The following is a 56632-nucleotide window of genomic DNA, read 5'->3' as shown; positions in this document are numbered from 1 at the left end:
TGCGCGATCCGCAGCAGCGCCACCTCCTGCGCGGCCGGCAGCCGGACCGGGTCCCCTGAGACGTGCAGGTGGACGGGCAGCGCGCCGTGCGCCGTGGTGGTCGCGCACAGCCGCTCCAGCGCGACCGGCAGCGGATCGCCGTCCAGCGCGGGCGGGGTCAGTGCCCGGATGAACCGCCGGGCCTCGTCCAGGTTGTCCTGGGCGGCCTGCCGCGCCTGCTCCACGTACCCGGCCGCGGCCTCGGTGCGCTCGGGCAGCGCCCGCTGGGCGGCCCGCAGCAGCAGCTGGATGGAGCTGAGGCTCTGCGCGAGGGTGTCGTGGATCTCCCGGGCGAGGCGCTCGCGCTCGGCCAGCACCCCGGCCGCGTGGTGGGCGGCGGCGGCGTCGGCGCGGGCCGCGGTCAGCTCGTCGATCAGGCGGCGCCGCTCCTCGCTCTCCCGGTACAGCGCCTGGTAGCCGAGCACGGTGGCGGTGGCGACGGCCGCCCCGAGCGCGGGCCCGATCGAGGCGGCGAGGCCGAAGCTGTGCTGGTGCCAGGACCACGCGGCGATCGAGGCCGCGGCCGTCAGCCCGACCGCGGTCAGGCCGCTGCGCCGGCCGAGCAGGTGCAGTTCCAGGAAGTACAGCGGGAAGGCCAGCCACACCCCGTCCTGGGTGGCGACCAGCAGGCCCGCCCAGGTGACACCGAGCAGCGCCAGCCAGAGCGCCGCGCCCCGGCGCGAGCCGCGGACCGCGGCCAGCCGGGGGCCGACGGCGTACACGGCGGCCATCGCGGAGGCGGCGGCTGCGACGGCGGCCGGATCGGCGCTCCGGTCGACGAGGGCGGCGCGGGCGACGGCGAGCGCCAGCAGGCCCGCCACGAGCAGGTGCAGGCAGACCTGGAGGACGCGGGCGACGGGAGTGGTTCTGGATCGTTCGGTCGCCATCCCTCCAGCCTAAGTTCCGCGGCCGAGGCTCGGCATCAATCAAAAGGTTGAACTCCGCTTCGGCCCTTCGATGCCCAGGATGCAATCCCCGGCGCGATGCCCGGGCGGGCCCGTTTCGCGGACCGTATGAGCATCATCCGTCTCATCCGCAGGAAGGCCCACCGTGTTCGTCGCCTGGAGGGACCTGAGGTTCGCCAAGGGGCGGTTCGCCCTGATGGGAACCGTCATCGTGCTGATCACCGTGCTGGTCGGGCTGCTGTCCGGGCTCACGGCCGGACTCGGCCGGCAGAACATTTCCGCGATCACCGGCCTGCCCGCGGACCACCTGGTGTTCGCCAAGCCTGCCGAGGGTCAGCAGCTCAACTTCACCGACTCCCAGCTCACCCCGGACCAGTGGCAGGCCTGGTCCCGCGAGCCCGGCGTCACCTCCGCCCAGCCGCTCGGCATCACCACCACCAAGGCCGCCGCCGGCACCCGCACCGCCGCGCTCTCCGCCTTCGGCGTCCCGGACGGCTCCGACCTCGCCCCGCAGGGCGCCCGGATCGCCACCGGCCGGGCCGTGCTGTCCACCACCGCCGCCGAGAAGCTCGGAAACCTCACCGCCGGCGCCGACTTCACCATGGCCGGGCACCACCTCACCGTCGCCGCCGTCGAGGGCGACGCCGCGTACAGCCACACCCCGGTGATCTGGACCAGCCTCACCGACTGGCAGCAGTTCGCCCCCGGCGGCACCGGCCACGCCACCGTCATCGCCCTGCGCACCACCGCGGGCACCGACCTCGCCACCGCCGACAGCCGCCTCGGCACCGAGACCCGGACCAGGGACGACGCCCTCGCCGCGATCGGCTCCTACACCTCCGAGAACGGCTCCCTCCAGCTGATGCGCGGCTTCCTGTTCGCCATCTCGGCCCTGGTGATCGGCGCCTTCTTCACCGTCTGGACGATCCAACGCAGCGGCGACGTCGCGGTGTTGAAGGCCCTCGGCGCCTCCACCCGCTACCTGCTGCGCGACGCCCTCGGCCAGGCCGTCCTGCTGCTGCTCCTCGGTACGGCCGTCGGCACCGCGATCGCCCTCGGCGCCGGCTCGCTGATCGGCTCCGCCGTCCCCTTCGTCCTGGACGCCCCGACCCTGCTCCTGCCCGCCGCGGTCATGATCGCCCTCGGCGCGGTCGGCGCGGCCCTGTCCATCCGCCGGATCACCTCCGTCGACCCGCTGACCGCCCTCGGGAGCGCCCGATGAGTCTCACCCTCGACCGCATCACGTTGACCTACCCGGACGGCGACGACCGGCTGACCGCCCTGGACGAGGTCTCCCTGACCGTCCCCAAGGGCTCGCTCACGGCCGTCGTCGGTCCGTCCGGCTCCGGCAAGTCCAGCCTGCTGGCGGTCGCCGCGACCCTGATCGGCCCGGACTCCGGGCGGGTGGTGGTGGACGGCACCGACACGGCGGCCCTCGGTCGCGCCGAGCTCACCGCCCTGCGCCGCACCAAGATCGGCATCGTCTTCCAGCAGGCCAACCTGCTGCCCTCGCTCACCGCCGTCGAACAGCTCCAGGTGATGGCCCACCTCGACGGCCGCTCCCCGCGCAGTGCCCTCCCCCGCGCCCTGGAACTCCTCGACGCCGTCGGCCTCCGTGACCAGGCCCATCGCCGCCCGCACCAGCTCTCCGGCGGCCAGCGCCAGCGGGTCAACATCGCCCGCGCCCTGATGAACGACCCCACGGTGCTGCTGGTGGACGAACCCACCAGCGCCCTCGACCACGAACGCGGCGCGGCGGTACTGGGGTTGATCACCGAGCTCACCCACCAGCGGGCCACCGCGACCGTCCTGGTCACCCACGACCGCACCCACCTGACGGCGGTCGACCAGATCGCCGAGGTCCACGACGGCCGGCTGGCCCTCCCCGCGGCGTTCTGAACTACTTCTTGGCGGCGAGCACGTCGTCCACCGACAGCGTCACCGTTGCCCCGATCGATTCGGGCAAGGTGAACGACTGCCCGGGGTGGTGGACGGCGTGCACCCGGTACTCGCTGTCCTTCGGATCGGTCAGCACCATGACTCGCTGATCCTTCCGGTCCACGATGACGTAAACGGGCACACCGGCAGACGCGTAAGCGGTTGGTTTCCGCTTGAGGTCGTCGCTGAGATTCGACGAGGTGACTTCGAGTACGAGCCGGAAGGCTGCCGGGTCGTAACAGTTGTGCTCGATCACATGGTCATCGATGTCGGCGTCGACAATCGACAGGTCTGGTACGGCATAGTCAGAAGGTCCGTCCGGCAACCAGATGCCGACGTTCTGCAGGACGTCGACGTCTTCCCCGTCGAGACCGGCCGCGAACAGCGCCCGCATGAGGCGGCTCAGCGACTTACCGTGCGAAGCATTCGGCGGCGGCGTCACGGTGATCTGGCTCCCGACGATCTCGACCCGGTACCCGACGAACTGGTTGGAAATCAGCTCGGCGGCCTCAAGCAGCGTCGGCTGCTCGGCGGCATCGAGCAGCGGGCGCTGCTCGAAGGGCTCTTCCACTGCTGCGGCGGACATGGATTTCCTCCTGGCTGCCGATGTCGAGAGCATCATGCTAAAACGCGAGCGCATTCCGACGCCCGGTCTTCCACCTTCACCTGAACGAGTGGTTTGAACCCCTACCGGGCCCGCAGCCGCAGTCCCGGGCGCTCCGCCTCCGCGGCCTCGTCCTGGCCCGCCCACAGCGAGCGCACATGGCTGAGGTGCCGGGTCATGCAGGCCTCGGCCGCCTCCGCGTCGCCGCTGAGCATCAGGTCCAGCAGCTCCACGTGCTCCTCCGCCGAGGAGACCAGCTGCCCCTGCTCGTCCAGCCGCGTCAGCCCGTACAGCCGGGAGCGCTTGCGCAGGTCCCCGACCACGTCCACCAGTCGCGCGTTGCCCGCCAGCCCCAACAGGTCGAGGTGGAACTGCCGGTCCGCCTCCAGGTAGCCGATCAGGTCGTGCTTGCGGGCGGCCGCGACGATCGCCTCGGCCTGCGGGCGCAGCCGCTCCAGCTGCTCCTTGGTCGCCGTCCGCGTGACCCGGCCGACGGTCGGGACCTCGATCAGGGCGCGGATCTCGGTGTAGTCGTCGAGGTCGCGCTCGGTGAGTTCGGTGACCCGGAAGCCCTTGTTGCGAACGGCCTCGACCAGGCCCTCCCGGGCGAGGTCGAGCATGGCCTCGCGCACCGGGGTCGCGGAGACGCCGAAGTCGGCGGCGAGCGCGGGGGCGGAGTAGACCACGCCGGGACGCAGTTCGCCGGAGATGAGGGCGGCCCGGAGGGCGTGGGCGACCTGGTCGCGGAGCCGCTCCTGCACGGAGATCAGGGTGCGGGATTTGAGCTCGGCCATGGTGTTCCTCCGGGTGGGTGCAGAACACCAGCGTACAATGTCACGTTACGTTGAGCGTGCAACAGTCCGGGAAAACGAACATCCCGTCGAACACGTCACGCCCGTCGACCCCGCCAGAAGCCATGGTGACAGCGGCCGCCGGCCGTGACAACGGCCGGCGGCCGCCCATCTGCCACCGCGCGCGACGATTACGCCCCGCGGAACTGCCCCACCAGCGCCGTCAGGCTCGCCGCGCCGCGCCCGGACTCGACGCCGCGCCGGAAGGCCTCGGCCAGGACGGCCGGCAGGGCGTCGTCCACCCCGGAGGCCTCGGCGGTGTGCCGGACGTGCTCGATGCCGGCCAGCGCCATCGTCAGCCGGTCCACGTCCCCCGCGTGGTTCCCGGCCGTGATCCGCGACGCGTAGAACGCCTGGAAGCCCGGCATGGAGGCCGCGGTGGAGGACAGGTACGGCAGGAACTCCTCGGCCGGGATGCCGTTGGCCTCGGCGATCGCGGTGGCGTGCAGGTAACCGACCATGGAGGTCCAGAACAGGTCCATCTGGATCTGGTAGTACAGCTGCGCCAGCCCGGGGTCGTCGCCCCGGAAGTCGGCCCCGGTCAGCACCTCCAGCGCCGCCCGGTGCCGCTTGAACAGCTCGACCGGCCCGCTGTAGAAGGTGGACGACTCGGGACTGCCGACGCCCGAGGGCGGCACCTGCACCCCACCCGTGAGGTGACCCGCACCGCGCTCGCTCAGCCACCGCGCCGCTGCCCGGGCCCGCGCGGGGGTGTCCGAGCTGAGGTTGACGATCGCCTTCCCCGCCACCGCCCCCTCCACCGACTCCAGCACCGCGAACACCGCGTCGTAGTCGGTCAGGCTGAGCACCACCAGTTCGTTGGCGGCCACCGCCGCCTCCGCGCTCGGCGCCAACCGTGCGCCCCGGGCGACCAGTTCATCGGCCCGCGCGGCCGTACGGTTCCACACCGTGACGGCGTAGCCGGCGTCCAGGTACGCCCCGGCCATGGCCTGCCCCATCGGGCCGAGCCCGATCACCGTCACGGACCGCTTCACCTGCTGCTCGGTGGACACAGGGATTCCCCTTCTCTAGAACGAACGCTCTATCCAGCGCCGACGGCGACGCTAGCACACCTCTGGAACGAACGCTCTACTCAGAATCTCGGCTAGGATTCGGCCCGTGAAGACCGCCGAGAAGACCGCCGAGAAGACCAGCAGCGTCGGCACCCGCGAGCGGATCGTCCGGGCCACCTCCCGGCTGCTGCAGCGCCAGGGCTACGAGGGCACCGGGATCAAGCAGATCTCCCGCGAGGCCGCGGCCACCCTCGGCTCCGTCTACCACTTCTTCCCGGGCGGCAAGCAGGAGTTGGCGGCCGAGGCGATCCGGCACGGGGACCAGGAGTTCGCCGTCATCCTGCGCGCCGGCCTCGGATCCGCCGAGGACCTGACCGAGGCGGTCACCACCTGCACCACCCTGCTCGCCCGCGAACTGCGCGGCTCCGACTGGCAGGACGGCTGCCCGATCACCACCACTGCCCTGGAGACCGTCGGCCGCGCCCCGGTGATCGAGCAGGCCGTGACCGAGGCCTTCGCCAACTGGCAGGCCATCGTGGAGGAACGCCTGCGCGCCGCCGGCATCGAAGCCGAGGACGCCCGCGAGCTGGCCGGCACCGTCATCAACACCCTGGAGGGCGCCGAACTCGCCGCCCAGGTCGCCCGCAGCGAGGAGCCGCTGCACATCGCCGGCCGCCACCTGGCCCGGCTGCTCGCCACCTACCGGCCGTAGGAGCGCAGAAGGAGCCGGCCCGGCGGGGGATCCCTTCCCGCCGAACCGGCTCCGGCTCCACAACTCCCGACCACCACCCGGAGTGACGGACTTGGGAATCGAAATCGCCCTGTACGACGGCCGTCCGCACAACGGCCGCCGCGATGCGCCCGCCCTGCTGCACCTCTCCACCGACCACGGTCCGACCCTGGCCGCGGCCCTGGCCGAGCACGTCCGTCACGTCTCCGGCCACCGGCTCGGCCGGATCGACCCGTACGGCGACACCCTGTTCAACGAGCAGGACGCGGCGGCCGCCTTCGAGGAGGCCACCGCGCTGCTCGCTCGCTGCACCACCGACCGCCAGCGGGCGGCCGTCCGCGACCTGCGCAACCTGCTCGCCAACTGCGCAGCCACCCCGGGCAGTTGGCTGGTCCTCTACGGCGACTGACGCCGCCCGGCCCGGTACACCTCGGCCGCCACCGCCAGGTCCTCCCAGGCCATCCCGACGCTCTTGAAGAACCGCGGCCGCCCGTCCGGCACCAGCGCGTCGCCGCGCACCAGTTCGGCCAGGTTCCACAGCTGCCGTCCGCCGACGCCCGCCATCAGCAGGTCCCCGGCCTCGCGGGCCGCGACCGTCCGCGCCTCGACGTACAGCTCGGCCCGGCCGACCAGCACCTCGTCCACCTCCCGCGCCTCCGGCTCGTGCGAGCCGACCGCCGCGACGGCCGTATGTGCGGGCACCAGCGCGCCGTCGAACAGCGGGGTGCGCGCGGTCGTGCAGCACACCACCACGTCCGCCCGGCCGACCGCCTCCGGCCCACCCACCTCGGCCGCAAGCCCGAGACCGCGCCCGTACTCCACCAGTGCGGAAGCCCGCCCGGGATCGCGCGCCACCACGGTCAGCCGGGTCAGCGGCCGCACCGCGCGCAGCGCGTCCAGATGCCCGTACGCCTGCGGACCGGAGCCGAACACCACCAGGTGCTCGGCTCCCGGCGCCGCAAGCCGCGCCAGCGCCGCCACCGTCACGGCGGGCGTGCGCAGGGCCGTGAGGGCCGCGCCGTCCAGCACGGCCAGCGGCTGCAGCGTCGGCCCGTCCAGCAGCAGGTAGCTGCCGGTGATCCGGGGCAGCCCGCGTGCCGGGTTGTCCGGCGCCACCCCGGCGATCTTGACGCCCGCGTACGGCCCGGCGGCGGCCGGCATCAGCAGCAGCTCTCCCGCCGGCACCGGTACGGCCGACCGGGCGGGCGCCGCCTCCGGGTCCAGCCCGTCCAGCAGCACCCGCTCGATCGCCCGCACCGCCCCGGCGGGCTGGACCCCGCCGGTGCCCGGCACGGTGTACTGGAGCGGCTCAGCCCCCGTACCGGGCAGCACAACGGCGCCGAGCGGTCCGGCTCCCGGCAGCCCGGCGCCGGGCAACGCCGCACCCGACGGCCCGGCACCGGGCGTCCCCGCGCCGGCCGGCCCGGCAGCAGGGGCTCCGGCGCCGGGCAGCTCAGCGCCACTCACAGCAGGAACCCCGTCCCGAGCGAGTCCCCCGGCTCCAGCACGAACCGGTGGTCCCCGGTGCGGAACGCCACCCCGCCGACCTCGGTGACGATCCCGTCCCCCAACGGGTCGCCGCCGGCCACCGCCCGACCGGTGAACACCGTGCCGGTGATCGACTCGTGCAGCAGTTCCTCCCCGGGCGCGAGCCGCCCCTCGGCGACCAGCACCGCGAGGCGGGCGGAGGTCCCGGAGCCGCAGGGCGAGCGGTCGATCTGCCCGTCCGCGAAGACGGTGACGTTCCGCTGCACCAAGGCCCGCCCCTCCGACGGGGGTTCGTCGTACAGCACGACGCCGTACACCCCCGACAGCCGCGGGTCCGTCGGGTGCGAGACCTCCTCGGCACCGGCCAGCAGCTCCCTGATCTCCCGGCCCACAGCGGTGAGTTCGGGGAGCTGCTCGGCCGACACCGCCAGGCCCAGCGAAGCCGCCGGCACCGAGACGTAGCACGCCCCGGCGTGCGCCACGGCGACCTCCACCGTCCCGCGCGAGGTGGCCAGCGGGAGCTTCAGGGCGCTGACCCGGCTGGGCACGTTGCGGAAGGTGACCCCGGTGGTGCGCCCGCCCGCCCGGTGGACCAGCGCGGTGACCCGACCCGAGGGCACGTCGATCCGCACCCGGGCTACGCCGTCCTCAGGGGCCGGGACCAGCCCGGAGTCGACGGCCCAGGCGCCGAGCGCGATGGTGCCGTGCCCGCAGGCGGTCGAGTAGCCGTCCTTGTGCCAGAACAGCACGCCCAGGTGCGCCCCGTCGTCGTCCGGGGGCACCAGGAACCCGCCGTACATCCCGGCGTGCCCGCGCGGCTCCCGGACGAGCAGCCGGCGGATCTCGTCCAGGGCGCTCGGCCGGGGCGCGGTCGCGCTGCCGCCCGCGCCGATCGCGACGGCCCGCCGCTCGGCGACGCTGTCACCGGGGATCGGGGGCACCCCGTCCAGCACGATCCGGAACGGCTCCCCGGCCGTGTGGTAGTCGACGGTGCGGACGTGGAGCATCACAGCCCCCCGCCCGGCAGGACGCTGACGGTCCGGCTGACCGTGTAGAACTCCAGTGCCGCCCGGCCCTGTTCGCGCTCGCCGTGGCTCGCTCCCTTGGTCCCGCCGAACGGCAGGTGGAAGTCCACGCCGCTGGACGGGGCGTTGACCCGGATCATGCCCGCGTCCAGCCGGTCGGCGGCGGCCAGAGCCGCGTCCAGGCTGCGGGTGTGCACCGAGGTGGCGAGGCTGTGCGGGGTGTCGTTGGCGAGCCCGACGGCCTCGTCCAGGTCGGCGGCGGCGTGCAGCACCGCCACCGGGCCGAAGAACTCCTCACGCGCCAGCGGGTGTCGGGCGGGCACCCCGGCGAGCAGGGTCGGCTCGACGTACCAGCCGGCCCGCTCGGGCACCCCGCCGCCGACCAGGACGCTCGCCCCGGCCTCGACGGCCGAGGAGACCGCCCCGACCATCCGCTCCCGCGCGGCGGCGCTGACCACCGGCCCGCAGACCGAATCGTCCACCGCCGCCAGGGCCTTGACCAGCGCCTCCCGCAACGGCTGGTACGCCGCGCCCACCGCGATCACCCGGCTGGTGGCGGTGCACTTCTGCCCGGCGTACCCGGCGATCGCGGCCGCGATGTGCCCGGCCGCCAGCTCCACGTCGGCGTCCGGAAGCACCAACGCCGCGTTCAGACCGCCCAGTTCGGCCTGCACCGGCACCCCGCGCCCGGTGGCGGCCCGCACCACGGCCCGGCCGACCCCGGTCGAGCCGGTGAAGGACACCACGTCCGCCGCGTCGACCAGCGCCGCGCCCTCCCCGGCCCCACCGGGCACCACTGTGAACACGTCCTCGGGCAGCGAGGCCCGCGACACCAGCTCGGCCAGCCGCAGCGCGCACGCCGTCGCCTCCGGCGCGGGCTTGAGCACCGCCGTGTTCCCGACCGCCAGTGCCGGAGCGGCCTTCCAACTCGGGATCGCCAGCGGGAAGTTCCACGGCGCGATCAGCCCGGCCACCCCGTACGGCCGGCGCCGGGTGAGCAGCAGCCCGGGCCCGGCGGCGGTCTCGTGCACCGCCCCGGACGGGTCGTACGGCGCCTGGGCGTAGTAGCGCCAGATCGCCGCCGTCCGGGCGACCTCCCCCCGCGCCTCGGCGAGCGGCTTGCCGACCTCGCGCACGATCAGCGCGGCCAGCTCCTCCGCGTGCGCCTCGACCGCCTCGGCGATCCGGCCGAGCGCCGCCGAGCGGGCGCCCGCACCGGCCGCGAGCCAGTCGCCCTGCGCGGCCCGGGCCCGTCCGACGACGGCCCGCACGGCCTCGGCGCCGGGCGCCTTGACGGCGACCACCAGGTCGGCCGGGTCGGCGGGGTTGTACGAGGTGATGCTCACAACTACCAGCCCTTCAGAGCGAGTTCACAAAACAGCGTCAGAGCAGGAAGCCCGCCGGGAACGGGTCGTCCGGGTCGAGGAAGTACTGGGCGGTGCCGGTGACCCAGGCCCGCCCGGTGACGGTGGGCACCACGGCTGGGTGCCCGGCCACCTCGGTCTCCTCGACCAGCCGCCCGGTGAAGGTCGTCCCGATGAAGGAGTCGTTGCGGAAGTCCCGCCCGAGCGGCAGTTCGCCGCGCGCGTGCAGCTGCGCCATCCGCGCCGAGGTGCCGGTGCCGCAGGGCGAGCGGTCGAACCAGCCGGGGTGGATGGCCATCGCGTGCCGGGAGTGTTCGGCGGTGGAGCCGGGGGCGAGCAGCTGGACGTGGTGGCAGCCGTGGATGGACGGGTCCTCCGGGTGCACCGGCCGGTCGGGGCCCGCGTTGACGGCGGCCATCAGGGCGAGCCCGGCGTCCAGGATCTCCTGCTTGCGCTCGCGCTCGAACGGCAGCCCGAGCTCGGCGAGGGGCAGGATGGCGTAGAAGTTGCCGCCGTACGCGAGGTCGTAGCCGACCGTGCCGTAGCCGGGCACCTCGATCTTGCGGTCCAGCGCGACCGCGTAGGAGGCCACGTTGCGGATGGTCACCGCCTTGGCGGCGCCGCCCTCGACCCGCACCTCCGCGACGACCAGCCCGGCGGGGGTGTCCAGCCGCACCGTCGTCACCGGCTCGACCACCGGCACCATCCCGGTCTCGACCAGGACGGTGGCCACGCCGATGGTGCCGTGCCCGCACATCGGCAGCAGCCCGGACACCTCGATGTAGAGCACCCCGAAGTCGGCGTCCGGCCGGGTGGGCGGCTGCAGAACGGCACCGCTCATCGCGGCGTGCCCGCGCGGCTCGTACATCAGCAGGGTGCGGAAGTGGTCCAGGTGCTGCTGGAAGTGCACCCGGCGCTCGGCCATGGTCGCGCCGGGGATGACGCCGAAGCCCCCGGTGATGACCCGGGTCGGCATGCCCTCGGTGTGCGAGTCCACGGCGTGGAACACGTGACGGCTGCGCATTCCTCACAACTCCTCAGTCGAAGCGGTAGAAGTCGGTCGAACCGGTCGAAGCGGTCGAAGCGGCAGGACCCGGTCGAAGCGGTCGACGTCGGCCGGTCGGGGCCGGCTGCCCGCACAGCCGGCCGGCTCCGAACGGCTACGCCAGGCCCTCGGCCAGTGCCTTCTCGGTGGCCGCGCGCACCGCCGCCTCGATCTCCGGCTCCAGCGGCAGCCGGGGCGCCCGGACCGGCCCGCCGGGGCGCCCGGCGATGTCCATGGAGAGCTTGATGGCCTGGACGAACTCGGTCTTGGAGTCCCAGCGCAGCAGCGAGTGCAGCGACTTGTACAGCGGCAGGGCGGTCTCCAGGTCGTGCCCGACGGCCGCGTCGTAGAGCGCCACGCAGGCCTCCGGCAGCGCGTTCGGGTACCCGGCGATCCAGCCGACCGCACCGGCCAGCGCCAGCTCCAGCAGCACGTCGTCCGCGCCGATCAACAGGTCCAACCCGGGCGCCAGTTCGGCGATTTCGTACGCCCTGCGGACGTCCCCGCTGAACTCCTTGACGGCCACGACCGAGCCCTCGCCGTGCAGCTGGGCGAGCAGCGCGGGCACCAGGTCGACCTTGGTGTCGATCGGGTTGTTGTAGGCGACGACCGGCAGCCCCGCCCGGGCGACCTCCGCGTAGTGCGCCCGCACCGAGGCGTGGTCGGCCCGGTAGGCGTTGGGCGGCAGCAGCAGGACGGACCCCGCTCCCGCCTCGGCGGCCTGCTCGGCCCAGCGGCGGGACTCGGCGCTGCCGTACGCGGCGACGCCGGGCATGACCCGGGAACCGTCGCCGGCCGCCTCGATCGCCACCTCGACGACCCGGGCGCGCTCCTCGGCGGTGAGCGTCTGGTACTCGCCCAGCGAGCCGTTGGGGACCACGCCGTCGCAGCCGGACTCGATCAGCCAGCGGACGTGCTCGGCGTACGCGTCGTAGTCGACGGAGAGGTCCGGGCGCAGCGGGATCGTGGTGGCGACCATGATGCCGCGCCAGGGACGGTTGGTGTCGAACGGGGTGATGGACACGTTGAGCTCCTTGGTGAGGTGTGACATTTTATAAGCGGGAACAGGCCGGAGACAAGAGCCCCCGCCCCGCGCGTTCCGACGGCCCGGAACCGGCCCGGGCCCCGCAGGCCCGAGCCCGCAGGCCCGGGCCCGGGTCCGGACTACTCCGACGCCCCCGCCGCCAGTTGCGACAGCGGCACCGGGCAGGCCAGCGGCCGCCGGTCCGGCCCCGCCCCCGTGGCACCGGACAGACAGGCCACCGCCGGACCGCACATCCGCCCCTGGCACCAGCCCATCCCGGCACGGGTGAGCAGCTTGACCGTCCGCGGATCACCCGCGCCGAGCTCCTCCACCGCCTCGCGGATCCGCGCGACCGGCACCTCCTCGCACCGGCACACATCGGTGTCCGGGCGCAGCCACCCCGTCCAGCCGGGCCCCGGCCGGTGCGCCGCCGCCATGAGCCCGGCGAAGGCCCGCAGCCGCGCCCGGCGGCGCAGCAGCGCGCGCCCCGGCCGGGCCCCGGCGATCGCGTACGCGGCCAGCTCCCCCTCGGCCAGCGCGAGGTCCGCGCCGCCCACGCCGTTGGTCTCCCCCGCGGACCACAGGCCGGGGACGGTGGTGCGCAGCCGGGCGTCGACCCGCAGGGCGACCGCGCCGTCCGGCCCGGTCCGGGTGTCCGCGCCGAGTTCGGCGGCCAGGTCGATCTGCGGCAGCAGCCCGTGGCCGACGGCGAGCGCGTCGCAGTCGATCCGCCGTTCGGTGCCGGGCATCGGCCGCCAGTCGGCGTCCAGCCGGGCGACGGTGACCGCGGTGACCCGCTCGTCCCCGTGCGCCTCGACGACCGCGCTGCGCGGCCGCAGCCGGACGCCGTGGCGCAGCAGCGCGCTCCCGTGCCCGGCGCCCTCGACCAGCTTGGCGGGGACGGCCGCCAGCACGCCGGGGCGCCGGGCGTACCCGAGGTAGCCGCTCGCCTCGACCACCGCCGGGACCTCCGCGCCGGCGCTCACCAGCGAGGAGGCGGCGGCGAGCAGCAGCGGACCGCTGCCGGCCACCACGATCCGCCGCCCGGGCAGCACCAGCCCGGCCTTGAGCATCGCCTGGGCGCCGCCCGCGGTGACCACCCCGGGCAGCGTCCAGCCGGGGAACGGCAGCTGCCGCTCGTACGCACCGGTGGCGAGCAGTACCGTCCGGGCCCGTACAGTGGTCCGCTCGGCGGCCTCCGGCCCGAGGGTGACGTGCACCGCGAAGCCGTCCCCGGTCCGCTCCAGCGACCACACCTGGTGGCCGCCGCGGAACTCCGCCCGCCGGTGCGCCGCGAGCCGCGCGGCGAGGCCGCTGTACGCCGCCCAGCCGTGGTGCAGCCGGTCGGGGCGGGCCGCGCCGAGCCCGGGCGCGGGGTGCCGGTAGTACTGGCCGCCGGTCCGGTCCGCGCCGTCCAGCAGGACGCAGCGCAGCCCGAGGTCGGCGGCGGTGACGGCGGCGGCGAGCCCGGCCGGCCCGGCGCCGACCACCGCGAGGTCGTAGGGCTCAGACGGCGAGGTCGGCACGGCCGTGTCCCTCCTGGGTGGTGACGACGGTGCCCGGTTCGGCGGGCAGCAGGCACAGGCGCTGGTTGGCCCGGCCGTTGACGGTGGCCAGGCAGTCGAAGCAGGCCCCGATCCCGCAGAACGCCCCCCGCGGCCGCCCGCCGATCCGGGTGGTGCGCCAGGCGAGCACGCCATCGGCCCAGAGCGCGGCGGCGATGGACTGCCCGGGCAGGGCGAGGACGGGCCGCCCGTCGAACTCGATCCGGTGGCCGGGTCCGGGTTCGGCCTCGACCAGGGCGGCAGGGGTGCGGCGACGCTTCACCGGCTTCTCCAATCCATCACCGGCTTCTCCGAGCCGGAAGGAACGTCCCGGGAGAACGCCCCGGCAGAACACCCCGGGAGGACCTCCCGGGAACGCGGCACACGGTCACCCATCGGAACGCCCGTCCCCCGGGAACCGGTCGGCCCGGAACGGCGCGAGGTCCAGCTCCGGCCGCTTCCCGGTCAGTTGCTCGCTGATCAGCAGCCCGGTGGCGGGCGCCAGCCCGATACCGGCGCCCTCGTGCCCGCAGGCGTGGTACAGCCCGGGCACCCGGGGGTCCTCCCCGATGGCGGGCAGGTGGTCCGGCAGGTACGGGCGGAAGCCCCGGTAGGTGCGCATCACGGCGACCTGCGCCAGCACCGGGAACAGCGCCGCCGCCTCGGCCGCCAGCCGGCCGATCGCCTCGTGGGAGATGGTCCGGTCGAAGCCGACCCGCTCCCGGCTGGCGCCGATCAGCACCGGCCCGCCGGGGGTGCCCTCGATCACGGAGGAGGTCTGCAGCCCGGCCGAGCCGCTGGCCACGTCGGCCACGTAGTCGGCCGAGTAGACCTTGTGCCGGACGACCCTGGGCAGCGGTTCGGTGACCAGGACGAAGCCGCGCCGGGGCAGCACCGGCAGGTGCGCCCCGGCCAGCGCGGCCAGTTCGGCCCCCCAGGCGCCGGTGGCGTTCACCACGGCGGGCGCGGCCAGTCGGCGGCGGTCGGTGCGGACGCCGCGCACCGCGCCGTCCGGCCCGCGCTCGACGGCCGTGACGGTCTCCCCGGTGCTCAGCTCGGCGCCCATCCGACGGGCCTCGCGCAGCAGGTGGGCGGCGGCGAGCGCGGGCTGCACCTGGGCGTCCTGCGGGTAGTGGTAGCCGCCCGCCAGCCCGCAGGCGAGATGGGGCTCCAGTTCGTGCAGCCGCTCGGCCGGGACCTCCTCGGTGTCCACCCCGGCCGCGGTCTGACCGGCCGCGAAGTCCCGCAGCGCCTGCTGCCCGGCGGCCGTCGAGGCGACCACCACGCCGCCCTTGGGCTCGTACTCGACTGCCGGGCCGAGCTGTTCGGCGAGCTCGCGCCAGAGCCGGAGGCTGAGCAGGGCGAGGTCGAGCTCGGGCCCGGGCTCCTTGTCGGAGACCAGCAGGTTGCCTTCGCCCGCGCCGGTGGTGCCTCCGGCGACCGGCCCGCGGTCGACGACGGCGACGGCGAGCCCGGCGCGGGCGGCGTAGTAGGCACAGGCGGCGCCGACGACTCCGGCGCCGACCACGACGACGTCCGGGGGAGGAGTCCAGGTCTTCAGCACGTCAGTAATATGTCACATGCCATCGACCCTGCCAAGGCCACACAAAGCCGGAAGGCCGCAAAGCCGCAGAACTCCGAAACCGGTAACCCCCGAGGACGGCGAAGGGCCCCGGCCCACCGCGGGAGGGCGGTGGACCGGGGCCCCGGCGACGGCTACCGGCTCAGGTGATGTCGTCCATCTGCTCGTGGCGCGCGGCCGGCACCGGCGTGGGGCCGGCCGTCGGCGCCGGCGAGGCGCTCACCGACTCCGCGCCGTCGACGGCCTGGACGCTGAGGTCGACGTGCGAGGCCTCCTCGTCGTCCAGGTCGGCGTCCGGGTTGTTGCGCCGCTTGCGCCGGTCGTTGAGCAGCGCGACCGCCACGGCGAGGAAGTACAGCGCCCAGATCGGCGCCGACAGCAGCAGCATGCTGACCGGGTCGGCGCCCGGGGTGGCGAAGGCCGCGAACACCGTGATGGCCATGACCATCCCGCGCCACCAGCTGAGCAGCCGCTTGCCGGTCACGATGCCGACCAGGTTGAGCATCACCAGCAGCAGCGGGAACTCGAAGGCGAGGCCGAAGACCAGCACCATCCGGGTGGCGATGTCGAAGTAGTCCTCGGGCGGGAGGATCGGCACCGTCTCGCTCGGCGTGAACGAGAGCAGCATCTCGACCATGGTCGGCATCACCAGGAACGCGGTCGCCACGCCCGCCAGGAACAGTGGGGCGCCGCACGCCATGAAGACGATCGCGTACTTCTTCTCGTGCTTGTGCAGCCCGGGCGCCACGAACGCCCACACCTGGTAGAGCCAGACCGGCACGGCCGCCACCACGCCCGTGGTCAGCGCGACCTTCAGCATCCAGTTGAAGCCGGCGGTCAGACCGATGTTGGACACCTGGGCACAGCGCCCGTGGTAGTTGCCCGAGGTCGCCTTGTCGCACTGGGGCAGCGGCTGGAGCAGGAAGTGCTCGATCTGCTTGTGGTAGATCGCCGCGATCACCGCGAACAGCACGATCGCCAGGACCGACTTGACCACGCGGTTGCGCAGTTCCCGCAGGTGGTCGGCTAGGGCCATCCGCCCCTCAGGATCCTTGGGCGCCTTCTGCGGCGCCTTGGAGAGCTTGCTCAACCCCGGTCCTCAACTCGTGCGTCGAGGCCCGCCGGTCGACGGGCCCCCGTGGTCTGGTGCGTCGCGTACGTCACGTAGGTCACGTACGTCACGTGCACCGCGCTCAGTGCGGCGCGTCGCCGTCGGGCCCGGCCACCGGACGGGCCGTGGCCGACGCTCCCGGGGCCGACTGGACGGTCCTGACCGACGACCGCACCGGACCGTCGACCGGCGGCGCCGCCGACGGCACGCTCCCGCCCTTCTCGCCGTCCGAGCGCAACCCCCTGGCCTCGCTCTTCAGGATCCGCATCGACTGCCCCAGCGAACGCGCCAGCTCGGGCAGCCTCTTGGCACCGAACAGCACGATGGCGAGAACCACGATCACCACGATCCCGGTCATCGAGATGCGCACGTGCGACCACCTTCACTCACCGCGGCCCGGCAGGCCGCCCGCCGCGGATGGTAACCGCTGCGGATGACGCCCCGACGACGGCCGCCCGAACAGGACAGCGGCCCCCGGTTCGCAGTTCAGGAGCCACCTGAGAGCGTAACCCGCCCCTACCTCCGCGCAGCAGCCCCCGTACCGCCGGGTGCCCCTGGTGTGCTAACGGCCACGGGACGCTAGGAGTGCGGAACCGCCGAGCCCAGTTCCCCCGCCGCCTCGGCCAGCGCCCGCGAGGCCGCGTCCACGCCCTTGGCCAGCGCCCGCACGTTCAGCCACAACCGGATCGCGAGGACCCCGAGGACCAGCAGGCCCGCGGTGGCGAGCAGGACGGCGGCGACGAGCATCCAGGACATGCGCCCACCCTATACGGGGCGCGGGCGCGCTATCCCTCGGCCGGAACGAGCCGCATGGTGCGCACCCCCGCCGCGGTGAGCGCCTCGACGATCTTCTCCCCGGCCGGCTTGCGCACCGCCGCCCCGCAGAGCGGGCAGCCGAAGCTGTAGTGCGCCTGCGCCGCGGTCCGGCCGAGGGTCAGCCGGAACTCCTCGGCCGGGAGCTCGACCTTCTCGCGGCACTGCGAGCAGTACACCTTGAATCTCGTCCCGGGCTCCACCGTTCAGACCCGCCCCTCCCCGTAGGCGGCCAGCGCCTCCCGCGCGGCCGAGCGCGCCTGCTCGGCCAGCTCGGGCGGCGAGACGATCCGGCCGTCCCGGCCCAGCCGCAGCGCCAGCGGGCGCAGCTGGGAGGGATCGGCGCTGCGCAGGGTGATCCGCAGTCCGCCGTCGGGCAGCTCTTCCGCCCGGTCGTGGGTGTAGTACTCGGCGACCCATCGGCCGCCGGAGGAGACCTCGACCACCACCTCGGGGTCGTCCGCCGCGGGGTTGACCAGCCCGCCGCTGAGGTCGCGCGGCTCGCGCCGGGGCGGGTCGGCCGGGACGTCCAGGACGCGGATCTCGGCGACCCGGTCCAGCCGGAACATCCGGTGGTCCTCCGAGGTGCGGCACCAGGCCTCAAGGTAGGTGTGGCCCTCGGTGAGCAGCCGGATCGGGTCGACCTCGCGCTCGGTCATCCCGCCACGCCCGTGCGAGTAGTAGCGCAGCCAGACCCGGCGGCCCTCGCTGAGCGCCCGGTCGATGTCGGCGAAGACGTGGCTCTCCGCCTCGAAGGTCACGCCGACCCGGGCGCTGCCCTCGGCGCTCTCCCCGGCAGCGTTCTCGATCTTGGCGACGGCCCGGGTGAGCGCCTCCCGGTCGCCGGCCCGCAGACCGGGCAGCCCGGCGACCGCGCGGGCGGCCACCAGCAGCGCGGTGGCCTCGTCGGCGGCCAGCCGCAGCGGCTGGGCCACGTCGTCGACGTTGTGCCACCAGATCCGCTCGCCGTCGGTGTCGATGTCGAGCAGGTCGCCGCCGCGGAAACTGGTGCCGCACATCGGCAGCACGTTGAGGTCCCCGATCAGCTCCCGCTCGCTGATCCCGAACGCCCGGGCCACCTCGGCGACCTCGGCCCCGGGCCGCTCGCGCAGGTAGGTGACCAGCGACAGCATCCGTCGCGTCTGGTCGATCGCATTGCTCATGCGTCCACCTCGCGGCGCTCGGCGGGCGCTTCGCACGATGCGCACCTTCCCATGGTTCGTTCGCTCCGCTCACTCACGCCCGTACGTCCTCCGAGTCCAGCCCCGCGACCGCCCGCAGCCGGTCGACCACATCCGCCCGCAGCTCCTCCGGCCCGAGCACGACCACGTCCGGCCCGAACTCGGCCAGGTCGGCGCCCAGCCCGTTGCCGTACGGGATCTCCAGCTCGTCCCAGACCTCGTCGACCCGGGTGCTGTTCAGCGCCTTGGTGCGCAGCGGGAAGCCCGCGCCCCGGCGGACCCGGACGGTCGCGGTGGCGGTGGCGCCCTCGCCGGCGAACTTGGCCACGGTGGCCCGGACGTCCACGTGCTCGGGCACCGTGCCCACAAAGGCGCCGCCCTTGGCCTTCACCTTGCCGGTGATCCGGCTGAGCCGGAACACCCGGGCGTCGCCGCGGTCCCGGTCGTACCCGGCCAGGTACCAGTGCCCGCGCCAGCACTCCAGCGCCCACGGCTCGACGCTGCGCTGCTCGACGGCGGCGGCCCCGGCCTTGCGGTACTCGAAGGTGACCGGGCGGCGGTCCCGGGCGGCGGTGAGCAGCGGCTCGAACGCGGCCTCCCGGGCGGGGATGCGCGGCTCCAGGGCGGTCCGGCCCTCGGCCTCGCCGAACGGCACCCCGGCCGCGCGCAGCTTCTGCAGCGCGCCACTGGCCGCGCCGGACATCTTGGCCTGCTGCCAGACCCGGGCCGCCAGGGTGAGCGCGGCGGCCTCCTCGGCGTCCAGCGCGATCTCCGGCAGCCGGTTGCGGTCGGGGCGGGCGAGGTAGCCGAGCTCACCGTCGAGCGCGCTCTCGTCGACGTCGATCACCAGGCCGAGTTCGCGCAGGTCGTCCTTGTCCCGCTCGAACATCCGGTTGAAGGCGTCCTCGCTGCTGCTCTGCCAGGCTTCGCGGTACGCCTCGATGGATTCCCGCAGCTCCTTCTTGGAGAGCGGGCGTCTGGTGTTCATCAGGCACAGGGCGAGATTCATCAGCCGCTCTGCCTTGGCGATCGCCATCGGTGACCCTTCCGGTGTGCCGCGCCGTGCGCGGGGTGCGCCCACCGGGCGATCCTCACCCGGCGGGACCGACCGTACCGGTAGCGGTACGCACTGCAAAAGCCGCGTCCCGCGCCTGCCCGCCGGGGCGTGCCGTTCGGGCCCGAACACGGCCTCGGGCCGGGCCCCCGCAGGGGTCCGGCCCGAGGTCAGCGCGGGCTCAGACGGCCAGCAGGTCGACCACGAAGATCAGGGTCGAGTGCGGCGGGATGAGCGGCGACGGCGACTGGGCGCCGTACGCCAGGTGCGAGGGGATGGTCAGCTCACGGCGGCCGCCGACGCGCATGCCGGCGACGCCCTGGTCCCAGCCCTTGATGACCCGGCCGCCACCCAGCGGGAACACGAACTCGTTGGGCGTCCGGTTCCAGCTCGCGTCGAACTCCTCGCCGGTCTCGAAGGTCACGCCGACGTAGCGCACCTTGACGTTGCTGCCGGGCTTGGCCTCGGCGCCGTCGCCGACGACGATGTCGCGGATCTGCAGCTCCTTGGGAGCGTCGCCGATCGGGAAGTCGATCTCGGGCTTCTCGTTGAGGTTCACAGCCATGGTCCCTCTTCTCACGTTCGCAAATTCCATACACGACCAAGCGGCGGGCGCCCGCACCACGGTCCGTTCCTGGACCACGGTACGGGCGCCCGCCGCCCGTCGGGACGCGGCCACGCGGCCGACCCCGAAGGTCACACGCCCACCATTGTCACCCGAAAAGTGGATCAGCCCTGACCGGCGTCCAGGATGTCCACCACGAAGACCAGGGTCGCGGCGGGCGGAATGTCGCCCTGGCCCTTGTCCCCGTAACCCAGCGAGGCAGGGATCACCAGCTCGACCCGGCTGCCGACGGTCTGGCCCGCCAGCCCCTGGTCCCAGCCCTGGATGACCTGGCCGCCGCCGACCGCGAAGGAGAACGCCTGGCCCTTGCTGAGCGAGGAGTCGAAGACCTTGCCGTCCTTGGCCAGCGCGCCGGTGTACTGGACGACGACCTTCTCGCCCTTCTCCACCACCGGCCCGGTGCCCTTGATCAGGACGTGGGTCTTCAGCTCGGTCGGGTCCTTGGCGCCGGCCACCGGGGTGATGTCGGCCGGCTTCTTGCCGTTGTCCTTGACCTGCGGGAAGTCCGCCGGGGGCGGCGTGACGGTGCCGCTCACCACGGCGTCCGGCGCGTTGGTGTTGCGGATGTCGATCACGAAGATCAGGTCGTCCTTGGCGCCGATCGACATGTCCGACTTGCCCTGCGAGCCGAACGCGGCGGCCGGCGGGGCCACCACCAGCAGCCGGCTGCCGGCCTTCTTCCCGATCACGGCCTGGTCCAGCGCCGGGATCAGCGCGTCGGTGCCGGCCTGGAAGATCTGCGGCTTGCCCTTGTCGTCGTACGAGCTCGGGATGTCCTTGCCGGTGTTCCAGTCCTTGGCGGTGTAGTCCACCGAGGTCCAGTTGTTCTTGTCGACCTTGGGGCCGCTGCCCTCGGACAGCACCTTCACCACGAAGGAGCCGTCGGAGGCCTGGCCGGGCACCTGGATCTCGGCCTTCTTGCCGAAGTCACCGGTGACCGTCGGCAGCACCTTGGCGCTGTCCTTGATCGGCGGCACCGGCTCGGCGCTCGGCGTGGGCGGCGCGGACTTGGTCGCGTCCGGCGGGGAGGCCGCGGAGGTGTCCTTGGAGTCGTCCTTGTTCACCATGTACAGCGTGACGCCGCTGCCGACCAGCAGCAGCGCCAGGATCGTGCCGAGGATCACGCCCAGCTTGCCGACACCGGGAGGGTTCTCGGCGTACCCGGCCTCCGAGGTGTCCGTCTTGCGCACGTTGCTGGCGAAGATCTGCGGGGCGTCCTCGTCGTCCGCCTTGGTCCCGCCGACCGGCCGCGGCTTCTCGCCGGGCTGCGCCCAGCCTGCCTGCTGCGCGAGGATCGCCGGGGGGACGACGATCGACTCGCGGTCCGCCGCGATCGGGCCGCCGGGACGAGAGGCGGCCGGGTCACCCGCAGAGCTGTCGTTCGCCGCGGTGCCGGCCCCGCCCGGGCTCGGCGTCTTCTCAGTCATGACTCCCCATCCATCTCGCCACGAGGTCTTCCAGGTCTGCGCCCGGCGTGGTGAGCGCCGGCCTGCCGCCGTACCGCCCGCCCGGACCTCGGCGCCGGGCGGCGCCTGCCACAGTGCGAGGGCAGTATGACAGCTAAGGATGAGGGCGGACGCTTCGTTGTACGAGCGTCCGCCCAAGCGTACGGAATCCCCCCGGCGACTTCCTAGGGCGTGTCTAAACCGCTTCCAGAATGTCGATCACGAAGACCAGCGTGGAGTTCGGCGGCACCGATCCCTGCGCCTGGTCCTTGTAACCGAGCGCCGGGGGCACCACCAGCAGGACCCGGCTGCCGACGTTCTGCCCGACCAGCCCCTTGTCCCAGCCCTCGATCACGCTGCCGGTGCCGATCTGCACCGCCTGCGCGCCGCCGTGCGTCCACGAGCTGTCGAACTGCTGCCCGTTGCTCCACAGCACCCCGGTGTACTGCACCACCAGCGTCTGCCCGGTCTTGACCTGCTTGCCCTCGCCCTTGATCAGCACGGCCTGCTGGAGGTCGGTGGGCGCGGCCTGCCCCGCCGGGATCGTGATGCCCACCGGCGCCTTGCCGTTGTCCTTGACCTGGGGCAGCGTCGCGGGCGCCTGGGTCATGTTCCCGGTCAGCGTGGAGTCCTGCGGCAGGCTCTCCACGATGTCCAGCACGAACACCACGGTGTCGCCCTTGTTGACGCCCAGCTGGGTGGAGCCCTGCTCCCCGAAGGCCGCCGCCGGCGGGGCCACCACGAGCAGCCGGGTGCCCACCTTCTTGTCGATCACGCTCTGGTCGAACGCCGGCACCAGCTGCCCGCTGCCGGCCTGGTAGAGCTGCGGCTTGCCGTTGTCGTCGTACGAGCTCGGCAGGTCCTTGCCGGTGGTCCAGTCCTTCGCCGTGTAGTTGACGGTCACCCAGTCACCCTTGTTGACCGTCGACCGCTCCCCCTCGCTCACCGTGTTCACCACGAACTGACCGCTGGGCGGCTGGCCCTCGGGAATGGTGATGGTGGCCTTGCTGCCGAAACCGCCACCCGAAAGAGTGGGCATCGGGGACGCCTCCGTCACCGGCGGGGGCACCGTCGGCGCGGCGCTCGCCGTGGACGGCGTCGCCGGGCCGGCCGCCTTGGGCGAGCTGCTGCAGGCCACCGCGAGCAGCAGCGGCAGGGTGAGAAGCAAACCGGCGGTGCGGCGCACGGTGGTCCTTACTGTCGGTCGAAGTCGGCTCTCCTGACTCGACGGACAGCGTATGCCCGGCACGCGTCCGGCCCCGGTAGACACCACCACCGGGGCCGGACACCGCCCGGCGATCACACGGATCCGGCGATCACATGCCGGCGATCAGCTTCTCCACCCGCTCGTCCACCGAACGGAACGGGTCCTTGCACAGCACCGTGCGCTGCGCCTGGTCGTTCAGCTTCAGGTGCACCCAGTCCACCGTGAAGTCCCGGCGCTGCTCCTGCGCCCGGCGGATGAAGTCACCGCGAAGCCGGGCCCGGGTGGTCTGCGGCGGGATCGACTTGGCCTCGAAGGTCTTGAGGTCGGTGGTCACCCGCTCCGCCTGGCCCTTGCCCTGGAGCAGGTAGAACAGGCCCCGCCGACGGTGGATGTCGTGGTACGCGAGGTCGATCTGGGCGACCCGCGGGTTGGACATCGTCATCTGGTGCTTCTCGCGGTAGCGCTCGATGAGCTTGTACTTCATGATCCAGTCGATCTCGGTGGCCACCCCGTCCAGCCGCTCGCTGCGCACGGCCTCCAGGGTGCGGCCCCACAGGTCGAGGACCCGGGCGATGGTGCCGGTGTTGATGCCCTTGCGGTCGGCGAACTCCAGGGCCTTGGTGTAGTACTCCTCCTGGATGTCCAGCGCGCTGGCCTCCCGGCCGTTGGCGAGGCGCACCTGGTGGGTGCCGGTGAGGTCGTGGCTGACCTCGCGGATCGCCCGGATCGGGTTCTCCAGGGTGAGGTCGCGCATCACCACGCCGGCCTCGATCAGCCGCAGCACCAGGTCGGTCGCGCCGACCTTGAGCAGGGTGGTGGTCTCGGACATGTTGGAGTCGCCGACGATCACGTGCAGCCGGCGGTAGCGCTCGGCGTCCGCGTGCGGCTCGTCCCGGGTGTTGATGATCGGGCGGGAGCGGGTGGTGGCGGAGCTGACGCCCTCCCAGATGTGCTCGGCCCGCTGGCTGACGCAGTACACCGCGCCGCGCGGGGTCTGCAGCACCTTGCCCGCGCCGCAGATCAGCTGGCGGGTCACCAGGAAGGGGATCAGCACGTCGGCCAGCCGGGAGAACTCGCCGTGCCGGGCCACCAGGTAGTTCTCGTGGCAGCCGTAGGAGTTCCCGGCCGAGTCGGTGTTGTTCTTGAAGAGGTAGACGTCCCCCGCGATGCCCTCCTCGTGCAGCCGCCGCTCGGCGTCCACCAGGAGCCCTTCGAGGATGCGCTCGCCCGCCTTGTCGTGCGTCACCAGCTCGACCACGTCGTCGCACTCGGGGGTGGCGTACTCGGGGTGGGAGCCGACGTCGAGGTAGAGGCGGGCGCCGTTGCGCAGGAAGACGTTGCTGCTGCGGCCCCAGGAGACGACCCGGCGGAACAGGTACCGCGCGACCTCGTCCGGCGACAGCCGCCGCTGCCCGCGGAACGTACAGGTCACGCCGTACTCGTTCTCCAGCCCGAAAATCCGGCGGTCCATGAGCACTCCATTCCGTGTCGGAGCTGTCCGAAACCGCCTCCACGACGACTGGGCCGCCGCAGGGGCACCGGGGTCCCGTACGACGGCGGTCCGGCCGTCGTACGGGACCCCGCAGGTACTGCTACTCCGGCGTGGTGTCCGCCGGGTCGTCCTCGTCGTCCGCCTCGGCGGACTGGTCGCCGTCGAGCAGGCGACCGAGCTGGTTGCCCAGGATCCGCTTGAACTTGCGCTGCTGGAACCGCTGGCGGTCGAGGACCGCGACCTCCAGCTGTTCCGGGGTGAGGGGCCGCGGGCTGCCGCCGTTGGGGTCGCGGGCGAGCGAGTCCACCGCGACCTTCACGGCCTCGGTCAGGCTCATGCCCACGCGGTGGCGCTGGCCCAGGTAGTTGCCGATCGAGTCGGCGTTGCCGCCGACCACCACGTAGTTCTTCTCGTCGACGACCGAGCCGTCCGGAGTGAGCCGGTAGATCTGGTCGTTGTCCGCGGTCCGGCCGACCTCCGCGACGATCAGCTCGACCTCGTACGGCTTCTCGCCGACCGAGGAGAAGACGGTGCCCAGGGTCTGGGCGTACACGTTGGCGAGGCCCCGGGCGGTGACGTCGGCCCGGTCGTAGGAGTAGCCGCGCAGATCGGCGTAGCGGACGCCGCCGATGCGCAGGTTCTCGAACTCGTTGTAGCGGCCGACCGCCGCGAAGGCGATCTTGTCGTAGATCTCGGAGACCTTGTGGAGCGCCCGGGAGGTGTTCTCCGCGACGAAGACGATGCCGTCGGCGTAGGTGAGCACGACCACGCTGCGGCCGCGAGCGATGCCCTTGCGGGCGTACTCCGCGCGGTCCGCCATGGCCTGCTGGGGTGAGACGTAGAACGGTGTCGACACCGGCGGTCGTCCCTTTCCTGTGAGGTGATGGCTAGATCAGCGGGGCCTGCGGGCCGTTGGGCCGGGTCAGGCGCTCGTCGGTGATGGCGACCGCGGTCTCGGCGACCTCGGCCTCGGTGAGCCGGCGGAAGCCGTCCTCGGTGATCACGGAGACGATCGGGAAGATCTTGCGGGCCAGGTCCGGCCCGCCGGTGGCGGAGTCGTCGTCCGCCGCGTCGTAGAGCGCCTGGACGACCAGGGTGACGGCCTGCTCGGCCGTCAGGTCCTCGCGGTACAGCTTCTTCAGCGAGCCGCGGGCGAAGACCGAACCGGAGCCGGTGGCGGCGAAGCCGCGCTCCTCGGAGCGCCCGCCGGTGACGTCGTAGTTGAAGATCCGGCCACGGCCCCGGTCGAGGTCGTAGCCCGCGAAGATCGGGACCACCGCGAGGCCCTGCATCGCCATGCCCAGGTTGCCCCGGATCATGCTGGTGAGGCGGTTGGCCTTGCCCTCCAGGGAGAGCGTGGTGCCCTCGATCTTCTCGTAGTGCTCCAGCTCCAGCTGGAACAGCCGCACCATCTCGACCGCGAGGCCCGCGGTGCCGGCGATGCCGACCGCGCTGTACTCGTCGGCCGGGAAAACCTTCTCGATGTCGCGCTGGGCGATGACGTTGCCCATGGTCGCCCGGCGGTCACCCGCGATCACCACACCGCCGTCGAAGACCGCGGCCACGATCGTGGTCCCGTGCGGGGCCTCCACCACGGATCCCTCGGGGAGCCCGGCGCGACCGGGGAGCAGCTCCGGCTTGTGCTCGGCGAGGAAGTCGAGGAACGAGGAGGACCCGGGGGTCAGGAAGGCAGCCGGTAGACGCCCGGTGCCACGAGTGTTGGCTTCCACACGATTCCTTCCAGGTAGCTTGAAGCGCGCAATGCCCGCACCCTACCCGCCGACGATCACTGTCCACGCGTGGAGGGGCCGGTGCCGGGCGGCCGGACGGCCACTGCCGTCCGACCGCCCAGGACGGTCGCGACCGTGAATTCCCGAATACCGGGGGAAGGGCTATTGCCCACCCTTCTGCACAAAGCCGCGCACGAAATCTTCCGCGTTCGACTCCAGGACCTCGTCGATTTCGTCCAGCACCGCGTCGACGTCGTCGCTCAGCTTTTCCTGGCGTTCCTTGAGGTCGTCGGAATTCTGGGTTTCCGCAACCTGCTCCTCGACCTCCTCGGAGGAGCGGTTTGCCCGCTGCTGGCCGCCGCCGGTGTCCTTGCTCGCCATTTCCCTCACCCCGCTCGAATCGTCTGGCACGGTTTGGTCGGTCGGTCGTTGCCGGTTGGCACCGACCCTATACACAAGGTGCGACTGCCGCTCCCGGTTTGCCGGTGGCGCTTCCTGTCCAACACCCGCTGCCACCCCGGATGATTCCCATTCGGCGGACGTTCACCCGTGGTGATCGAAAAGTTACCCGCCGGAGAGCACGCGCAGCAGGTCCTCCGCCGTGCGGCAGCGGTCCAGCAGCTCCTTGACGTGGTTGCGGGTGCCGCGCAGCGGCTCCAGCGTGGGCACGCGCTGCAACGAGTCCCGGCCCGGCAGGTCGAAGATCACCGAGTCCCAGGAGGCCGCCGCGACGTGATCGGCGTACTGCTCCAGGCAGCGCCCGCGGAAGTACGCCCTGGTGTCCTCCGGCGGCTTGGTGACGGCCCGCTCGACCTCCTCCTCGGTCAGCAGCCGGTCGAAGCGGCCGCGGGCCACCAGACGGTTGTAGAGGCCCTTCTCGGCCCGCACGTCGCTGTACTGGAGGTCGACCAGGTGCAGCCGCGGGTTGTCCCACTCCAGGGCGTCCCGGCTGCGGTAGCCCTCCAGGATCTCCCGCTTGGCGATCCAGTCCAGCTGCTTGGAGAGCGACATGGGGTCGCGCTCCAGGCGCCCGAGGACGTCCTCCCAGCGCGTGAGCACGTCCACGGTCTGCTCGTCGGCGTCGTTGCCGAAGCGGTCCTCGACGTACTTGCGGGCCAGCTCGAAGTACTCCAGCTGCAGCTGGACCGCGGTGAGCTTGCGCCCGTTGCGCAGGGTGATCAGGTGCTTGAGGGTCGGGTCGTGGGAGACCCGGTGCAGGGTGCGCACCGGCTGGTCGACGGCGAGGTCGGAGGCGATGAAGGAGTCCTCGATCATCGCCAGGACCAGCGAGGTGGTGCCCAGCTTGAGGTAGGTGGAGATCTCGGAGAGGTTGGCGTCCCCGATGATCACGTGCAGCCGCCGGTACTTCTCGGCGTCGGCGTGCGGTTCGTCCCGGGTGTTGATGATCGGCCGCTTGAGGGTGGTCTCCAGGCCGACCTCGACCTCGAAGTAGTCCGCCCGCTGGCTGATCTGGAAGCCGTGCGCCGAGCCGTCCTGGCCGATGCCGACCCGGCCGGCGCCGGTGACCACCTGGCGGGAGACGAAGAACGGGGTGAGGTGGCGGACGATGTCGGCGAACGGCGTCGCCCGCTTCATCAGGTAGTTCTCGTGGGTGCCGTAGGAGGCGCCCTTGTTGTCGGTGTTGTTCTTGTAGAGGTGGATGGTCTGCCCGTTGGGCAGTTCCAGCGCGCGCTGCGCGGCGGCCGCCATGATCCGCTCGCCGGCCTTGTCCCACAGCACCGCGTCGCGCGGGTTGGTCACCTCGGGCGAGCTGTACTCGGGGTGCGCGTGGTCCACGTAGAACCGGGCCCCGTTGGTCAGGATGACGTTGGCGAGGCCGATGTCCTCGTCGGTCAGCTGGCTCGCGTCCGCCACCTCACGCGCGAGGTCGAAGCCCCGTGCGTCGCGCAGCGGGTTCTCCTCCTCGAAGTCCCAGCGGGCCCGCCGTGCCCGGTGCATCGCCGCCGCATAGGCGTTGACGATCTGGGACGAGGTGAGCATGGCGTTGGCGTTGGGGTGCCCGGGCACGGAGATCCCGTACTCGGTCTCGATGCCCATCACGCGCCGTACGGTCATGCGGCCCTCCTTGCCCGGTGCACCGCCCCCGACGGGCGGAGCACGCTGACGTACAGCTGAACGACACCGGCGCCGGCGGTCTGCCCGCGGACGGTGGGTCGAGCCTAGAACCCGGCGCCGACCGGCGGGCCCCGAGACGCGCCGTCCGGCTGCGGGGCCGCGAGGCGCCACAGCCGGACGGTGTGCGTACAGCTCCGGGGACCGCTGCCGGCCCGGACAACCGCGTGCTTACAGGTACTGCCCCGTGTTGGCGACAGTGTCGATCGAGCGGCCGGACTCGGCGCCCTGCTTGCCGGTGACCAGCGTGCGGATGAAGACGATCCGCTCGCCCTTCTTGCCGGAGATGCGGGCCCAGTCGTCCGGGTTGGTGGTGTTCGGCAGGTCCTCGTTCTCCTTGAACTCGTCCACGCAGGCGGCGAGCAGGTGGGAGACGCGGAGACCGCGCTGACCGTGGTCGAGGAAGTCCTTGATGGCCATCTTCTTCGCGCGGTCGACGATGTTCTGGATCATGGCGCCGGAGTTGAAGTCCTTGAAGAACAGGACCTCCTTGTCACCGTTGGCGTAGGTGACCTCCAGGAAGCGGTTCTCCTCGGTCTCGGAGTACATCCGCTCCACGACCGACTGGATCATCGCCGCCACCGTGGCCTCGACGGAGCCGTCGTGCTCCTTGAGGTCGTCCGGGTGGAACGGCAGCGACTCCCTGAGGTACTTGGAGAAGATGTCCTTCGCGGCCTCGGCGTCCGGGCGCTCGATCTTGATCTTGACGTCCAGGCGGCCGGGCCGCAGGATCGCCGGGTCGATCATGTCCTCGCGGTTCGAGGCGCCGATGACGATGACGTTCTCCAGGCCCTCCACGCCGTCGATCTCGGCGAGCAGCTGCGGGACGATGGTGTTCTCCACGTCCGAGCTGACGCCGGAACCGCGGGTGCGGAACAGGGACTCCATCTCGTCGAAGAAGACGATGACGGGCGTGCCCTCGCCCGCCTTCTCCCGGGCCCGCTGGAAGACCAGGCGGATCTGCCGCTCGGTCTCGCCCACGTACTTGTTGAGCAGCTCGGGGCCCTTGATGTTGAGGAAGTAGCTCTTCCCCTGGGGGCGGCCGGTGACCTCCGCGACCTTCTTGGCCAGGGAGTTGGCGACCGCCTTGGCGATCAGCGTCTTGCCGCAGCCGGGCGGGCCGTAGAGCAGCACGCCCTTGGGCGGCCGCAGCTCGAACTCCTTGAAGAGGTCGGCGTGCAGGTACGGCAGCTCGACCGCGTCGCGGATCTGCTCGATCTGGTTGCTCAGGCCGCCGATCTGGCGGTAGTCGATGTCCGGGACCTCTTCGAGGACCAGCTCCTCGACCTCGGACTTCGGCACGACCTCGTACACGTAGCCGGAGCGCGGCTCCAGCAGCAGGGCGTCCCCCGCCCGGATGGTGACCTCGCGCAGCGGTTCGGCGAGGCGCACCACGCGCTCCTCGTCGGTGTGGCCGATGACCAGGGCGCGCTCGCCGTCCTCCAGGATCTCCTTGAGGGTGACGATCTCGCCGATGCGCTCGAAGGCCATCGCGTCCACGATGTTGAGGGCCTCGTTGAGCATCACTTCCTGGCCGCGCCGCAGTTCGTCGAGGGCGACGTTCGGGCTGACGTTGACGCGGAGCTTGCGACCGCCGGTGAAGATGTCGGCGGTACCGTCCTCGTTCGCCGCGAGGAAGGTGCCGAAGCCGGCCGGGGGCTGTGCCAGCCGGTCCACTTCCTCCTTGAGGGCCACGATCTGGTCGCGGGCCTCGCGCAGGGTGGAGGCGAGTCGTTCGTTCTGGGCGGTCACGCCGGCCAGGTTGGTCTGGAGCTCGACGATCCGCTCTTCGAGGATTCTCGAATTGCGCGGCGAGTCGGCGAGCTTGCGGCGCAGTACGGCGATTTCCTGCTCAAGGTACGAGACCTGAGCGGCCTCGTCGGAACCACGAGCGGGCCTGCCGGTGCTTCGGTTGTAGTCGTCATCGTGGGCTGCCACGGTCCTCACCTCCTCCGGGGAGCTGGACGCTTCCAGACCCTACCTGGGACCAGGGGTCCGTAAACCCCTAGATCAAGAAAGATGGAACGGGCGTGTCCGATCTTCGCCCCAGCGTGCTTCCCCTCTGCTAAGGGGATACCCACCGCGCACCACCCAAAGCGGGCCAGATGTATCGTCGAGCGAAGTGATATCCGATCGCGACCGCTGTGCACGGGTCCGATCGTTGTACGAATGGCGGGATTGCTCCAGGAATAGGGGCGACCCGGGACAGAAACGGCAGGGGACCATGTCGGTGAGCGAGCAGACCGCGGCGGCGACCGAGGAGCTGGAGGTGTGGATCGACCAGGATCTGTGCACCGGCGACGGCATCTGCGCCCAGTACGCGCCCGAGGTCTTCGAGCTGGACATCGACGGACTCGCGTACGTGAAGGGCCCGGACGACGAGTTGCGCCAGCAGCCCGGGGAGACCGCCCCGGTGCCGCTGACGCTCCTTCAGGACGTGGTCGACTCGGCCAAGGAGTGCCCCGGCGACTGCATCCACGTGCGCCGGGTCGCCGACCGGGTGGAGGTCTACGGGCCTGACGCCGAGTAGGCCGGACGACGCCTAGGCGGAGCCTGCCGGGGCGGCGGACTGGGAGCGTTCCCAGCCGCCGCCCCTGCGCGTCCAGGTGAGGTCGAGTGAGACGTCGGGGCGGAAGCGCGGCACGTCGTCGCTGGAATACCCCTGCGCGCGGCCGGTGATGGCGCCGTCGGAGCGCACCGCGAGCTTGCTGAGGGTGAGGTTCTCGCGCTCGGTCAGCAGGGTGGCCGCCACCGCCGGGTGCCCGCCCGGGCCGAAGCCGAGCAGGTAGACGGAGTCCGGGGGGTTGCCGGTGTCGGTGGCGCAGTGCGCGGCGACGACCGTGCCGGGGTGCCCGTCGCCCAGGTCGACGGGCACGCTGAGCACCGTCTTGACCGGGAAGGGGCCGCAGTCCATGGGCAGTTGGGCCGCCGCGGGGTCGGGGGCGGCGCTCGCGGCGAGGGCCCTGGGGGTGCCGCCGGCGGCCAGCGGGGTGCCGGTGGCCGGGGAGGCGGCGAGCGCCGTGGCCACCACCGCGCCGCAGCCGGCCAGGGCAACGGCCCAGTGCCAGGGGGCGGTTCGCGCGTGCCCGGGCCCGGAGCGGCCCCGCGGTGTCTGCTGTCCAGCCGTCGCCGTCGTCGTCCCGGCCGCGGTCTCCACCAGGCGTCCCCTCCAGAGCTCCAGGAGCTGGTCTGCGTGAGCGAGCATCGTCCCACACCGCGGCGGACGGAAGACGGAAGGGGTGGTGCGAACGTGACGCTCGCACCACCCCTTCTCCGGGTACCGGCTCAGCCCAGGTCGGGCTGCTCGGCCTCGACGTCGCGGGCGGCCTTGCGGGCCGCGGCGCGCTCCTGCAGGGTCGGCTCGGGCGTCCCGCTGTCGTAGTCCTCGCCGTAGGCGCCCTTGGCCGGGCGGCGGCGGCGCAGCGGCGGCTCGACGCCGTCCGCCAGGCGGCGGGCGGTGAGCAGGAAGCCGGTGTGGCCGATCATCCGGTGGTCCGGACGGACGGCCAGGCCCTCCAGGTGCCAGGTGCGGACCATGGTCTCCCAGGCCTGCGGCTCGGTGAAGGTGCCGTGATCGCGCAGCGCCTCGACGGTCTTGGACATCTGCGTGGTGGTGGCCACGTAGCAGCAGATGAGGCCGCCGGGGACGAGCGCCTTGGAGGCGACGTCCAGGCACTCCCAGGGGGCCAGCATGTCGAGGATGACGCGGTCGACGTCGGTCTCGACCAGGTTGTCCTGGAGGTCGCCGACGGTCAGCTTCCACGCCGGGTGCGGGCCGCCGAAGTAGCGCTCGACGTTGCCCCGGGCGATGTCCGCGAAGTCCTGCCGGCGCTCGTAGGAGGCCAGCGAGCCCTGCTCGCCGACGGCGCGCAGCAGGTAGGTGCTGAGCGCTCCGGAGCCGACACCCGCCTCGACCACGCGGGCGCCCGCGAAGATGTCGGCCATCGCCAGGATCTGCCCCGCGTCCTTGGGGTAGATCACGGCGGCGCCGCGCGGCATGGAGAGGACGTAGTCGGGGAGCAGGGGGCGCAGCGCGAGGTACGGGACGTTCCCCGTGGTGCGCACGACCGTGCCCTCGGGAGCGCCGATCAGCTCGTCGTGCGGGAACGCACCCTTGTGGGTGTGGAACTGGTTCCCGGCCTGGAGCGTGAACGTGTAGTGGCGACCCTTGGGGTCGGTCAGCTGGACCTGGTCCCCGACCTGGAAGGGCCCGCGTCGGCGGGCGGCACCGGTCGGTTCGGACATGCGGCCAATCCTAAGGGAAGCGGGCCGCTCCGCCTCACCAGGGCCTGGTCACCTGCCCGAGACCGCGGCCGTGAGGCGCTGCTCGATGTCGGTGAGCGCGGCCACGCCGTACACCCGGCCGTCCGCCTCGACCACCAGGTACTCCCCCGCCGGGGTGGCCTGGACGGCCCGCAGCAGGTCCTCGCCGCCGAGGTCGGCGTCCAGCCGCAGCCCGGGTTCGAGGTCGCGGGCGAGCGGGCCCACGGCCACCCAGGGGCGGCGGTGCTCCGGTACGGCGCGTACCGCGGACTCGCGGACGATGGCGATCGGGTCGCCCCGGCCGTCCACCACCACGACCGCGCCCGCCTGGGCCTCGCGGGCCCGGCGCATCGCCTCGCCGAGCGGGGTGTCGGCGGTGACCTCGACGGTGCGGCGGGCGAGGTCGCGCAGCCGCAGTGCGGGCAGCGCCTCCTTGAGCCGGGCGTTGCGCAGGCTGCCGGTGGCGCCGTTCCAGATGATCGCGGCCAGCACGGCGGCGAGCACCGCGTCGACCAGGGAGTCGGTGGTGGTGCGCTCGCCGCCGCGGGAGGCGCTGACCAGCGGCAGCCCGACCAGGACCGCGATCGCCAGCGCCCGGCCGATCCAGGCGGCGGCCACCGTGCCGGTCATCGCCCTGCCGGTGACGGCCCAGACCACGGCGCGCAGCATCCGGCCGCCGTCCAGCGGCAGGCCGGGCAGCAGGTTGAAGGCGGCGACCACCAGGTTGGAGACCATCAGGCCGGTCAGCAGCACCCCGGGGACGCTGGACAGCTCGACGGCGCGCAGCGCGAGGTAGAAGACACCGCCGAGCACCAGGGACAGCAGCGGGCCGACGAAGGCCAGCCAGAACTCGCGCCAGGGGCTCTCGGCCTCGTTCTCGATCTCGGAGACGCCGCCGAAGAACTGCAGCTGGATCCGCCGCACCCCGAGCTTGTAACGCAGTGCGACCAGGGTGTGGGCGAGTTCGTGGATGAGGACGGAGGCGTAGAAGGCGACCGCGAAGAAGAAGGCCAGCAGGTAGCGCACGCCGCTGCCGAGCTCGGGCAGGACGTCGCCGAGCTGCCCGCCGAACACCCAGGTGATCAGGGCGGCGATGATGAACCAGGACGGGGTGACGTAGACGGGCACACCGAAGGGGCGCCCCATCAGGAGACCGCCGCCGCGCTCCGGGCGCGGCCCGGTGGGGCGCCCGCCGTCCTGCGGTGGCTGGTCGGAGGTCTGCTGCCCCCTGGTGTCGCTCACCGTGATCCCTTCGGTCGTCCGCCCGTCGTGCCCCCGGTGCGCCCACGCTACGTGATCGCGGCCACTCGGTGCCGCGCGCCCCTCTGTCAGGCTTCATACCCACTGGACCGGCGCTGGACCGGCCCGGACCGGCTCCGGGCCGCCGGGGCCGTCAGCCGGCCCCGGGGCCGTGGCAGCACGGTGGCAGCGCGATGACAGCGAAGGGCAATAGGGTCGTAGCCATGCAGCAGACCGACACCAGCAGTGCCGCCGGGGCCCCGGCGCGCCCGGCGGCGCCCCCGACCGGGCTGTCCCCGTCCCGCGCGGGGGACTTCCTCACCTGTCCCCTGCTGTACCGGCTGCGGGTGATCGACCGGCTGCCCGAACCGCCGAGTCCGGCGGCGACCCGGGGCACCCTGGTGCACGCGGTGCTGGAGCGGCTGTTCGACAGTCCGGCGGCCGAGCGGACGCCGGAGCGGGCGCTGGGCCTGCTGCGGCCGCAGTGGGAGCGGCTGCTGGGCGAGCGCCCGGAGCTGGGCTCGCTGTTCCCCGACGACCCGGACGGGGCGGCGCTGACCCGCTGGCTGGCGGACGCCGAGAAGCTGGTCGGCCAGTGGTTCCGGCTGGAGGACCCGACCCGGCTGCACCCGGTGGAGCGGGAGCTGTACGTGGAGACGGCCCTGGAGTCGGGGCTGCTGCTGCGCGGCTACATCGACCGGGTGGACGTCGCCCCCACCGGTGAGGTCCGGCTGGTGGACTACAAGACCGGCCGGGCGCCCTCACGGGACTTCGAGGGCAAGGCGATGTTCCAGATGAAGTTCTACGCGCTGGTGGTGTGGCGCTGGAAGGGCGTGATCCCCAAGCGCCTCCAGCTGGTCTACCTCGGCGGCGGCGGGGACGTGGTCAGCTACGACCCGGACGAGGCAGACCTGCTCGCCGTGGAGCGCAAGCTGCAGGCGCTGTGGGAGCGGATCAGCCACGCGGTGGCCACCGGGGACTTTCCGGCCACCCGCAACCGGCTGTGCGACTGGTGCGACCACCAGGCCAGCTGCCCGGAGTTCGGCGGCACGCCGCCGCCGTACCCGCTGCCCGTGCCGGCACAAGCCCGTACGTCGGATGAGAGCGATCCCACGGGGGATCCGATGAGCAAGGAGTCCTAGTGACGATCCGAGTGCTGCTGGTCGACGACCAGCCGCTGCTGCGCACCGGTTTCCGGATGATCCTGGAGGCCGAGTCCGACCTGGTGGTGGTCGGTGAGGCCGGCGACGGTCAGCAGGCGCTGGACCAGGTGCGGGCGCTGCAGCCCGACGTGGTGCTGATGGACATCCGGATGCCGAGGATGGACGGCGTCGAGGCGACCCGCCGGATCGCCGGCCCGGGGCGGGACGGCCCGGCCAAGGTGCTGGTGCTGACCACCTTCGACCTGGACGAGTACGTCGTGGAGGCGCTGCGCGCCGGTGCCAGCGGCTTCCTGCTGAAGGACGTCCCGGCGGAGGAGCTGGTGCAGGCGATCCGGGTCGTCGCGGACGGCGCGGCGATGCTGGCGCCGAGCATCACCCGACGGCTGCTGGACATGTACGCCACCAAGCTGCCCTCGGGCGAGGATGCGCCGCCGCAGGCGCTGAGCGCGCTGACCGAGCGGGAGTTGGAGGTGCTGAAGCTGGTGGCGCGCGGGCTGTCGAACGCGGAGATCGCGGCCGAGCTGTTCGTCAGCGAGACGACGGTGAAGACCCATGTCGGGCACGTGCTGACCAAGCTCCAGCTGCGCGACCGGGTGCAGGCGGCGGTGTACGCCTACGAGAGCGGGCTGGTGCGGCCGGGCACGCTGTAACCGCCCGGGACTGCGAGGAGAAACGTGACGGCGGCCCGCCCGCTTCCCCCGTCGGTTCGGGGGGAAGCGGGCGGGCCGCCGTCCGTGCCGGGCTACTTGCTGTTGCGGCCGATGTCCCAGAAGCGGAAGAAGCCGGTGGTGTCGACGGTGGACTCGACGCCGGTGACGTACGAACGGGCCGCGTAGAAGGCCTTGTTCTGGTACAGCGGGATCATCGGCACGTTGTCGGCGACGATCTGCTGGATCTGCGCGTAGCCCGCCGAGGCGGCGCTGCGGTCGGCCTGCTTGAGGCCCTCCGGGATCAGCTTCTGGCTGATCTTCGGGTCGTCCCACCCGTCGTGGAAGATGCCGCCGTCGACCAGCATCGGGGCGAGGTAGTTGTCCGGGTCCGGGTAGTCGGCGAACCAGCCGATGAGGTACGCCTGGTACTTGTTCTCGGTCCAGCCCTTCTTGAAGGCCCCCCAGTCCGCCTCCTGCTGGACCGTCACCTGGAAGAGGCCGCCGGTCTCCAGCTGCTTCTTGATCGTGTCGGCCTCGACGCTGCCGGTGCGCGAGCGGGACCAGGTGAGGGTGAGCTTGACCGGGGTCTGGACCTTGTTGTCGGCCAGGATCTTCTTGGCCTTGGCCACGTCCTGGTCGCCCCAGCGGTCGAAGAAGGAGGTGGTGTGACCGGTGACGCCGGCCGGGACCAGCGCGTACAGCGGCTGGACGGTGCGGGCGAAGACGTCGCGGGCGAGCGCCTTGCGGTCGAGCAGCGCGGCGGCGGCCTGGCGGACGCCGACGTTGCTCAGGACCGGGTCCTTGGTGTTGAAGGCCAGCGAGCGGGTGTCGTTGCTGTCGCCCTCGATCACCTGGAGGTCGGTCTTGCCGCTCTGCTGGTCGGACTGGACCTGGGCGGCGGTGTTCGGCTCCAGGCTGTTGTCGGTGACGTCGACGTCGCCCTTGTCGAGCGCGGCCTTGAGGTCGGGCGCCTTGTCGTAGTACTTGACGGTGAACTTGTCGTTCTGCAGCTTGGCGTCACCGCTGTACTTGTCGTTGGGCACCAGCACGACCTTGCCCAGCTGCTTGCCGTCGGTCATGTTCTCGAACGAGTCGAAGCGGTACGGGCCGGAGCCGACCAGCTTGTCGTTGGAGAGGACCTTGTCGGCCGGGAAGACCTGGTGGTCGACGATGGCGCCGGCCGGGGTGGCCAGCTTGGCCGGCAGGGTGGCGTCGGGGGTCGCCAGGTGGAAGACCACCTCGTTGTCGCCCTTGGCCTCGACGCTCTTGACCGAGGAGAGCAGGCCGGCCGGACCGTTCGGGTCGTTGATCTTCTTGGTCCGCTGGATCGAGAACACCACGTCCTCGGCGGTCAGCGGGTGACCGTTGGAGAACTTCAGGCCGGGCCGCAGGGTGCAGTGGTACTCGGTGGCCTCGCTGCCGGTGAACTCGCAGGACTGCGCGGAGTCCGGGGCGGGCGTGCTGGCCGCGGCCGGGAAGGTCAGCAGCGACTGGAAGGTGTTGCGCAGCAGCAGCCAGGCGCCGGAGTCGTAGGCGGCCGCGGGGTCCAGGGTGCTGGTCAGCTGGGAGGTTCCCATGGTGATCGCCTTGCCGCCGCTGTCCCCCTTGACGGCGTCGGTGACCGATCCGCAACCGGCCACCGTCACGGCGACCAGACCGGCGCAGCCGAGTACTGCCAGGCGTTCAGCTGAAGTCTTCACGGGAGCGTCCTTCGGGGGTGTCACGAACCCGAGTAGCGTGCCATATCGAACACGCACGACCGATACCCGTGCAGATGACGTTTGGGACACGGTGATTGGGGGCAGCACGCCGCGCCCGACGAGTTGTCAGCCAATGCCCCATTTCTCCCGGACCGGCCGTCCGCAGACACCGGGCGGGGGCGCTTACCGGCGGGTAGGGGCGGGGCGCAATGAGATGACAATCACATCCGCCCCTGGCCGCTCCGCCGGCCCCGGCTACACCCGGGAGGCGACCAGCGAGCGCAGCAGTTCGAGATCGACCTGCTCCAGCGAGGGGAGCACCAGCCGCCCGGGCGCCGCCTCGATCGGCGCCACCGAGGGCACCGCGATCACCGGACAGCCGGCCGCCTCGCCCGCGCGCACCCCGGTCGGGGTGTCCTCGACGACCACGCAGCGGGCGGGCTCCGCGCCCAGCCGGCGGGCCGCCGCCAGGTAAGGGTCCGGGAACGGCTTGGTGCGCGGCACCTCGTCCCCGGCGATGCTGAAGGCGAAGCGCTCGGCGCCCAGCGAGCGCAGCACGATGTCGATCACGTGCCGGTGCGAGGCGGACACCAGCGCGGCCGGGACCCCGTGCGCGGCGAGGGTGTTGAGCAGGCGCTCGGCGCCGGGCATCAGCGGCACCCCGCCGGCCAGCAGGTCGACGAAGCGCTGGTTGACCAGCACCCCCAGGTCGGCCGGGGCGATGTCCACCCCGGTCCGGGCGACCAGGTAGTCCATCACCCGGGTCATCGGGCCGCCGACCACGTGCGCCCGGTCCTGCTCGTCCAGCTGGTGGCCCAGCTCGGCGAAGAGCGTGACCTCGGCCTGCCACCAGAAGTCCTCGGTGTCCACCAGCGTCCCGTCCATGTCCAGCAGCACCGCCTGCAGGCCGCGGCCGTCCCCGTGGTCGAGCGCCAGGGCGGTGGTGGAGCTGGTGGTCATGGCGAGTCCTTCCGGCAGTGCCCCGCGGCGCGTCCTGGGACGCCCCCCGGGATGGCACAGGCCGGCCCGCTGGTGAGCGGACCGGCCCGTTCAGGATCATCAAGGATACGCCCGCTCCGCCCGGAAAGAGCGAACGCAGAAGGGCATCCGGGTTACCTGGCGTTGAAGTACTTCGCCTCCGGGTGGTGGATCACGATCGCGTCGGTGGACTGCTCGGGGTGCAGCTGGAACTCCTCGGAGAGCACCACGCCGATCCGCTCGGGCCTCAGCAGCTCGGCGATCTTGGCGCGGTCCTCCAGCTCGGGGCAGGCCCCGTAGCCGAGCGAGAAGCGGGCGCCCCGGTACTTGAGTGCGAACATGTCCTTGACGTCCTGGGGGTCCTCGCCGGAGAAACCCAGCTCGTAGCGGACCCGGGCGTGCCAGAACTCGGCGAGCGCCTCGGCCAGCTGCACCGAGAGGCCGTGCAGCTCCAGGTAGTCGCGGTAGGAGTTCCCCGCGAACAGCTCGTTGGCCGCCTCGGAGATCCGGTTGCCCATGGTGACCACCTGGAGGCCGACCACGTCCCGCTCGCCGGACTCCTCCGGGCGGAAGAAGTCCGCCAGGCAGAGCCGGCGGCCGCGGCGCTGGCGGGGGAAGGTGAAGCGGGTCCGCTCGGTGCCGTCCTCGTGGAACACGATCAGGTCGTCGCCCTTGGAGTTGGCCGGGTAGTAGCCGTAGACCACGGCCGCCTCCAGCCAGCCCTCGGTCTGCAGCCGGTCCAGCCAGGCCCGCAGCCGCGGCCGGCCCTCGGTCTCCACCAGCTCCTCGTAGGACGGGCCCTCGCCGTTGCGCGCGGCCTTCAGGCCCCACTGGCCCTTGAACAGCGCGTCCTCGTCCAGCCAGGAGGCGTAGTCCGCGAACGGGATGCCCTTGACGATCCGGTCGCCCCAGAACGGCGGGGTGGGCAGCGCGTTGTCCAGCGCGACGTCGGAGCGGATCTGGCCGAGGTTGACCTCGGGCTCCGGCTCCGCCACCTCGACCCGGGCGTGCCGGCGCTGCTTGAGCTCCGGCAGGGCCGCGCCCGGCACGCCGCGCTTGACCGCGATCAGCGCGTCCATCAGCCGCAGGCCCTCGAAGGCGTCCCTGGCGTAGCGGACCTCGCCCTCGTAGATCTCGTGCAGGTCCTGCTCGACGTAGGCGCGGGTCAGGGCGGCGCCGCCGAGGATCACCGGGTAACTGGCGGCCAGCTTGCGCTGGTTCAGCTCCTCCAGGTTCTCCTTCATGATCACCGTGGACTTCACCAGCAGGCCGGACATGCCGATCACGTCCGCGTTGTGCTCCTGAGCGGCGTCCAGGATCGCCGAGACCGGCTGCTTGATGCCCAGGTTGACCACGTTGTAGCCGTTGTTGGACAGGATGATGTCGACCAGGTTCTTGCCGATGTCGTGGACGTCGCCCTTGACGGTGGCCAGCACGATGGTGCCCTTGCCCTCGCTCTCGGACTTCTCCATGTGCGGCTCCAGGTGGGCCACCGCGGTCTTCATCACCTCGGCGGACTGGAGCACGAACGGCAGCTGCATCTGGCCGGAGCCGAACAGCTCGCCGACCACCTTCATCCCGGCCAGCAGGGTGTCGTTGATGATCTCCAGCGCCGGGCGCTCGCCCAGCGCCTCGTCCAGGTCGGCCTCCAGGCCGTTGCGCTCGCCGTCGATGATCCGGCGCTGCAGCCGCTCCTCCAGCGGGAGCGCCGCCAGCTCCTGCGCCTTGGAGGCCTTGACCGACGCCGTGGAGACGTTCTCGAACAGCTCCAGCAGGCGCTGCAGCGGGTCGTAACCGTCCCGGCGGCGGTCGTAGACCAGGTCGAGGGCGGCCTCGCGCTGGTCCTCGGGGATCCGGGAGATCGGCAGGATCTTGGAGGCGTGCACGATCGCCGAATCCAGGCCGGCCTCCACGCACTCGTGCAGGAAGACCGAGTTGAGCACCACGCGGGCGGCCGGGTTGAGGCCGAAGGAGATGTTCGACAGGCCGAGGGTGGTCTGCACCCCGGGGTGGCGGCGCTTGAGCTCGCGGATCGCCTCGATGGTCTCGATGCCGTCCCGGCGGGACTCCTCCTGGCCGGTGGCCAGGGTGAAGGTCAGGCAGTCGACCAGGATCGAGCCCTCGTCGATGCCGTAGTCGGTGGTCAGCTCGGCGATCAGCCGCTCGGCGATCGCCACCTTCGCCTCGGCCGTACGGGCCTGGCCCTGCTCGTCGATGGTCAGCGCGATCAGACCGGCGCCGTGCTCGCGGGCCAGCGAGGCGATCTTTCCGAAGCGGGAGTCGGGGGCGTTGCCGTCCTCGTAGTTGACCGAGTTGAGCACCGCGCGGCCGCCGAGCGCCTCCAGGCCGGCCTGCAGCACCGGCGGCTCGGTGGAGTCCAGCACGATCGGCAGGGTGGAGGCGGTGGCCAGCCGGCCGGCGATCTCCTTCATGTCGGCGACGCCGTCGCGGCCGACGTAGTCCACGCACAGGTCCAGCAGGTGCGAGCCGTCCCGGATCTGGTCGCGGGCGATCTCCACGCAGGCCTGCCAGTCGCCGGCCAGCATCGACTCGCGGAACTTCTTCGAGCCGTTGGCGTTGGTGCGCTCGCCGATCGCCAGGTACGAGGTGTCCTGGCGGAACGGCACCGCCTGGTAGAGCGAGGCGGCCGAGGGCTCCGGCTGGGGCTCGCGCCGGGCGATCGGGCGGCCCTGGACCCTCTCCACCACCTGGCGCAGGTGCTCGGGGGTGGTGCCGCAGCAGCCGCCGACCAGGGAGAGGCCGTACTCGCGGGTGAACACGTCGTGCGCCTCGGCCAGTTCGGCCGGGGAGAGCGGGTAGTGGGCGCCGTCCTTGCCGAGCACCGGCAGGCCCGCGTTGGGCATGCAGGACAGGCCGATCCTCGCGTTCTTGGCGAGGTAGCGCAGGTGCTCGCTCATCTCGGCCGGGCCGGTGGCGCAGTTCAGGCCGATGTAGTCGACGCCGAGCGGCTCCAGCGCCGTCAGCGCGGCGCCGATCTCGGAGCCGAGCAGCATGGTGCCGGTGGTCTCCACCGTCACCTGCACCAGCACCGGGAGGTCCAGCCCGGCCTCGGCCAGGGCGCGCTTGGAGCCCAGGATCGCGGCCTTGGTCTGCAGCAGGTCCTGGCTGGTCTCCACCAGCAGCGCGTCGGCGCCGCCCGCGATCAGACCGGCCGCGTTCTGCTGGAAGCCGTCGCGCAGCGTCCGGTACGGCGCGTGGCCGAGGGTCGGCAGCTTGGTGCCGGGGCCGATCGAGCCGAGCACCCAGCGGGTGCGGCCGTCGGCGGCGTGGGCGTCCGCCACCTCGCGGGCGATCCGGGCCCCGGCCTCGGAGAGCTCGAAGATCCGCTCGGAGATGTCGTACTCGCCCAGCGCGGCGAAGTTGGCGCCGAAGGTGTTGGTCTCCACGCAGTCCACGCCCACCGCGAAGTAGGCCTCGTGGACGGAGCGGACGATGTCCGGGCGGGTGATGTTGAGGACCTCGTTGCAGCCCTCCAGGTCCTGGAAGTCCTCCAGGGTCGGGTCCTGCGCCTGGAGCATGGTGCCCATCGCACCGTCGGCGACCACCACCCGGGTGGCGAGCGCTTCGCGCAGCGCGTTCGCGCGGCTCTGCTGAGTGGTGGACGGGTCGGCTGCAGTGGCCATGGGGCGTCTCCCTGGTGCGACGGCTGTCGGCTTTGCGAACCCGCTTCGTCGGGCCCGCACGTCGTCAGGGTATCCGGCCGACGGCCCGGCACGCGGGCCCATTCCGTATCCTGAGCGCTCGACCGCAAGGGGGGAGCGATCGCGTGGCACGGATACGGGCCGCCGCGCGGCACGTGGGGCGGGCCGTCTCGGCCCCGTTCCGGGCGCTGCGCGAGCGTTGGAGGGGCTGGTCCTGGTGGCGCCGGGCGCTGCTGGCACTGGGGCTGGCGGTGGCCGTCCCGGTCGCCGCGCTGGGCTCGGTGTTCGTGGCGATCCGGCTGCACTACACGGGTGAACCCGCCGCCGAGGCGCGCACCCGGGGCCGGGACGCGGTGTGGCTCGGCCACGCCTGGGTGGACGGCCGCAAGACCGACGCGGACGTCGAGGCGCTGGCCCGGCAGCTGGCCGGCACCGGGGTGCGCGACCTGTACGTCCACACCGGCCCGCTGGAGCACGACGGCTCGCTTCCGGCGTCCGTCCACCCGCGGGCCCGCTGGTTCACCGAGGCCGCCCACCGGGCGCTGCCGGGGGTCCGGGTGCAGGGCTGGCTGGGTGACGAGGTCAAGCCGGAGAAGGACGCCCTGGACCTGGACGACGCGCCCACCCGGGAGCGGGTCACCGCCTCCGCCCGCCAGGTGCTGGACCAGGGCTTCGACGGCGTGCACTTCGACATGGAGCCGATCCGCCCCGGCTCGGCCGGCTGGCTCGCCCTGCTCGACCAGGTCCGCCCGGTGACGGCGGCGCGGCGCGCCGTGCTGTCGGTGGCGGCTCCGCAGATCGACCCCGTCCCCGGACTGCACACCGCGGGCATCCTGCTCACCGACCACGGCAAGTGGTGGGACCAGGCGTACTTCCGGGAAACCGCCCGCCGGGTCGACCAGGTCGCGGTGATGGCCTACGACACCTCGATGCCCACCGAGCCGCTGTTCGGCGGGTACGTCGCCCAGCAGACGGAGATGGCGCTGCGGGCCACCCCGCCGCAGGTCGACCTGCTCATCGGCCTGCCGTTCTTCTGGGACGACAAGTGGGGCCACTGGGGCGACGCGGAGACCGTCCCGGCGGCCGTCCGGGGCCTGCGGCTCGGCCTCGGCCGCCAGGACCCGGGGCGGGCCAACTTCGGCGTCGCGCTGTACGTGGACTTCGCCGCGACGCCGGAGAACTGGGCGGCGTACCGGCGCGGCTGGGTGGACCCGGCCTGAGCGGCCTGAGCGGCCCGCGACGGACGGGGCTCAGGCCGCCATGCGGTGGGCGAGGGCGCCCAGGTAGCGGTGGACGCCGGCGTCCTCGCCGGTCAGGTAGTGGGAGACGGCCCGGTACAGCGGCCTGCGGACCTCGCCGCGCTCGGTGACGGTCAGCGAGCAGCCGGCTCCGGCCGGGGTGAGCCGGTACGTCCAGGTGCCGCCGTAGGGCAGGTCGGGGTCGGCGATGCCGGTGACCAGGCGGTGCGGGGCCTCGCTGGCGACCACCTCGTAGGTGGTGTGCCCGTGCCGGTCGTACTCGCGCCAGCGCGGGCGGCCGCCGGCTCCGGCGGGCAGCCGTTCGACGTGGGTCAGGCCCGGGCGCCAGGCCGGGTAGAGGTCGATGTCGGTGAGCACGTCCCAGACCGCACCGGGCGGCTGGGCGAGCTCCAGCCCGCCTTCGGTCACGTGCTCCACCGGCAGCCGGCGCCCGGCGCGGTCCGCCGCCAGCAGCGCGGCCCCGAGCAGCGCCGCCGCGCCCGTACCCGCGCCGATCCACAGCCATCGGTTCATCGGTGGGCCCCTTCCGCCCGGCCCCGTCCACCATCATCGCGCCGCCGGCGCCCGGGGCGGCACTCCTGTGCGCTCCGTCGCCGGCCGGGCACCCTGTGCCGCCGTCCGGGCGGGCTGACGGGGCGTCAGCCGTCACGGTGCGGATATCCGCTGGATCGCGGCGGTCCGCTCCCCCAGACTGTCCCGGTGCCCGGCCGCCATGCGCATCAAAGCCCGTAGGCTGGGCAGGTAGGGACCATGGGGCGAGCCGTTCCATGGGAGACGAGAGGTTCGACAGGCGGGAGCCGGCCCGTCGGTGCCCCGGCTGGCCAGCCGGGGCGGTGCCGGTCCGACCGCCGACCGGAGGGAGACGCTGGGTGATCGAGCTGGAAGATGTTCCCGAGTTGATCGACCCGGTGATGGTCTGCGCCTTCGAGGGGTGGAACGACGCGGGTGACGCCGCCTCCGCGGCTCTGGCACATCTGGACGACACCTGGGGCGGCAAGGTGTTCGCCGCCCTGGACGCGGAGGACTACTACGACTTCCAGGTCAACCGGCCGACGATCTGGCTGGACGGCGGCGTCCGCCGGATCACCTGGCCGACCACCAGGCTCTCGGTGGTCCGGGTGACCGAGCCGGTGACCAGGGACGTGGTGCTGGTGCGCGGCATCGAGCCGAGCATGCGCTGGCGCTCGTTCTGCAACGAGCTGCTCGGCTTCGCGCACGAGCTGGGCGTCGAGCTGGTGGTGATCCTGGGCGCGCTGCTCGGGGACACCCCCCACAGCCGCCCGGTGCCGGTGAGCGGGGTCACCTCCGACCCGGAGCTGGCCCGCCGGCTGGATCTGGAGGAGAGCCGCTACGAGGGCCCGACCGGGATCGTCGGGGTGCTGCAGGAGGCCTGCACCCACGCCGGGGTGCCGGCCGTGACGCTGTGGGCCGCGGTGCCCCACTACGTCGCGCAGCCGCCCAACCCCAAGGCCACGCTGGCGCTGCTGAACAAGCTGGAGGACCTGCTGGACCTGCGCATCCCGCCGGGCGAGCTCGGCGAGGACGCCCGGGCCTGGCAGCTCGGCGTGGACCAGCTGGCTGCCGAGGACAGCGAGGTGGCCGAGTACGTCCAGCAGCTGGAGGAGGCGCAGGACACCGCCGAGCTGCCGGAGGCCTCCGGGGACGCGATCGCGCGCGAGTTCGAGCGCTATCTGCGCCGCCGGGAGAACGTCGGCCCGACCGGCGAGAAGCCGGTGTCCGGGCACGCGACGGCCGAGCGGCCCGCCGAGCCGGAGTCGCCGGGCACGACCCGGGAGAGCCAGGAGGGCGCCGAGGACGAGTAGTCCTCCCCCGCCGACGCCGAAGGGGCGTCAGGACCGAGGTCCTGACGCCCCTTCGGCGTGGTTGCGGTCGGGCCGGACTACAGCGCGACGCCGAGCAGGGCGTCCACCGTCCGGGTCACCAGGCCGGGCGCCCCGGTGTCGGTGCCGCCCTCGTTCTCCTGCTGGGCGGCCCAGCGGTCGACGGCGGCCAGCGCGGCGGGCGCGTCCAGGTCGTTCGCCAGCGCCGCCCGGACCTCGGCGAGCAGTTGCTCGGCCGCGGGGCCGTCCGGCCGGGAGACCGCGGCCCGCCAGCGGGCGAGGCGCTCGACGGCCTCGTCCAGGACGGACTTGGTCCACTCCCAGTCCTCGCGGTAGTGGTGCGAGAGCAGTGCCAGGCGGATCGCCGCCGGGTCGACGCCGTCGCGGCGCAGGGCCGAGACGAACACCAGGTTGCCGCGGGACTTGGACATCTTCCGGCCGTCCAGGCCGACCATGCCCGCGTGGACGTACGCCTTGGCGTACGGGTGGGAGCCGGTGGCGACCTGGGCGTGCGAGGCGCCCATCTCGTGGTGCGGGAAGGACAGGTCGCTGCCGCCGCCCTGGACGTCGAAGGTCATGCCCAGGTACTGCAGCGCGATGGCCACGCACTCGATGTGCCAGCCGGGGCGGCCGCGGCCGAGCTCGGTGTCCCAGGCGGGCTCGCCGGGGCGGGCGGCCAGCCAGAGCAGGGCGTCCAGCGGGTTGCGCTTGCCGGCGCGGTCCGGGTCGCCGCCGCGCTCGGCGAAGACCGGGCGCATGGCCTCACGGGTGAGGCCGGAGACCTGGCCGAAGTTCGGGTCGGCGTCGACCGAGAAGTAGATGTCCTCGTCCACCTTGTAGGCGGCGCCGGAGGCCAGCAGCTTCTGAACGATCGGGACGATCCACGGGATGGACTCGACGGCGCCGACGTAGTGGGCCGGCGGGAGCAGCCGCAGGGCGGTCATGTCCTCGCGGAACAGGGCCGTCTCGCGTTCCGCCAGGGCCACCCAGTCCTGGCCGGTCTCGATCGCGCGCTGCAGCAGCGGGTCGTCCACGTCGGTCACGTTCTGGATGTACAGGACGTCGTGGCCGGCGTCCTTCCAGACCCGCTGGACCAGGTCGAAGGCGTTGTACGTGGCGGCGTGGCCCATGTGGGTCGCGTCGTAGGGGGTGATGCCGCAGACGTAGATCCGGGCGGTGCCGTCCTGCGGCACGACCTCGCGGACCTTGCCCGCTGCGGTGTCGAAGATGTGGAGGGGGAGCCCCTGACCAGGCAGGGCGGGAACCTCGGAGGCGGGCCAGGCATGCATGGGATCGACTTTAACCTTGAGAACATTTGAAAGCCTAACCAGTCAACAAGATCGACTGATTTCTGATCCTGTCGTTGCCTGACTGCTTTCCGACTGATAGTGAGCGTTCGGGCCCGGGTCGAGCGGGCCGGGCGGGCAGGGGTGAGCGCCCGGTCGACCCTGCCGCCGACCGGGCGCCCGGCTCCCCCGGGGAAGCGGCCGGAGCCGCTACGACCGCTGCCAGAGGGCCGGCACGTTCGGCGGCTCCCAGCCCACCATGGCGGTGTGCGCCTGGAGGCAGACGTAGGAGGCGCCGGAGTAGGTGACGCGGTCGCCCGCGTTGTACGACCGGCCCGGGGCCCAGCTGCCGCTCGGTGGCGTGGTGGGCCCGCCGGTCGGCCCACCGGTCGGGGTGGCGGTGGCCGTCGGGCTCGGGGTGCCCGGGCTCTGCGGCACGTCCAGCACGAAGTCGTAGGTGGCCGTCTCGCCGGACCCGTTCTGCTGGACGTTCATCAGCAGCCGGGCGTCGTAGATGGTGTCGGTGCTGTTGCGCGGCTCGCCCGGGAAGTAGAGCTGGGTGGTCAGGATCGGGCGGCCGGGGGCCTGGAGCTTGACGTGCAGGTGCCGGGTGCGGCCCGGGTAGAGGCCGGGGACGACGGTGTCCAGCTTGTACGCACCGTTGGCGTCGGTGAACTGGTGGCCCCGGAAGGTGTAGCCGACGTTGTCGTAGTTGCCGCCGTCGTCGGCCTGCCAGAAGTCCAGCAGGACACCGGAGACGGGCCGGCAGGCCCGGCCGAAGACGTAGCCGCTGACGGTCAGCCGGGTGCCCGGGCCGTCATTCACCATCGAGCTGCGCAGCGGGGAGTTGGGCTTGAAGTAGGGGCCCTCGATCTGCTCGACGGTCGGGTCGTCGCCGTCGTGGCACTCGGGGGTCAGTCCTGGGGTTCGACCGGTGCCGACCTGCTCCCGGGCCAGTGCGACCCCGCCGCCGACCAGCAGCGGTGCGGCCCCGAGCGCGGCGGCGGCCTTCAGGACGGTCTTGCGGCTGATCATGCCGTCGGACGGGGGCATGCGCCGTCTCCTTCCGGTGGGTTCCTCGTGGAGGTGGGGGTCGGCCCTTGCCATGGTGGGGGCATGACAAGGGCCGGACCGGCCGCCGTCCGCGCGCTGGATCGACCGCCGGTGGCCAGCAGTAAATCTACGGACCGTCCGGCGCGACGGCGATGGACATGATCCGGGGATCGTGGTGATTTCCGTCGACCCGGGACCGGAACTCCCCCGGGGTCATCCCGGTCTCCCGCCGGAAGAAGCGGCAGAAGTACGCCGGGTCGGCGAAACCCGCCTCCTTCGCCACCTGGCGGATCGTCAGATCGGTGCAGGCGAGGAGCCGTTTGGCCTCCAGGGTCTGCTGCCGGCGGATCAGTCCGCCCGGGGTGCGGCCGGTGGCCTGCTTGACCAGGGTCTGCAAATGCCCCGGGGAGACGCCGAGTTCCTGGGCGGTGGAGGCCACCGAGTGCCGCACCCCGCCCGGCTTGGCGATCAACCGGGTGAAGGCGGCGGCCAGTTCTGCCGGACGGGTGGGCACCGCGGGCCGGTCGCCCGGGGCGCAGGCGCGCAGCGCCCGGACGATCAGGATGTGCAGACTGGCCCGCAGCACGCCCTGGTAGCCGGGCGCCCTCGTCCGGTACTCCTGCTCCATGTCGGCGAGCAACCGGGCGACCGCGCCGGCGTGTTCGCCGAGCCCGATCCCCGGGCGGGTGGCCAGGGCGCGCAGCGCGGCCAGGTCCTGGGGGTGGCTCAGCAGGAAGTCCTCGTTGAACAGGACGACCCGGCCGGCCAGCTCCTCGGTGTCCGCCCAGTAGTGCACCTGGCCGGGCGTGATCACGCACAACTGCGGTGGCGCCAGCGGCTGGTGGACCAGGTCCAGGACATGGGCGCCACGGCCTCCGGTGACCAGGACGATCTCGTAGAACGAGTGGCGGTGGGGGAAGTTGGCGCGGGAGAGCGCGCCGATCGCGTCGAAACTGCCGATGGCGAAGGGCAGCAGCTGGGGCAGCGGGACCTGCAGGCGGTGCAACGGCAGGTCCGGCGCGGTTCGGGGGGTGGGGGTGGTCCGTCGCACGTCCATCGGAGCAGTGTGCGACCTGTTCCGGCAACAGGTCCAGACCACCGGCCGGTAACCTCGCCGGCCCGGGCCCGGACGGCCGCACCCCGTCGGACGGGCCCTGAGGACAGGCCCTGGGGCCTGTCCTCGAACTCCCGTCGTCCGCCCGGGGCGGGCGGGGCGGCGTTGGGGTGCGTGCATCGCAAGGCGGAGAAGGGAGCCACTGCGGAGCATTGGCGACCGACGACAACGCGGCGAGGTGCGTGCCCCGGCGTCGGCCCGCAGGCGGGAGTTCGAGGACGGGCCCTAAACGGGCGGCCAGGGGATCGCCGGCCAGTCCGCGGAGGGCAGCGGGTGCCGGCCCGAGCCGCGCAGCGCGGCCACCCGGGCGCGGGTGGCGTCCAGTTCGGCGCCGGTCAGGTGCGGGGCGAGGCGCTCGGCCAGTTCCCCGTCCAGCTCCCGGGCCAGCCGGGACAGCACCTCCAGCGCCTCGGCGGGCAGCGGGTCCCCCGCCCAGCCCCAGAGCAGGGTGCGCAGCTTGCCCTCGGTGTTGAAGGTGACGCCGTGGTCGATGCCGTACACCCGGCCGTCGGCGGCGGGGATCAGATGGCCGCCCTTGCGGTCGGCGTTGTTGAGCACCGCGTCCAGCACCGCGAGCCGGCGCAGCCGCCGGTCGTCGTGGTGCACCAGCAGCGCGGTGCGGCCGTCCTCGATCTCGGCCCGGACGATCGGCAGCCAGCCCGACTCGGGGCCGTCCGGGTCCTGCAGCGCCAGCAGCGGCTCGGCCTGCGGGTCCGGCTCGACCCACAGCTGCACCATGCCGGGCCCGTGCGGGCCCTCGCGCAGCACGGTGGGCGGGATCAGCTCCCAGCCGGTCTCCGCGGACAGCTCGTACGCGGCGACCTCGCGACCGGCCAGGGTGCCGTCAGGGAAGTCCCAGAGCGGGCGCTCGCCGGCCACCGGCTTGTAGACGGCCTGCGCGCTCAGCGAGCCGTGCTCGACGGTGCAGTACAGCGCGGCGTTGGAGGCCTCGGTGAGGCGGCCGTGCACCGTCAGCTCGCCCTGGCGCAGCAGCGCGAGGGCGGTCGGCACGTCGGCGGCGAGGGCGGCGGCCGCCGCCGGGTCGGCCTGCGGCGGGGTCTCGGTGTTCAGCGCCGGTAGCCGTTCGCGCGCGGGCACAGGTGGCCCTCCGGGTCCAGCGGCAGGTTGCAGAACGGGCAGGGCTTGCGGCCGGCCGCGACCAGGTCCAGCGCGCGCTTGGCGAACACCCGGGCCATCGCGCCGGTCAGCCGCACCCGCAGCATGTCCGGCCCGTTCTCGTCGTCCTGGAAGACCGCCTCCTCGGCGTCCTCCTCGTCGTCCTCCACCAGCGCCTGCGCCTCGACCACCAGGCAGGCGTCCACGCTGTCCCAGGCCAGCGCCATCGTGCCGACCCGGAACTCCTGCTCCAGCGGGAGGTCCAGCGGGGCGGTGTCGAGCAGGTCCCTGGGCGCGGTGGCCGGGATCGAGGCGTCGCCGCCGCTGCGCCGCAGCGCCTCGTCGAGGACCTCCTCGATCCGCTCGGCGAGGGCGGCGACCTGGTTCTTCTCCAGCAGCACGCTGGTGATCCGGCCCCGGGCGCTGGCCTGCAGGTAGAACGCCCGGGCGCCGGGCTGGCCGACGGTGCCGGCCACGAACCGTTCGGGCTGGTCGTAGAAGAAGACCTGACGGGGCACGCTCTAGCTCCGGATCGTGTCGGTCGGCGCGGATCCGCCGTGCGGGACCGCGGGATTGTCCAACGGGGCGGGGTCGTTCAACGGTCGGGGGGTCGAACTACGGGGCACTCGGGACTACGGGCACTCATCAGTCACCCTACGACCTCCGGGGCCCGGCCGGGGAGCCGAGCCGGAGGCCGCCGGGCGGGGTGGCACCCGCGGTCCCGGGCCGTGCCGCGCAGCTCAGGCCGTTCCGCCGACCACCGCGTCGCCGGCCGGGGTGGCCGGGTCGGCGGAGGACTTGGGCGCCAGCGAGGAGAGGTCGCCGGTGTCGCCCATCCTGAGGACGAAGGGGCGCTGCGGGGTGTAGCGGATCGCGGTGACCGAGCAGGGCTCGACGCTGATCCGCTGGAAGTGGTCCAGGTGCAGGCCGAGCGCGTCGGCCACCACCGCCTTGATCACGTCCCCGTGCGAGCAGGCGACCCAGACCGCGTCCTCGCCGTGCGAGGCGGCGATCTTCGCGTTCCACTCGCGGACCGCCGAGACCGTGCGGTGGCTCAGCTCGCGCAGCGACTCACCACCGGGGAAGGCCGCGGCGGCGGCGTGGTCCTGCACCGTGCGCCAGAGCGGCTCCTTGGCCAGTTCGGCCAGCGGACGGCCGGTCCACTCACCGTAGTGGCACTCCCCCAGCCGTTCGTCCTCGGCCGGCGGGCCCAGCTCCGGGCGGACGGCGAGCAGCGGCTCCAGGGTCTGCCGGCAGCGCTCCAGCGGACTGCTGACGGCCTGCACCAGCGGGATCGCAGCCAGCCGGCCGGCCAGCGCGGCGGCCTGGGCGCGCCCGGTGTCGTCCAGGTCCACGCCGGGGGTCCAACCGGCCAGGGTCCCGGCGGTGTTCGCGGTCGAGCGGCCGTGGCGGACGAGCAGCAGGGTGGGCATGGGGCTTAGCCTACGGCCTCCGGGCGCGGCGGTGGGGCCCGGTTCCCGGTCGGACCGCCGCCGCGGGCGTTGCCCGGTCCGTCGCCGCGGCTCGGGCCGTCGCGCAGACTCCCGCATCGTCCGGCGTTCCCGGGGAACAATGGCCCGCATGATCGTCCACTGCGCCGCGTACCAGGACGGCCGCCGGATCGGGGCCTCCGAGGATCCGACCGACGCGCTCACCGCCGCCCGCGAGGCCGGGTCCGGGGCCTTCGTCTGGATAGGCCTCTTCGAGCCCACCACCGAGGAACTCGACCGGGTCGGCAAGGAGTTCGCACTGCACCCGCTGGCCGTCGAGGACGCCGTCAGCGCCCACCAGCGCCCCAAGGTCGAGGCCTACCAGGGCTCGCTGTTCGTCACCCTCAAAACCCTCGGCCACCACGCCGACACCCACGCCGTCACCAGCGGCGAGGTGATGGTCTTCCTCGGCCCCGACTTCGTGATGACCGTCCGGCACGGCGCGGACAGCCCGCTCAGCGGCCTGCGGGCCCGGCTGGAGCAGGAGCCCGAACTGCTGCGGTACGGGCCCAGCTCGGTGCTGCACTCGGTCTGCGACACCGTGGTGGACGGCTACGTGGAGGTGGCCGCCGCGCTGCAGGGCGACCTGGACGAGCTGGAGGCGGACGTCTTCGCCCCCGGCCGGGTCGACCGCGACGCCGCCGGGCGGATCTACGGCTGCAAGCGCCAGGTGATGACCGTCCGGCGCGCCGCCTCCCCGCTGCTGGAGCCGATGCTGCGGCTGGAGCGCGGCGCCCCGTTCGTCCACCCGGAGACCGCCCCCTACCTGCGGGACGTCGCCGACCACCTGGCCCGGGTGAACGACCAGGTGGACGGCATGGACCGGCTGCTGTCCGACATCCTCGGCGCCAACCTGGCGCAGGTGAGCGTGCAGCAGAACAACGACATGCGGAAGATCTCCGCCTGGGCGGCGCTGGCCGCCGTACCGACCATGATCGCGGGCGTGTACGGGATGAACTTCGACGTCATGCCGGAGCTGCACGAACCGTGGGGCTACCCGGCGGTGCTGGTGCTGATGGCGGTGGTCTGCGTGGTGCTGCACCGAGTGTTCAAGCGGCACGACTGGCTGTAGTGCCGCCGGCTCCCCGTACCGTCGTCACGACGCGAGTCCGGCCCGCTCCAGCGCCTCGACGCCGGTGCGCAGCGCCTGGATCCGCTCGTCCAGGGTGAAGCCGGCCGGGGCCAGGGTGAGCGTGGTGACGCCCGCGTCGGCGTAGGCCTGCATCCGGTCGGCGATCCGGGCGGTGTCGCCGATCAGCGAGGTGGCGTCGATCAGGTCGTGCGGAACGGCGGCGGCGGCGCCCGCGTAGTCCTTGGCCAGGTACTTCTCCTGGATCTCGTCGGCGGCCTGCTCGTAGCCCATCCGCCGGGCGAGCTGGTTGTAGAAGTTCTTCTCCTTGCTGCCCATGCCGCCGATGTAGAGCGCGGCGTAGGAGCGCTGGGAGTCGACGCCCGCCTTGATGTCCTCGCCGACGGCGATGGTGACGGTCGGGCAGAGGTCGAAGCCGTCCAGGGACTTGCCGGCCTTGGCGCGCCCGGCCCTGAGCGGGTCGAGGGAGAGCGCGGCGTGCTCGGGGGCGAAGAAGATGCCGAGCCAGCCGTCGGCGATCTCGCCGGTCTGCTCCAGGTTCTTCGGGCCGATCGCGGCGATGTACAGCGGGATGTGCTCCCGCACCGGGTGGACGGTCAGCTTGATCGGCTTGCCCGGGCCGCCGGGCAGCGGCAGGGTCCAGTGCGCGCCCTCGTGCACCAGGCGCTCACGTGACATCGCCTTGCGGATGATCTCCACGTACTCGCGGGTGCGGGCGAGCGGCTTGTCGAACTTCACCCCGTACCAGCCCTCGGAGACCTGCGGGCCGGAGACGCCGAGGCCGAGCCGGAAGCGGCCGCCGGAGAGGGTGTCCAGGGTCGCGGCGGTCATCGCGGTCATCGCCGGGGTGCGGGCCGGGATCTGGAAGATGGCCGAGCCGACGTCGATCCGCTCGGTCCTGGCCGCGACGAAGCTCAGCACGGTCGCGGCGTCCGAGCCGTACGCCTCGGCGGCCCAGCAGACCGAGTAGCCGAGCCGGTCCGCCTCCTGGGCCACCGCGATGTTGTCGGCGTCCATGCCGAGTCCCCAGTAGCCGAGGTTGATGCCGAGTCGCATGTGCCGAACCTTCCAGTCGGGTGGCCTTGGTGGTCGAGCGTAATGGTGTCCGCACGGGTCAGGCTACTGACGGGTAGCAGTGGTCTGGGTCACAGCGCCGCCGTTGATCGTTCTGCGGGTCTGCGCCCCTGTCCGGGCACCGGCCGCTACGCTCAGCCGACGTGGGGAGTGCTCTCCCCACCTGCGCGTTTACTGGGCTACCGGCGCCACCGGTGCCACCCGGCCAGTGGAGGGCCCGTCCGATGGAAAAGCGTCACCTCGGCCGTACCGGCCTGCAGGTCTCCCGCCTCGGTCTCGGCACCATGACCTGGGGCCGCGACACCGACGAGCACGAAGCCGCCGAGCAGCTCAAGGAGTTCGTCGACGCCGGCGGCAACCTGGTCGACACCGCCGACGTGTACGCCGACGGCGGCGCCGAGTACCTGATCTCCCGCCTCACCGACAGCCTGATCCCCCGCTCCGAACTCGTCATCGCCACCAAGGCGGGCAGCGTCCCCGAGTCCGCCCGCCGCTTCGACGGCTCGCGCGGCCACCTGCTGGCCGCCCTGGACGCCTCGCTGCGCCGGCTCGGCACCGACTACGTCGACCTGTGGCAGGTGCACGCGTTCGACCCGATGACCCCGGTCGAGGAGACCCTGAGCGCCCTCGACATCGCCGTCTCCTCCGGCCGCGCCCGCTACGCCGCGGTCTGCGACTTCAGCGGCTGGCAGCTCGCCAAGGCCGCCACCTGGCAGCACGCCCACCACGACCGGATGCCGCTGGCCGGGGCGCAGTTGGAGTACTCGCTGCTCCAGCGCGGCATCGAGCGCGAGGCGCTGCCCGCCGCGCTGGACGCCGGGGTCGGGATCCTGGCGGGCTCACCGCTCGGGCGCGGGGTGCTCACCGGCAAGTACCGGCACGGCGTCCCGCAGGACTCGCGGGGCGCCTCGGCCTACCTGTCCGGGTTCGTCCAGCCCTACCTCGGGGAGCGCTCCCGGCGGATCGTGGACGCCGTCGCCACCGCCGCGGACGGACTGGCCAGCAGCCCGCTCGCGGTCGCGCTGGCCTGGGTCCGGGACCGGCCCGGGGTGGCCAGCGCACTGGTCGGGGCGCGCACGGTGGCGCAGCTGCAGGCGGCGCTGTCGGTGGAGGCGCTTACGCTTCCGGGTGAGATCCGCGGCGCGCTGGACGACATCTCGTCGCCGGTGCACCGCTACCCGGACCAGGGGTGGACGGAGCTGTAGCCCCGGGCCGGTCGTCGAGCAGAACGTGCAGTGGAGTGACCTTTGGAGCGGACGACGATGAGTGACACGGGGAACGGCGCTCCGGAGGTGACCACCGGGGCCCAGCTGACCGCGGAGGAGAAGGCGGCGAAGTTCGCGGAGCTGGCGCAGCGGATCCGCGGCATGCAGCCGGAGGACGCCGCGGCGAGTGCCGCGCGGGCGGGTGCCGCACGGGCGCAGGCCTCGATGGCGGAGGCTCCGGAGGCCGAGACGGCGGAGCAGACCGAAGAGGTCGAACAGGCCGAACAGGCCGAACAGGCCGAGCGGGCCGAGCAGGCCGAGCAGGCCGAACAGGCTCCTCCGGCTCCTGCTCCGGCGGCTGCGGCTGCCCCTGCCGCTCCGGCGGCTGCGGCCACCCCTGCCGCTCCGGCGGCTCCGGCCACCCCTGCCGCTCCGGCGGCTCCGGCCACCCCTGCCGCTCCGGCGGCTCCGGCCACCCCTGCCGCTCCGGCGGCTCCGGCCACCCCTGCGGCTCCGACCCCTCCGGCCCCGGTGGTGCCCGACCGGCGGCACGGCGACGCGCTCCGCGCCACCGCCGAAGTGCTGACGGCCGGTGGCGCCCCCACCGAGCTGGCGGCCGCCGCCGTCGCGGAGTTCGGCGAGGACGCCGCCGGACGGCTGCGCGACGACCCGTGGGCGGTCCTCGGGCTGCCCGGCGTGCGCCCCGAGCACGCGGACCGGTTCGCCCGCGGCCTGCTCGGGGCCTCGGTCGGGCCGGACGACCCCCGCCGGGCCCAGGCCCTGGTGGTCTGGCTGCTGGAGCAGGCGGCGCTGCGCGGGCACTCCGCCCAGGAGCTGTCCGAGGTGGCCGCCGGGCTGGAACGGCTCCGGATGCCCGAACCGGCCGCCGCGATCGAGGAGGCCGTCGCGGACGGGCGGGTGCTGCCCTTCCAGGAGGAGCTGAGCGGAGCCGAGGCGCACGCGGCGGGCGGCGACGAGGAGGAGGAGCCGCCGACGCGCACGCTGCTCGCGCTGGAGACGCTGGCGATGGCGGAGGACAGCCTCGCCGAGAAGCTGCTCCAGCTGATGGCCTCCTTCGTGCCGGGCGAGGACGCCGGGCACGAGGAGACCGGAGACGCCGAGGGCACCGACGACCCGGAGGCGGAGGGGTCCACCGAGGCCGCGCCCGTCTCCCCCGGCCCCGCCGCCTGGGAGGCCGCCGCCGGGACGGCGCCGTCCTCCTCCGCGACCGCCCTGATCCGGGCCGTCGCCGAGAGCGCCCTGGTGCTGCACACCGGCGGCGAGGCGGCCCGCGCCGAGCCGGCCGCGCTGCTGACCGCCGCCACGGGCCTCGGGCTGCGCGCCTGGGCCGCCACCTGGACCGACCAGGGCAAGGAGTCCTTCGCCGCCCTCTGCGGGGCCGGGGCCCCGGTGGTGACCCTCGCCGAGCTGCTGTCCGGTACGGCCGGCCCCGGCCGCGCGGCCGACGGCACGCTCGCCCTGGACCTTCTGATCGTGCTGGACGCGCCGCTGCTGGACGTCGAACTGGCCGCCACCGTGCTGGAGTCGCTCGCCGACGGAACCCGGCTGGTACTCAGCGGGGACCCGGGCCAGCTCTGGTCGGCCGGCCCCGGCCGGTTCTTCGCCGACCTGCTGGCCGCCAAGGTCTGCCCGGCGGTCGCCTCCCGTACCCCGGACTTCGGCCCGATCGGCGAACTGGTCTCGGGGGTCGGCATCGGCGAGCTGCAGCCCGTCGAGGCGCCGGACAAGGAGGTGGTCATCCTGACCGCCAAGGACGGCGGCGAGGCCGTCCACCGCGCCGTCCAGCTGCTCACCGACTCCATTCCGCGCGCCCTCGGCATCCCCGCCGAGCAGGTGGTGCTGCTCACCCCCGGCCACGGCGGCCCGGCCGGTACGCGTGCGCTGAACGCCGCCGCCAAGGCCCGGCTGAACCCCGGCCCCGGCCGGTTCGGCGGCTTCGACCCGGGCGACCGGGTGGTGGAGTCCCCCGCGCCCGGGGTCGTCCGCCCGGCCCGGGTCCTGGACGGCGACGCCGCCGGGCTGCACCTGGAGTACCCCGACGGATCCCGCCGGACCGTCCCGCCCGCCGAGGCCGGCCGGCTGCGGCACGGCTGGGCACTGACCGTCCACCAGGCACTGGGCCGTCGTTGGCCCGCCGCAGTGGTCGTGGTGCCGGAGGACGCCGGGCCGGCGCTCTCCCGGCAGTGGGTCTACACCGCGTTCGGGCGCGGCGAGCGGCACCTGTCCGTGGTCCACGCGGCGGGCCCGGCGCTCGTCCAGGCCGTCGCCGAGCGCCCGGCGCAGCCGCGCACCACCCGGCTGCGGGCGGTCCTCGCGGAGAACGCGGTCGCCGCGGACTGAGGCGCGTCCCGCGCATCACGCGCATCACGAGCGGAGGGGGGGGCCCGGGGGCCCGGGGCCCCCCCCCCCCCGGGGGGGGGCCTCAGAAGTCGGGGGTCCGCGGGTGCGTGAACACCCACACCGCAGACAGCCCCCGGACCACCGC

Annotated in this window: 53 protein-coding genes (1 of these 53 running past the window's edge); 12 read left to right on the top strand and 41 right to left on the bottom strand. The window is 72.9% G+C overall.

The features are described 5' to 3' along the window. On the bottom strand, window positions 1–926 hold the 5' portion of the coding sequence (locus ACIRVF_RS12760; protein ID WP_402816317.1) for a sensor histidine kinase. It extends 280 nt beyond the left edge of the window; 926 of the gene's 1206 nt are visible here — the first part of the coding sequence; the start codon lies at window positions 924–926; the stop codon falls past the left edge of the window. 163 nt (window positions 927–1089) lie between these two features. Between ACIRVF_RS12760 and ACIRVF_RS12755 the strand changes: the two genes are divergently transcribed. Both ACIRVF_RS12755 and ACIRVF_RS12750 read left to right on the top strand, forming a co-directional pair. Next, on the top strand, window positions 1090–2166 hold the full coding sequence (locus ACIRVF_RS12755; protein ID WP_402816316.1) for an ABC transporter permease: 1077 nt from the start codon (window positions 1090–1092) through the stop codon (window positions 2164–2166). After that, window positions 2163–2843: an ABC transporter ATP-binding protein gene (locus ACIRVF_RS12750; RefSeq protein WP_402816315.1), complete on the top strand. Its 681-nt coding sequence runs from the start codon at window positions 2163–2165 to the stop codon at window positions 2841–2843. The genes ACIRVF_RS12755 and ACIRVF_RS12750 overlap by 4 nt, the downstream gene beginning before the upstream one ends. Window position 2844: 1 nt before the next feature. Here the strand turns inward: ACIRVF_RS12750 and ACIRVF_RS12745 are convergent, their stop codons facing one another. The 3 genes from ACIRVF_RS12745 to ACIRVF_RS12735 form a co-directional block, all read right to left on the bottom strand. Beyond that, on the bottom strand, window positions 2845–3468 hold the full coding sequence (locus tag ACIRVF_RS12745; RefSeq protein WP_402816314.1) for a Uma2 family endonuclease: 624 nt from the start codon (window positions 3466–3468) through the stop codon (window positions 2845–2847). Window positions 3469–3569: 101 nt separating this feature from the next. Beyond that, window positions 3570–4280 carry a GntR family transcriptional regulator gene (locus ACIRVF_RS12740; RefSeq protein WP_402816313.1) on the bottom strand — a complete coding sequence of 237 codons (711 nt, stop codon included), beginning with the start codon at window positions 4278–4280 and terminating at the stop codon, window positions 3570–3572. Window positions 4281–4468: 188 nt separating this feature from the next. Continuing rightward, a complete protein-coding gene (locus ACIRVF_RS12735) occupies window positions 4469–5350 on the bottom strand; it encodes an NAD(P)-dependent oxidoreductase (protein WP_402816312.1) in 882 nt (293 codons plus the stop codon). Window positions 5351–5456: 106 nt separating this feature from the next. On the opposite strand from ACIRVF_RS12735, the gene ACIRVF_RS12730 reads away from it, so the two are divergent. Next, a complete protein-coding gene (locus ACIRVF_RS12730; RefSeq protein ID WP_402816311.1) occupies window positions 5457–6062 on the top strand; it encodes a TetR/AcrR family transcriptional regulator in 606 nt (201 codons plus the stop codon). Window positions 6063–6153: 91 nt separating this feature from the next. Next, entirely contained in the window at window positions 6154–6489 is a 336-nt protein-coding gene (locus ACIRVF_RS12725; protein WP_402816310.1) for a hypothetical protein, read from the top strand. Here ACIRVF_RS12725 and ACIRVF_RS12720 read toward each other — a convergent pair. From ACIRVF_RS12720 to arc, 23 genes are all read right to left on the bottom strand, one after another. Then, window positions 6477–7547 carry an ornithine cyclodeaminase family protein gene (locus tag ACIRVF_RS12720; protein ID WP_402816309.1) on the bottom strand — a complete coding sequence of 357 codons (1071 nt, stop codon included), beginning with the start codon at window positions 7545–7547 and terminating at the stop codon, window positions 6477–6479. The genes ACIRVF_RS12725 and ACIRVF_RS12720 overlap by 13 nt on opposite strands. Further along, window positions 7544–8575 carry a proline racemase family protein gene (locus tag ACIRVF_RS12715; RefSeq protein ID WP_402816308.1) on the bottom strand — a complete coding sequence of 344 codons (1032 nt, stop codon included), beginning with the start codon at window positions 8573–8575 and terminating at the stop codon, window positions 7544–7546. The genes ACIRVF_RS12720 and ACIRVF_RS12715 overlap by 4 nt, the downstream gene beginning before the upstream one ends. Beyond that, window positions 8575–9939: an aldehyde dehydrogenase family protein gene (locus ACIRVF_RS12710; RefSeq protein WP_402816307.1), complete on the bottom strand. Its 1365-nt coding sequence runs from the start codon at window positions 9937–9939 to the stop codon at window positions 8575–8577. Before ACIRVF_RS12710 ends, ACIRVF_RS12715 begins: the two co-directional genes overlap by 1 nt. Before the next feature lie 37 nt (window positions 9940–9976). After that, window positions 9977–10981, bottom strand: coding sequence for a proline racemase family protein (locus ACIRVF_RS12705; protein ID WP_402816306.1), 1005 nt, complete (start codon window positions 10979–10981; stop codon window positions 9977–9979). A 136-nt stretch (window positions 10982–11117) separates the two neighbouring features. Next, window positions 11118–11981 (bottom strand): dihydrodipicolinate synthase family protein, encoded by an 864-nt coding sequence (locus tag ACIRVF_RS12700; RefSeq protein WP_402816824.1) that lies wholly within the window; start codon window positions 11979–11981, stop codon window positions 11118–11120. A 185-nt stretch (window positions 11982–12166) separates the two neighbouring features. Next, window positions 12167–13552: an NAD(P)/FAD-dependent oxidoreductase gene (locus tag ACIRVF_RS12695; RefSeq protein ID WP_402816305.1), complete on the bottom strand. Its 1386-nt coding sequence runs from the start codon at window positions 13550–13552 to the stop codon at window positions 12167–12169. Continuing rightward, window positions 13533–13853, bottom strand: coding sequence for a (2Fe-2S)-binding protein (locus ACIRVF_RS12690; RefSeq protein ID WP_402816304.1), 321 nt, complete (start codon window positions 13851–13853; stop codon window positions 13533–13535). Before ACIRVF_RS12690 ends, ACIRVF_RS12695 begins: the two co-directional genes overlap by 20 nt. A gap of 105 nt (window positions 13854–13958) precedes the next feature. Next, window positions 13959–15134: an NAD(P)/FAD-dependent oxidoreductase gene (locus ACIRVF_RS12685; RefSeq protein WP_402816303.1), complete on the bottom strand. Its 1176-nt coding sequence runs from the start codon at window positions 15132–15134 to the stop codon at window positions 13959–13961. A 160-nt stretch (window positions 15135–15294) separates the two neighbouring features. Beyond that, window positions 15295–16188, bottom strand: coding sequence for a twin-arginine translocase subunit TatC (gene tatC, locus ACIRVF_RS12680; RefSeq protein ID WP_402816822.1), 894 nt, complete (start codon window positions 16186–16188; stop codon window positions 15295–15297). Window positions 16189–16345: 157 nt separating this feature from the next. Further along, on the bottom strand, window positions 16346–16633 hold the full coding sequence (tatA, locus tag ACIRVF_RS12675; RefSeq protein ID WP_402816302.1) for a Sec-independent protein translocase subunit TatA: 288 nt from the start codon (window positions 16631–16633) through the stop codon (window positions 16346–16348). A gap of 209 nt (window positions 16634–16842) precedes the next feature. Then, window positions 16843–17019 carry a hypothetical protein gene (locus ACIRVF_RS12670; protein ID WP_402816301.1) on the bottom strand — a complete coding sequence of 59 codons (177 nt, stop codon included), beginning with the start codon at window positions 17017–17019 and terminating at the stop codon, window positions 16843–16845. 29 nt (window positions 17020–17048) lie between these two features. Next, complete coding sequence (locus ACIRVF_RS12665) at window positions 17049–17279, bottom strand: hypothetical protein (protein WP_402816300.1); 231 nt, start codon at window positions 17277–17279, stop codon at window positions 17049–17051. A gap of 3 nt (window positions 17280–17282) precedes the next feature. Continuing rightward, window positions 17283–18239, bottom strand: a complete 957-nt coding sequence (locus tag ACIRVF_RS12660; protein WP_402816299.1) for a helix-turn-helix transcriptional regulator — start codon at window positions 18237–18239, stop codon at window positions 17283–17285. A gap of 73 nt (window positions 18240–18312) precedes the next feature. Continuing rightward, window positions 18313–19293, bottom strand: coding sequence for a helix-turn-helix transcriptional regulator (locus ACIRVF_RS12655; protein ID WP_402816298.1), 981 nt, complete (start codon window positions 19291–19293; stop codon window positions 18313–18315). 199 nt (window positions 19294–19492) lie between these two features. Continuing rightward, the gene (locus ACIRVF_RS12650) at window positions 19493–19876 is read right to left on the bottom strand and encodes an FKBP-type peptidyl-prolyl cis-trans isomerase (protein ID WP_402816297.1); all 384 of its coding nucleotides are present in this window, start codon (window positions 19874–19876) and stop codon (window positions 19493–19495) included. Window positions 19877–20040: 164 nt separating this feature from the next. Further along, entirely contained in the window at window positions 20041–21363 is a 1323-nt protein-coding gene (locus ACIRVF_RS12645) for an FKBP-type peptidyl-prolyl cis-trans isomerase (RefSeq protein ID WP_402816296.1), read from the bottom strand. Window positions 21364–21577: 214 nt separating this feature from the next. Continuing rightward, window positions 21578–22567, bottom strand: a complete 990-nt coding sequence (locus ACIRVF_RS12640; RefSeq protein ID WP_402816295.1) for an FKBP-type peptidyl-prolyl cis-trans isomerase — start codon at window positions 22565–22567, stop codon at window positions 21578–21580. A gap of 130 nt (window positions 22568–22697) precedes the next feature. Continuing rightward, window positions 22698–24059, bottom strand: a complete 1362-nt coding sequence (pafA, locus tag ACIRVF_RS12635; protein WP_396537950.1) for a Pup--protein ligase — start codon at window positions 24057–24059, stop codon at window positions 22698–22700. Window positions 24060–24180: 121 nt separating this feature from the next. Continuing rightward, complete coding sequence (gene prcA / locus ACIRVF_RS12630) at window positions 24181–24936, bottom strand: proteasome subunit alpha (RefSeq protein WP_402816294.1); 756 nt, start codon at window positions 24934–24936, stop codon at window positions 24181–24183. A 31-nt stretch (window positions 24937–24967) separates the two neighbouring features. Continuing rightward, on the bottom strand, window positions 24968–25810 hold the full coding sequence (gene prcB, locus ACIRVF_RS12625) for a proteasome subunit beta (RefSeq protein ID WP_402816293.1): 843 nt from the start codon (window positions 25808–25810) through the stop codon (window positions 24968–24970). Between the two features lie 162 nt (window positions 25811–25972). Next, window positions 25973–26191 carry a ubiquitin-like protein Pup gene (locus ACIRVF_RS12620; protein WP_030286125.1) on the bottom strand — a complete coding sequence of 73 codons (219 nt, stop codon included), beginning with the start codon at window positions 26189–26191 and terminating at the stop codon, window positions 25973–25975. Between the two features lie 183 nt (window positions 26192–26374). Next, entirely contained in the window at window positions 26375–27886 is a 1512-nt protein-coding gene (dop, locus tag ACIRVF_RS12615; protein ID WP_402816292.1) for a depupylase/deamidase Dop, read from the bottom strand. A gap of 228 nt (window positions 27887–28114) precedes the next feature. Next, complete coding sequence (arc, locus tag ACIRVF_RS12610; RefSeq protein ID WP_402816291.1) at window positions 28115–29881, bottom strand: proteasome ATPase; 1767 nt, start codon at window positions 29879–29881, stop codon at window positions 28115–28117. A gap of 286 nt (window positions 29882–30167) precedes the next feature. Between arc and ACIRVF_RS12605 the strand changes: the two genes are divergently transcribed. Continuing rightward, window positions 30168–30473, top strand: a complete 306-nt coding sequence (locus ACIRVF_RS12605) for a ferredoxin (RefSeq protein ID WP_402816290.1) — start codon at window positions 30168–30170, stop codon at window positions 30471–30473. A gap of 12 nt (window positions 30474–30485) precedes the next feature. Here the strand turns inward: ACIRVF_RS12605 and ACIRVF_RS12600 are convergent, their stop codons facing one another. The 3 genes from ACIRVF_RS12600 to ACIRVF_RS12590 all read right to left on the bottom strand — a co-directional run bounded on the left by ACIRVF_RS12600 (window position 30486) and on the right by ACIRVF_RS12590 (window position 33454). Next, window positions 30486–31148, bottom strand: a complete 663-nt coding sequence (locus ACIRVF_RS12600; RefSeq protein ID WP_402816289.1) for a hypothetical protein — start codon at window positions 31146–31148, stop codon at window positions 30486–30488. A gap of 80 nt (window positions 31149–31228) precedes the next feature. Further along, window positions 31229–32188 (bottom strand): tRNA (adenine-N1)-methyltransferase, encoded by a 960-nt coding sequence (locus ACIRVF_RS12595; protein ID WP_402816288.1) that lies wholly within the window; start codon window positions 32186–32188, stop codon window positions 31229–31231. Between the two features lie 48 nt (window positions 32189–32236). Beyond that, complete coding sequence (locus ACIRVF_RS12590) at window positions 32237–33454, bottom strand: site-2 protease family protein (protein ID WP_402816820.1); 1218 nt, start codon at window positions 33452–33454, stop codon at window positions 32237–32239. 215 nt (window positions 33455–33669) lie between these two features. Between ACIRVF_RS12590 and ACIRVF_RS12585 the strand changes: the two genes are divergently transcribed. Then, window positions 33670–34587, top strand: coding sequence for a RecB family exonuclease (locus ACIRVF_RS12585; protein ID WP_402816287.1), 918 nt, complete (start codon window positions 33670–33672; stop codon window positions 34585–34587). Further along, entirely contained in the window at window positions 34587–35258 is a 672-nt protein-coding gene (locus ACIRVF_RS12580; RefSeq protein WP_396537929.1) for a response regulator, read from the top strand. The genes ACIRVF_RS12585 and ACIRVF_RS12580 overlap by 1 nt, the downstream gene beginning before the upstream one ends. Window positions 35259–35350: 92 nt before the next feature. On the opposite strand, the gene ACIRVF_RS12575 is transcribed toward ACIRVF_RS12580, so the two are convergent. From ACIRVF_RS12575 to metH, 3 genes are all read right to left on the bottom strand, one after another. Beyond that, window positions 35351–36958, bottom strand: a complete 1608-nt coding sequence (locus ACIRVF_RS12575; RefSeq protein WP_402816286.1) for an ABC transporter substrate-binding protein — start codon at window positions 36956–36958, stop codon at window positions 35351–35353. Between the two features lie 255 nt (window positions 36959–37213). After that, window positions 37214–37918 carry an HAD family hydrolase gene (locus ACIRVF_RS12570; RefSeq protein WP_402816285.1) on the bottom strand — a complete coding sequence of 235 codons (705 nt, stop codon included), beginning with the start codon at window positions 37916–37918 and terminating at the stop codon, window positions 37214–37216. A gap of 152 nt (window positions 37919–38070) precedes the next feature. Beyond that, window positions 38071–41580 carry a methionine synthase gene (metH, locus tag ACIRVF_RS12565; protein ID WP_402816284.1) on the bottom strand — a complete coding sequence of 1170 codons (3510 nt, stop codon included), beginning with the start codon at window positions 41578–41580 and terminating at the stop codon, window positions 38071–38073. A gap of 143 nt (window positions 41581–41723) precedes the next feature. Between metH and ACIRVF_RS12560 the strand changes: the two genes are divergently transcribed. After that, complete coding sequence (locus ACIRVF_RS12560) at window positions 41724–42818, top strand: hypothetical protein (protein WP_402816283.1); 1095 nt, start codon at window positions 41724–41726, stop codon at window positions 42816–42818. A gap of 30 nt (window positions 42819–42848) precedes the next feature. Here ACIRVF_RS12560 and ACIRVF_RS12555 read toward each other — a convergent pair whose 3' ends face one another. Beyond that, window positions 42849–43370 (bottom strand): SRPBCC domain-containing protein, encoded by a 522-nt coding sequence (locus ACIRVF_RS12555; RefSeq protein ID WP_402816282.1) that lies wholly within the window; start codon window positions 43368–43370, stop codon window positions 42849–42851. A 356-nt stretch (window positions 43371–43726) separates the two neighbouring features. Here ACIRVF_RS12555 and ACIRVF_RS12550 point away from each other — a divergent pair, with 356 nt between their 5' ends. After that, complete coding sequence (locus tag ACIRVF_RS12550) at window positions 43727–44680, top strand: PAC2 family protein (RefSeq protein ID WP_402816281.1); 954 nt, start codon at window positions 43727–43729, stop codon at window positions 44678–44680. A gap of 77 nt (window positions 44681–44757) precedes the next feature. Here ACIRVF_RS12550 and mshC read toward each other — a convergent pair whose 3' ends face one another. The 6 genes from mshC to ACIRVF_RS12520 all read right to left on the bottom strand — a co-directional run bounded on the left by mshC (window position 44758) and on the right by ACIRVF_RS12520 (window position 50700). Continuing rightward, on the bottom strand, window positions 44758–45987 hold the full coding sequence (mshC, locus tag ACIRVF_RS12545; RefSeq protein WP_402816280.1) for a cysteine--1-D-myo-inosityl 2-amino-2-deoxy-alpha-D-glucopyranoside ligase: 1230 nt from the start codon (window positions 45985–45987) through the stop codon (window positions 44758–44760). 207 nt (window positions 45988–46194) lie between these two features. Next, window positions 46195–47037 (bottom strand): carbohydrate-binding protein, encoded by an 843-nt coding sequence (locus ACIRVF_RS12540; protein ID WP_402816279.1) that lies wholly within the window; start codon window positions 47035–47037, stop codon window positions 46195–46197. A 127-nt stretch (window positions 47038–47164) separates the two neighbouring features. After that, window positions 47165–48094 carry an AraC family transcriptional regulator gene (locus ACIRVF_RS12535; protein WP_402816278.1) on the bottom strand — a complete coding sequence of 310 codons (930 nt, stop codon included), beginning with the start codon at window positions 48092–48094 and terminating at the stop codon, window positions 47165–47167. Window positions 48095–48376: 282 nt separating this feature from the next. Beyond that, entirely contained in the window at window positions 48377–49162 is a 786-nt protein-coding gene (locus tag ACIRVF_RS12530; protein ID WP_402816818.1) for an SCO1664 family protein, read from the bottom strand. A gap of 56 nt (window positions 49163–49218) precedes the next feature. After that, window positions 49219–49785, bottom strand: coding sequence for a DUF3090 domain-containing protein (locus ACIRVF_RS12525; RefSeq protein ID WP_402816277.1), 567 nt, complete (start codon window positions 49783–49785; stop codon window positions 49219–49221). Window positions 49786–50007: 222 nt separating this feature from the next. Then, entirely contained in the window at window positions 50008–50700 is a 693-nt protein-coding gene (locus tag ACIRVF_RS12520; RefSeq protein ID WP_402816276.1) for a histidine phosphatase family protein, read from the bottom strand. A 139-nt stretch (window positions 50701–50839) separates the two neighbouring features. Between ACIRVF_RS12520 and ACIRVF_RS12515 the strand changes: the two genes are divergently transcribed. Then, window positions 50840–51829: a magnesium and cobalt transport protein CorA gene (locus tag ACIRVF_RS12515; RefSeq protein ID WP_402816275.1), complete on the top strand. Its 990-nt coding sequence runs from the start codon at window positions 50840–50842 to the stop codon at window positions 51827–51829. Between the two features lie 24 nt (window positions 51830–51853). Here the strand turns inward: ACIRVF_RS12515 and ACIRVF_RS12510 are convergent, their stop codons facing one another. After that, the gene (locus ACIRVF_RS12510) at window positions 51854–52903 is read right to left on the bottom strand and encodes an LLM class F420-dependent oxidoreductase (protein WP_402816274.1); all 1050 of its coding nucleotides are present in this window, start codon (window positions 52901–52903) and stop codon (window positions 51854–51856) included. Window positions 52904–53145: 242 nt separating this feature from the next. On the opposite strand from ACIRVF_RS12510, the gene ACIRVF_RS12505 reads away from it, so the two are divergent. Together ACIRVF_RS12505 and ACIRVF_RS12500 are read left to right on the top strand one after the other, a co-directional pair. After that, window positions 53146–54126 carry an aldo/keto reductase gene (locus tag ACIRVF_RS12505; protein WP_402816273.1) on the top strand — a complete coding sequence of 327 codons (981 nt, stop codon included), beginning with the start codon at window positions 53146–53148 and terminating at the stop codon, window positions 54124–54126. A 57-nt stretch (window positions 54127–54183) separates the two neighbouring features. Next, on the top strand, window positions 54184–56487 hold the full coding sequence (locus ACIRVF_RS12500; RefSeq protein ID WP_402816272.1) for a helix-hairpin-helix domain-containing protein: 2304 nt from the start codon (window positions 54184–54186) through the stop codon (window positions 56485–56487). Window positions 56488–56632 lie beyond the last annotated feature (145 nt).

Origin of the sequence: Kitasatospora sp. NPDC101157 (genome assembly GCF_044768255.1) — a bacterium.
Taxonomy (GTDB): domain Bacteria; phylum Actinomycetota; class Actinomycetes; order Streptomycetales; family Streptomycetaceae; genus Kitasatospora.
Note: the sequence above shows the minus strand (reverse complement) of the source record. Positions and strands in the feature narration are given on the sequence as shown.

Coding starts and splice junctions, on each gene's coding strand:
- ACIRVF_RS12620 (WP_030286125.1), bottom strand. CDS start 26,191: ATGGCGAGCAAGGACACCGGCGGCGGCCAGCAGCGGGCAAACCGCTCC.
- ACIRVF_RS12660 (WP_402816299.1), bottom strand. CDS start 18,239: ATGAGCAATGCGATCGACCAGACGCGACGGATGCTGTCGCTGGTCACC.
- ACIRVF_RS12740 (WP_402816313.1), bottom strand. CDS start 4,280: ATGGCCGAGCTCAAATCCCGCACCCTGATCTCCGTGCAGGAGCGGCTC.
- ACIRVF_RS12650 (WP_402816297.1), bottom strand. CDS start 19,876: ATGGCTGTGAACCTCAACGAGAAGCCCGAGATCGACTTCCCGATCGGC.
- ACIRVF_RS12605 (WP_402816290.1), top strand. CDS start 30,168: ATGTCGGTGAGCGAGCAGACCGCGGCGGCGACCGAGGAGCTGGAGGTG.
- ACIRVF_RS12645 (WP_402816296.1), bottom strand. CDS start 21,363: ATGACTGAGAAGACGCCGAGCCCGGGCGGGGCCGGCACCGCGGCGAAC.
- ACIRVF_RS12655 (WP_402816298.1), bottom strand. CDS start 19,293: ATGGCGATCGCCAAGGCAGAGCGGCTGATGAATCTCGCCCTGTGCCTG.
- ACIRVF_RS12535 (WP_402816278.1), bottom strand. CDS start 48,094: ATGGACGTGCGACGGACCACCCCCACCCCCCGAACCGCGCCGGACCTG.
- ACIRVF_RS12715 (WP_402816308.1), bottom strand. CDS start 8,575: ATGCTCCACGTCCGCACCGTCGACTACCACACGGCCGGGGAGCCGTTC.
- ACIRVF_RS12600 (WP_402816289.1), bottom strand. CDS start 31,148: ATGCTCGCTCACGCAGACCAGCTCCTGGAGCTCTGGAGGGGACGCCTG.
- ACIRVF_RS12595 (WP_402816288.1), bottom strand. CDS start 32,188: ATGTCCGAACCGACCGGTGCCGCCCGCCGACGCGGGCCCTTCCAGGTC.
- ACIRVF_RS12705 (WP_402816306.1), bottom strand. CDS start 10,981: ATGCGCAGCCGTCACGTGTTCCACGCCGTGGACTCGCACACCGAGGGC.
- pafA (WP_396537950.1), bottom strand. CDS start 24,059: ATGGACCGCCGGATTTTCGGGCTGGAGAACGAGTACGGCGTGACCTGT.
- ACIRVF_RS12745 (WP_402816314.1), bottom strand. CDS start 3,468: ATGTCCGCCGCAGCAGTGGAAGAGCCCTTCGAGCAGCGCCCGCTGCTC.
- ACIRVF_RS12520 (WP_402816276.1), bottom strand. CDS start 50,700: ATGCCCACCCTGCTGCTCGTCCGCCACGGCCGCTCGACCGCGAACACC.
- ACIRVF_RS12570 (WP_402816285.1), bottom strand. CDS start 37,918: ATGACCACCAGCTCCACCACCGCCCTGGCGCTCGACCACGGGGACGGC.
- mshC (WP_402816280.1), bottom strand. CDS start 45,987: ATGCATGCCTGGCCCGCCTCCGAGGTTCCCGCCCTGCCTGGTCAGGGG.
- ACIRVF_RS12505 (WP_402816273.1), top strand. CDS start 53,146: ATGGAAAAGCGTCACCTCGGCCGTACCGGCCTGCAGGTCTCCCGCCTC.
- ACIRVF_RS12750 (WP_402816315.1), top strand. CDS start 2,163: ATGAGTCTCACCCTCGACCGCATCACGTTGACCTACCCGGACGGCGAC.
- ACIRVF_RS12670 (WP_402816301.1), bottom strand. CDS start 17,019: ATGTCCTGGATGCTCGTCGCCGCCGTCCTGCTCGCCACCGCGGGCCTG.
- ACIRVF_RS12540 (WP_402816279.1), bottom strand. CDS start 47,037: ATGCCCCCGTCCGACGGCATGATCAGCCGCAAGACCGTCCTGAAGGCC.
- dop (WP_402816292.1), bottom strand. CDS start 27,886: ATGACCGTACGGCGCGTGATGGGCATCGAGACCGAGTACGGGATCTCC.
- ACIRVF_RS12500 (WP_402816272.1), top strand. CDS start 54,184: ATGAGTGACACGGGGAACGGCGCTCCGGAGGTGACCACCGGGGCCCAG.
- ACIRVF_RS12510 (WP_402816274.1), bottom strand. CDS start 52,903: ATGCGACTCGGCATCAACCTCGGCTACTGGGGACTCGGCATGGACGCC.
- ACIRVF_RS12555 (WP_402816282.1), bottom strand. CDS start 43,370: ATGAACCGATGGCTGTGGATCGGCGCGGGTACGGGCGCGGCGGCGCTG.
- metH (WP_402816284.1), bottom strand. CDS start 41,580: ATGGCCACTGCAGCCGACCCGTCCACCACTCAGCAGAGCCGCGCGAAC.
- ACIRVF_RS12585 (WP_402816287.1), top strand. CDS start 33,670: ATGCAGCAGACCGACACCAGCAGTGCCGCCGGGGCCCCGGCGCGCCCG.
- tatC (WP_402816822.1), bottom strand. CDS start 16,188: ATGGCCCTAGCCGACCACCTGCGGGAACTGCGCAACCGCGTGGTCAAG.
- ACIRVF_RS12515 (WP_402816275.1), top strand. CDS start 50,840: ATGGCCCGCATGATCGTCCACTGCGCCGCGTACCAGGACGGCCGCCGG.
- ACIRVF_RS12700 (WP_402816824.1), bottom strand. CDS start 11,981: ATGGTCGCCACCACGATCCCGCTGCGCCCGGACCTCTCCGTCGACTAC.